45 protein-coding genes and 5 pseudogenes (2 of these 50 running past the window's edge) are annotated in these 57671 nt (G+C 67.3%); 21 read left to right on the top strand and 29 right to left on the bottom strand.

The features are described 5' to 3' along the window. On the top strand, positions 1–215 hold the end of the coding sequence (locus G6N20_RS00730; RefSeq protein ID WP_083050268.1) for an LppA family lipoprotein. 454 nt of this gene lie to the left of the window's left edge; only the last 215 of its 669 coding nucleotides appear in the window; the start codon falls outside the window, past its left edge; its stop codon occupies positions 213–215. 1 nt (position 216) lies between these two features. Here the strand turns inward: G6N20_RS00730 and G6N20_RS00725 are convergent, their stop codons facing one another. The 6 genes from G6N20_RS00725 to G6N20_RS00700 all read right to left on the bottom strand — a co-directional run bounded on the left by G6N20_RS00725 (position 217) and on the right by G6N20_RS00700 (position 8378). Continuing rightward, positions 217–2199, bottom strand: a complete 1983-nt coding sequence (locus tag G6N20_RS00725; RefSeq protein WP_083050271.1) for a VWA domain-containing protein — start codon at positions 2197–2199, stop codon at positions 217–219. Next, positions 2192–3577: a sigma 54-interacting transcriptional regulator gene (locus tag G6N20_RS00720; RefSeq protein WP_083050273.1), complete on the bottom strand. Its 1386-nt coding sequence runs from the start codon at positions 3575–3577 to the stop codon at positions 2192–2194. The genes G6N20_RS00725 and G6N20_RS00720 overlap by 8 nt, the downstream gene beginning before the upstream one ends. Before the next feature lie 113 nt (positions 3578–3690). Next, positions 3691–5262 (bottom strand): bifunctional phosphoribosylaminoimidazolecarboxamide formyltransferase/IMP cyclohydrolase, encoded by a 1572-nt coding sequence (gene purH, locus G6N20_RS00715; protein WP_083050276.1) that lies wholly within the window; start codon positions 5260–5262, stop codon positions 3691–3693. After that, positions 5259–5906 carry a phosphoribosylglycinamide formyltransferase gene (purN, locus tag G6N20_RS00710; protein WP_083050278.1) on the bottom strand — a complete coding sequence of 216 codons (648 nt, stop codon included), beginning with the start codon at positions 5904–5906 and terminating at the stop codon, positions 5259–5261. The genes purH and purN overlap by 4 nt, the downstream gene beginning before the upstream one ends. A gap of 192 nt (positions 5907–6098) precedes the next feature. Next, positions 6099–7436: a cell division protein PerM gene (locus G6N20_RS00705; protein ID WP_163662679.1), complete on the bottom strand. Its 1338-nt coding sequence runs from the start codon at positions 7434–7436 to the stop codon at positions 6099–6101. Between the two features lie 39 nt (positions 7437–7475). After that, complete coding sequence (locus G6N20_RS00700; protein ID WP_083050284.1) at positions 7476–8378, bottom strand: DUF5336 domain-containing protein; 903 nt, start codon at positions 8376–8378, stop codon at positions 7476–7478. A gap of 158 nt (positions 8379–8536) precedes the next feature. Here G6N20_RS00700 and G6N20_RS00695 point away from each other — a divergent pair, with 158 nt between their 5' ends. Further along, the gene (locus G6N20_RS00695) at positions 8537–9385 is read left to right on the top strand and encodes an LLM class F420-dependent oxidoreductase (RefSeq protein WP_083050286.1); all 849 of its coding nucleotides are present in this window, start codon (positions 8537–8539) and stop codon (positions 9383–9385) included. Positions 9386–9450: 65 nt separating this feature from the next. Here G6N20_RS00695 and sucD read toward each other — a convergent pair whose 3' ends face one another. Together sucD and sucC are read right to left on the bottom strand one after the other, a co-directional pair. Next, positions 9451–10353 (bottom strand): succinate--CoA ligase subunit alpha, encoded by a 903-nt coding sequence (sucD, locus tag G6N20_RS00690; protein ID WP_083050288.1) that lies wholly within the window; start codon positions 10351–10353, stop codon positions 9451–9453. A gap of 73 nt (positions 10354–10426) precedes the next feature. Beyond that, on the bottom strand, positions 10427–11590 hold the full coding sequence (gene sucC / locus G6N20_RS00685; protein WP_083050325.1) for an ADP-forming succinate--CoA ligase subunit beta: 1164 nt from the start codon (positions 11588–11590) through the stop codon (positions 10427–10429). A gap of 263 nt (positions 11591–11853) precedes the next feature. On the opposite strand from sucC, the gene G6N20_RS00680 reads away from it, so the two are divergent. Continuing rightward, positions 11854–12900, top strand: coding sequence for a M23 family metallopeptidase (locus G6N20_RS00680; RefSeq protein WP_232065400.1), 1047 nt, complete (start codon positions 11854–11856; stop codon positions 12898–12900). Positions 12901–12903: 3 nt separating this feature from the next. Further along, a complete protein-coding gene (locus tag G6N20_RS00675; protein ID WP_169715465.1) occupies positions 12904–13485 on the top strand; it encodes a hypothetical protein in 582 nt (193 codons plus the stop codon). A gap of 75 nt (positions 13486–13560) precedes the next feature. Here the strand turns inward: G6N20_RS00675 and pcrA are convergent, their stop codons facing one another. Beyond that, on the bottom strand, positions 13561–15870 hold the full coding sequence (pcrA, locus tag G6N20_RS00670; RefSeq protein ID WP_083050294.1) for a DNA helicase PcrA: 2310 nt from the start codon (positions 15868–15870) through the stop codon (positions 13561–13563). A gap of 114 nt (positions 15871–15984) precedes the next feature. On the opposite strand from pcrA, the gene G6N20_RS00665 reads away from it, so the two are divergent. The 4 genes from G6N20_RS00665 (at position 15985) to pgi (ending at position 20424) form a co-directional block, all read left to right on the top strand. Continuing rightward, positions 15985–16932 carry an esterase family protein gene (locus G6N20_RS00665; RefSeq protein ID WP_163662676.1) on the top strand — a complete coding sequence of 316 codons (948 nt, stop codon included), beginning with the start codon at positions 15985–15987 and terminating at the stop codon, positions 16930–16932. 339 nt (positions 16933–17271) lie between these two features. Further along, a complete protein-coding gene (locus tag G6N20_RS00660; RefSeq protein WP_083050297.1) occupies positions 17272–17589 on the top strand; it encodes a chorismate mutase in 318 nt (105 codons plus the stop codon). Between the two features lie 62 nt (positions 17590–17651). Next, entirely contained in the window at positions 17652–18623 is a 972-nt protein-coding gene (locus G6N20_RS00655; RefSeq protein WP_083050299.1) for an esterase family protein, read from the top strand. 139 nt (positions 18624–18762) lie between these two features. Further along, positions 18763–20424 carry a glucose-6-phosphate isomerase gene (gene pgi / locus G6N20_RS00650; protein WP_083050301.1) on the top strand — a complete coding sequence of 554 codons (1662 nt, stop codon included), beginning with the start codon at positions 18763–18765 and terminating at the stop codon, positions 20422–20424. Between the two features lie 67 nt (positions 20425–20491). Here the strand turns inward: pgi and G6N20_RS00645 are convergent, their stop codons facing one another. The 4 genes and pseudogenes from G6N20_RS00645 to G6N20_RS00635 form a co-directional block, all read right to left on the bottom strand. After that, positions 20492–21238, bottom strand: a complete 747-nt coding sequence (locus tag G6N20_RS00645; protein ID WP_083050304.1) for an SDR family oxidoreductase — start codon at positions 21236–21238, stop codon at positions 20492–20494. Between the two features lie 16 nt (positions 21239–21254). Next, positions 21255–21722 carry a zinc finger domain-containing protein gene (locus tag G6N20_RS20845; protein ID WP_232065558.1) on the bottom strand — a complete coding sequence of 156 codons (468 nt, stop codon included), beginning with the start codon at positions 21720–21722 and terminating at the stop codon, positions 21255–21257. Positions 21723–21920: 198 nt separating this feature from the next. Continuing rightward, positions 21921–22118 (bottom strand): annotated as a pseudogene (locus G6N20_RS20840) (DNA-formamidopyrimidine glycosylase family protein); the annotation flags it as partial. 63 nt (positions 22119–22181) lie between these two features. Further along, on the bottom strand, positions 22182–23858 hold the full coding sequence (locus G6N20_RS00635; protein WP_083050309.1) for a PE family protein: 1677 nt from the start codon (positions 23856–23858) through the stop codon (positions 22182–22184). Positions 23859–24289: 431 nt separating this feature from the next. Here G6N20_RS00635 and G6N20_RS00630 point away from each other — a divergent pair, with 431 nt between their 5' ends. The 3 genes from G6N20_RS00630 (at position 24290) to G6N20_RS00620 (ending at position 27785) form a co-directional block, all read left to right on the top strand. Then, positions 24290–25210, top strand: coding sequence for an AurF N-oxygenase family protein (locus G6N20_RS00630; protein ID WP_083050311.1), 921 nt, complete (start codon positions 24290–24292; stop codon positions 25208–25210). 260 nt (positions 25211–25470) lie between these two features. Next, complete coding sequence (locus tag G6N20_RS00625) at positions 25471–26442, top strand: DUF4873 domain-containing protein (protein ID WP_232065557.1); 972 nt, start codon at positions 25471–25473, stop codon at positions 26440–26442. A gap of 578 nt (positions 26443–27020) precedes the next feature. Further along, positions 27021–27785, top strand: a complete 765-nt coding sequence (locus tag G6N20_RS00620; RefSeq protein ID WP_083050317.1) for an STAS domain-containing protein — start codon at positions 27021–27023, stop codon at positions 27783–27785. 87 nt (positions 27786–27872) lie between these two features. Here the strand turns inward: G6N20_RS00620 and G6N20_RS00615 are convergent, their stop codons facing one another. From G6N20_RS00615 to G6N20_RS00605, 3 genes and pseudogenes are all read right to left on the bottom strand, one after another. Beyond that, a complete protein-coding gene (locus G6N20_RS00615) occupies positions 27873–29816 on the bottom strand; it encodes a fumarylacetoacetate hydrolase family protein (protein ID WP_083050320.1) in 1944 nt (647 codons plus the stop codon). Further along, entirely contained in the window at positions 29813–32089 is a 2277-nt protein-coding gene (locus tag G6N20_RS00610; RefSeq protein WP_083050335.1) for an ATP-dependent DNA ligase, read from the bottom strand. Before G6N20_RS00610 ends, G6N20_RS00615 begins: the two co-directional genes overlap by 4 nt. Before the next feature lie 149 nt (positions 32090–32238). Then, positions 32239–32541: pseudogene (locus G6N20_RS00605) on the bottom strand (HNH endonuclease signature motif containing protein); the annotation flags it as partial. A 70-nt stretch (positions 32542–32611) separates the two neighbouring features. On the opposite strand from G6N20_RS00605, the gene G6N20_RS00600 reads away from it, so the two are divergent. Genes G6N20_RS00600 through G6N20_RS00590 form a run of 3 tightly spaced genes read left to right on the top strand, consistent with a single transcriptional unit; the run spans position 32612 to position 33209 of the window. Beyond that, positions 32612–32791 (top strand): hypothetical protein, encoded by a 180-nt coding sequence (locus G6N20_RS00600; RefSeq protein ID WP_083052508.1) that lies wholly within the window; start codon positions 32612–32614, stop codon positions 32789–32791. Further along, a complete protein-coding gene (locus G6N20_RS00595; RefSeq protein WP_083052506.1) occupies positions 32788–32967 on the top strand; it encodes a hypothetical protein in 180 nt (59 codons plus the stop codon). Before G6N20_RS00600 ends, G6N20_RS00595 begins: the two co-directional genes overlap by 4 nt. After that, positions 32964–33209 (top strand): hypothetical protein, encoded by a 246-nt coding sequence (locus G6N20_RS00590; RefSeq protein WP_083052503.1) that lies wholly within the window; start codon positions 32964–32966, stop codon positions 33207–33209. Before G6N20_RS00595 ends, G6N20_RS00590 begins: the two co-directional genes overlap by 4 nt. A 125-nt stretch (positions 33210–33334) precedes the next feature. Here G6N20_RS00590 and G6N20_RS00585 read toward each other — a convergent pair whose 3' ends face one another. From G6N20_RS00585 to G6N20_RS00540, 10 genes and pseudogenes are all read right to left on the bottom strand, one after another. Next, the gene (locus G6N20_RS00585; RefSeq protein ID WP_083052501.1) at positions 33335–34768 is read right to left on the bottom strand and encodes a phage major capsid protein; all 1434 of its coding nucleotides are present in this window, start codon (positions 34766–34768) and stop codon (positions 33335–33337) included. A gap of 4 nt (positions 34769–34772) precedes the next feature. After that, a complete protein-coding gene (locus G6N20_RS00580; RefSeq protein ID WP_083052499.1) occupies positions 34773–35306 on the bottom strand; it encodes an HK97 family phage prohead protease in 534 nt (177 codons plus the stop codon). A gap of 48 nt (positions 35307–35354) precedes the next feature. Next, complete coding sequence (locus G6N20_RS00575; protein ID WP_232065556.1) at positions 35355–35777, bottom strand: P27 family phage terminase small subunit; 423 nt, start codon at positions 35775–35777, stop codon at positions 35355–35357. Between the two features lie 303 nt (positions 35778–36080). Further along, positions 36081–36413: a toxin gene (locus G6N20_RS00570; protein WP_083052492.1), complete on the bottom strand. Its 333-nt coding sequence runs from the start codon at positions 36411–36413 to the stop codon at positions 36081–36083. Beyond that, positions 36410–36814: a hypothetical protein gene (locus G6N20_RS00565; protein ID WP_163662673.1), complete on the bottom strand. Its 405-nt coding sequence runs from the start codon at positions 36812–36814 to the stop codon at positions 36410–36412. The genes G6N20_RS00570 and G6N20_RS00565 overlap by 4 nt, the downstream gene beginning before the upstream one ends. A 528-nt stretch (positions 36815–37342) precedes the next feature. Then, positions 37343–38605 (bottom strand): ATP-binding protein, encoded by a 1263-nt coding sequence (locus G6N20_RS00560; RefSeq protein ID WP_179961500.1) that lies wholly within the window; start codon positions 38603–38605, stop codon positions 37343–37345. Between the two features lies 1 nt (position 38606). After that, complete coding sequence (locus G6N20_RS00555) at positions 38607–38996, bottom strand: DUF2742 domain-containing protein (RefSeq protein ID WP_083052486.1); 390 nt, start codon at positions 38994–38996, stop codon at positions 38607–38609. Between the two features lie 309 nt (positions 38997–39305). Beyond that, positions 39306–39806, bottom strand: coding sequence for a hypothetical protein (locus G6N20_RS00550; protein ID WP_232065398.1), 501 nt, complete (start codon positions 39804–39806; stop codon positions 39306–39308). Further along, positions 39797–41251, bottom strand: coding sequence for a recombinase family protein (locus G6N20_RS00545; protein ID WP_232065397.1), 1455 nt, complete (start codon positions 41249–41251; stop codon positions 39797–39799). Before G6N20_RS00545 ends, G6N20_RS00550 begins: the two co-directional genes overlap by 10 nt. An 8-nt stretch (positions 41252–41259) precedes the next feature. Continuing rightward, positions 41260–42333 (bottom strand): annotated as a pseudogene (locus G6N20_RS00540) (13E12 repeat family protein); the annotation flags it as partial. A 277-nt stretch (positions 42334–42610) separates the two neighbouring features. Between G6N20_RS00540 and ku the strand changes: the two are divergent. From ku to G6N20_RS00525, 3 genes are all read left to right on the top strand, one after another. Beyond that, on the top strand, positions 42611–43468 hold the full coding sequence (gene ku / locus G6N20_RS00535; RefSeq protein ID WP_083052208.1) for a non-homologous end joining protein Ku: 858 nt from the start codon (positions 42611–42613) through the stop codon (positions 43466–43468). Positions 43469–43514: 46 nt separating this feature from the next. Continuing rightward, entirely contained in the window at positions 43515–44621 is a 1107-nt protein-coding gene (pstS, locus tag G6N20_RS00530; RefSeq protein WP_083052209.1) for a phosphate ABC transporter substrate-binding protein PstS, read from the top strand. A 365-nt stretch (positions 44622–44986) separates the two neighbouring features. Next, the gene (locus tag G6N20_RS00525; RefSeq protein ID WP_083052210.1) at positions 44987–47083 is read left to right on the top strand and encodes a serine/threonine-protein kinase PknD; all 2097 of its coding nucleotides are present in this window, start codon (positions 44987–44989) and stop codon (positions 47081–47083) included. A gap of 33 nt (positions 47084–47116) precedes the next feature. Here the strand turns inward: G6N20_RS00525 and pstA are convergent, their stop codons facing one another. From pstA to pstS (G6N20_RS00510), 3 genes are read right to left on the bottom strand one after another with little or no spacing between them, the layout of a single operon-like run. Further along, complete coding sequence (gene pstA, locus G6N20_RS00520) at positions 47117–48019, bottom strand: phosphate ABC transporter permease PstA (protein ID WP_083052222.1); 903 nt, start codon at positions 48017–48019, stop codon at positions 47117–47119. After that, positions 48016–48990 carry a phosphate ABC transporter permease subunit PstC gene (pstC, locus tag G6N20_RS00515; RefSeq protein WP_083052225.1) on the bottom strand — a complete coding sequence of 325 codons (975 nt, stop codon included), beginning with the start codon at positions 48988–48990 and terminating at the stop codon, positions 48016–48018. The genes pstA and pstC overlap by 4 nt, the downstream gene beginning before the upstream one ends. A gap of 21 nt (positions 48991–49011) precedes the next feature. Further along, entirely contained in the window at positions 49012–50118 is a 1107-nt protein-coding gene (gene pstS, locus G6N20_RS00510; protein WP_083052228.1) for a phosphate ABC transporter substrate-binding protein PstS, read from the bottom strand. A gap of 341 nt (positions 50119–50459) precedes the next feature. Here pstS (G6N20_RS00510) and G6N20_RS00505 point away from each other — a divergent pair, with 341 nt between their 5' ends. The 4 genes and pseudogenes from G6N20_RS00505 to G6N20_RS20835 all read left to right on the top strand — a co-directional run. Then, positions 50460–51251, top strand: coding sequence for an SDR family oxidoreductase (locus G6N20_RS00505; protein ID WP_083052231.1), 792 nt, complete (start codon positions 50460–50462; stop codon positions 51249–51251). A gap of 19 nt (positions 51252–51270) precedes the next feature. Next, on the top strand, positions 51271–52347 hold the full coding sequence (locus G6N20_RS00500; protein WP_083052233.1) for an NAD(P)H-dependent amine dehydrogenase family protein: 1077 nt from the start codon (positions 51271–51273) through the stop codon (positions 52345–52347). A 54-nt stretch (positions 52348–52401) separates the two neighbouring features. Next, positions 52402–54134: pseudogene (locus G6N20_RS00495) on the top strand (DUF4185 domain-containing protein). A gap of 192 nt (positions 54135–54326) precedes the next feature. After that, a pseudogene (locus G6N20_RS20835) lies at positions 54327–57671 on the top strand (PPE domain-containing protein); it runs 1413 nt beyond the window's last position.

Below are 57671 nucleotides of genomic sequence, written 5' to 3'. Positions count from 1 at the left end.
CCCCGAATGACTCTCAAATCCGCGACGACGGCACCTTGATCGATCTCGTCAACCACGGGCAGTTGCTGGCCTACTCCTACGACACCGGTTGCCACCTCCCGGCCGCCTGGCGCACCGCGCCGCCACCGCTGAACATGCGGCCGCCCAACGATCCCGACGTGCACTACCCATACCTATACGAATCCCCCGGCGGCCGAACCCGCGACGCCTACTGAGCTACCGCCGCCGTCGCGACCGAAGGTAGTCGCCCACCACGGCCGCTCCCAGCCCGTCGAGATCGGGCACCACCACGCGGCCCTGCACCCGTCGCGCGACCTGGTCGATGAACCGAGCCAGACCGGGGTCACTGCCCAATCGGAAGATTGTGACTTGGGCACCCAGGCGCGCCATGTCGTCGAACCCTCGCACGGTGTGGGCGATGGTCCTCGGATGCGGCGGGTAATCAAAAAAGACTGACGAACCTTCGCCGTCAACGTCTTCCAAGTGAGCGGTCGGCTCACCGTCGGTCACCACCAGCACGACGGGCTGCGCGCTGGGGTGCCGGCGCAGGTGTCGTCCGGCCAGCGCCAGCGCGTGATGCAGGTTGGTGCCCTGCTCGTAGACACCCTCCAAACCCGTCAGCTCGGCCGCCGTCACCGTCCGGGCGTAGCGGCCAAACGTGATGATCTGCAGGGCATCCGAGCGGAACCGCGTGCACACCAGGTGGTTGAGCGCGAGCGCCGTGCGCTTCATCGGCAGCCAACGATTCTCCATCACCATCGAAAACGAGGTGTCCACCAACAGCGCAACCGCGGCCTGGGTGCGCGTTTCGGTCTCGGAGACCTCGACGTCGTCGACGGTGATCCGGATGCGGTCGCGCACGGCCGCCGTTCCGGCCTGGCGCAGCACGGCATTGGTCAGCGTGCGGGCGACGTGCCACGGCTCGGTGTCGCCGAACTGCCAGGGCCGCGTCGCGCCGGTCAGCTCGCCGGCGGCGCCGGCACGACGGTGATCCCGCTCGCCGCGGCGACCGGACAGTTGTTGTGCCACATCGCGTAACGCCGTTTCGCCGAGGCGTCGCATGGCCTTTGGCGACAGTCGCCACTGGCCGTCGGAACCGCGATCCAGGAAGCCCTGATTGACTAGTGCGCGTTCCAATTCGGCCAGTGTCCGGGCGTCGATGGCGGCGTGGTCACCGAGCTGGCGGGCCAGCGCGTCCAGGTCGACATCGTCCATGCTGGCGCCCGGATAGCTTTGCGACAGCTGCTCGGCCAGCTGCTCCAGCTCGGCGATATCGGCCAGCGCCTGGGTGCCCTCGCCCATGCCGAACGGATTATCCCCGGAGAACTGCTCGGAGCCGGTCCAGTCTTCACCCGGGCGGGCGGCCTGCAGATGCGCGTCGAGCCGGTTCAGCGCCTGCATCAGCGCCGGAGAGCCAAATGCCTGCTGCGCCAGGGCATCCAGTTCGTCGCGCTGTTCCTGGGTGAGGCTGTTGCGGAACCGCTGCGCGGCGGCGGCCCGTTTGGCCAGTGAGTCCAGCAGTTCCTCGACATTGCGCGGGTTCTCCGGAAAGAACTCGCGGTGCTTGGCCATGAAGTCTGCAAAGTCTTGCTGGGTGTCCTGGCCGTGGGCGTGCTTGTCCAGCAGGTCGTTGAGGTCGTCCAGCATCTCGTTGACGCGCTGGCGATCCGCGTCGGTGGCGCGGGAAAGCGCCTGCTTCATGCCGGCAAAGCGCTGGTCCAGCAGCTCGCGGCCGAGCAGATCCTTGATCTGCTCGTAGGATTCGCGGGCCTGCGGGCTGCGCCAGTGGTAGCCTGCCAGCTCCTGGACGGCCTTGGCCGGCGACGACGGCAGCGCGTCGAGCTGCAGCTCGGAAAACCGGGCGTCGTCGTCTAGGGCGCGGGCCAGCTCCTTGCGTTCGGCCAGCACAGCCTCGTCGAGCAGCTTCTTGATCTGCTGCAAGGTGCCGTCTAAATTGTTGCGGCGCAACAACTCCCGTCGCCGTCTGTTGACCTCCGCCGCCAGCCGGTCAGCACCGGTCATGTTCCTGGTGCCCCGCCGTAACAGCTCGGACAGCGCCCGGCGCGCCGAGCTGCCCGCCATGACGTCTTGTCCGATCTGTTCGAGCGCCGCACGCAGATCCACCGGCGGAGCCAGCGGGTCGGGCCCGCCGGTGTACGCCGAGTAGCGTAGTGAGCGCCCCTTAACCGGTTCAGCCATAGACGGTTTGGCCCTCCCCGGAGACCTTGTCGATGCGCTTCGCGAGGTATAACGCCTCCAACGCCAGTTCCAACGCCGCGGCGCGCTCCCCCTCGGATTCGGCGCCCAGCTTGCTGGCGATCCTGTCCACGACCGGCAGCCCCGGCACCGCGGCCAGCACGTCCTTGGCCGACACCCGCTCGCCCGTCGTCACCGCGGAACCGCCCTCGACGGCGGCCACCAACGGGCCGACGTCGATGCCGCCCAGCACCCGTGACGCGGTATCGGCGGTGGCACGGCGCAGTAGATGCTCCAGCACCGCCTGTTCGCGGCCTTCCTCACCGGACTCGAATTCCAGCTTGCCGCGCAACACGTCGATCACCGTGCCCAAATCGACCACCCGGGCCACCGGATCGGTCTCCCCCAGCACAGCGCCGCGATGCCGGGCCGCCGCCGCAACCGTCTCCGCCGCCGCGATGGCAAACCGCGCGGACACACCCGAGCGCTGGTCGATCGAGCGGGATTCCCGCAGGTAGCGGGCGAACCGCGCGATCACCTGCATCAGGTAGTCGGGCACCTGCGCGCTCAGGTGCGCCTCCTGGGCGATGACACCCATCTCCGCCTCCAGCTCCAGCGGGTAGTGGGTGCGGATCTCGGCGCCGAAGCGGTCCTTGAGCGGGGTGATGATCCGGCCCCGGTTGGTGTAGTCCTCGGGGTTGGCGCTGGCGACCACCAACACGTCCAGCGGCAGCCGCAGTGTGTAGCCGCGGACCTGGATGTCGCGCTCCTCCATGACGTTGAGCATGGACACCTGAATGCGCTCGGCAAGATCGGGCAGCTCGTTGACCGCAACGATGCCGCGGTGCGCCCGTGGAATCAGCCCGTAGGCGATGGTCTCGGGATCCCCGAGGCTGCGCCCCTCGGCCACCTTGATCGGGTCGATGTCGCCGACCAGGTCGGCGACGCTGGTGTCGGGGGTGGCCAGCTTCTCGGTGTAACGCTCGCTGCGATGCTTCCAGGCGATCGGCAGGTCGTCGCCGAGCTGCGCGGCCCGCCGGATCGACTCCGGCGTGATCGGCCGATAGGGATGCTCGCCCAGTTCGGCTCCGCCGATTACCGGGGTCCACTCGTCCAGCAACCCCGCCAGCGCGCGCAGCAGCCGCGTCTTGCCCTGGCCGCGCTCGCCGAGCAACACGAAGTCGTGCCCCGCGATGAGCGCCCGCTCCACCTGTGGCAGTACGGTGTCGTCGAAGCCCAGAATGCCCGGCCAGACGTCGTCACCGTCGGCCAGTGCGGTCAGCAGGTTCTCCCGGATTTCCTGCTTGACCCCCCGTTCCCGGTGACCGGCGGCACGCAATTGCCCGACGGTTCGGGGCAGGTTATTCGGTAAAGTCACCACTCCACGCTACGACGCCGTCTTTCTTCTCGCGACGAGAGTGAATGTCACGACGCGTTTCCGGCGTGTCACGTCGTGGATTTCACTATCGCGGCCGGTGTACGGCCGGTGCACGGCTAGTGCGCGAAGTGGCGGGAGCCGGTGAGATACAGGGTGACGCCGGCGTTGGCCGCCGCCGCGGTCACCTCCTCGTCGCGCACCGAGCCGCCCGGATGCACGATCGCCTTGACCCCCGCTGCTGTCAGTGTCTCGAGTCCGTCGGGGAACGGGAAGAACGCGTCGGATGCCGCGACCGCGCCGCGGACTCGGTCCCCGCCGCGTTCGACCGCCAGCCGGGCGGCGTCCACCCGGTTGACCTGTCCCATGCCAACACCGACGGTGGCCCCGTCGGCGACGATCACGATCGCGTTCGACTTGACCGCGCGGCAGGCCCGCCACGCAAAGACCAGGTCAGTCAGCGTCGCCTGGTCCGCCGGTGATCCGCTCGCCAGCGTCCAGTTCAGCGGGTTGTCACCGGGCGCGTCGAGCTGGTCGCGTTGCTGGATCAGCAACCCCCCGCTGATCGGACGCAGCTCGGTGCCACCAGGCATCGGTTCGGAGGCCACCAGCACCCGGATGTTTTTCTTGCGGGTCAACAGGTCCAGGGCGCCCGAGGCGTAGCCGGGCGCGACGATGACTTCGGTGAAGATGGTGTTGACGTACTCCGCCATTTCGACGCTGACCTCGGTGTTGGCCGCGATGACACCGCCGTAGGCGCTCAGGGGATCGCATTGGTGGGCCTTGCGGTGGGCGTCGGCGACCGAGACCGACGAAATCGCGATGCCGCACGGGTTGGCGTGCTTGATGATCGCCACGCACGTTTGTTCGTGGTCGAAGGCGGCGCGCCAGGCCGCGTCCGCATCGGTGAAGTTGTTGTAGGACATGTCTTTTCCGTGCAGCTGTTCGGCCTGCGCCAGCCCGGGCCAGGCGGCGGGATCGGTGTACAGCGCCGCCCGCTGGTGTGGGTTCTCGCCGTAGCGCAGCGTCGACGAGCGGCGCCAGCATCCGCCGAACCAGTGCGGGAACGCCGCGTCGGGCGGCTCGGGCGCCAGCGTGGACTGCATCCAGTTGGCGACGGCGATGTCGTACTCGGCGGTGTGCTGAAACGCCAGTGCGGCCAGCCTTTTGCGCTCGGCGAGGGTAAATCCGCCGCTGCGCACCGCGGCCAGCACCCCGTCGTACCCGAGCGGGTCGGTGACCACCGCCACGCAGGGATGGTTCTTCGCAGCCGCCCGGACCATCGAAGGTCCACCGATGTCGATCTGCTCGACGCAGTCGTCCACGCCGGCACCGGATTCGACGGTCTGGCTGAACGGATACAGGTTGACCACGACCAGTTCGAACGCCGCGATCCCGAGCTTGTCCAGTGCCGCCACGTGCTCGGGTTTGCGCAGGTCGGCCAGCAGGCCGGCGTGCACTCGCGGGTGCAGCGTCTTGACCCGACCGTCGAGCACCTCGGGGAAACCGGTCAGCTCCTCCACGCGGGTCACCGGAATACCTTTGCCCGCAATGGTCTTCGCCGTTGACCCGGTCGAAACGATCTCGACGCCGGCCGCACTGAGACCGCGGGCCAGCTCAACGAGGCCGGTCTTGTCGTACACGCTGATCAACGCCCGGCGGATCGGCTTTCTTACGCCGTCGGTGCTCATCCCATGGTCGCCTTTCGTCCGATCGTCGCTATTCGTCCGGTCACCGTCACACCACGGGTTGCCACCGCGGCCACCACATCCACCAGCAGTTGCCGTTCGGTGACCTTGATGCGTTCATGCAAGGTCGCTTCGTCATCGCCGTCGAGCACCGGAATGGCCTGCTGCGCCAGTATCGGTCCGGTGTCCGTGCCGGCATCCACCAGGTGCACCGTGCAGCCGGTGACCTTCACGCCGTAGGCCAGCGCGTCGGCCACGCCGTGCGCGCCGGGGAAGGCGGGCAGCAGCGCCGGGTGCGTGTTCAGGATGCGTCCGCAGAATCGTGAAAGAAACCGCGGTCCAAGGATTCTCATGAAGCCGGCGGAGACGATCAGGTCGGGCGAGTGCGCCGCGGTGGCCTCGGTGATGGCGGCGTCCCACGCGTCGCGGCTGGGGTAGTCGCGCAGCCGCACGGTGAAGGCCGGCACCGATGCGTTCGCTGCGATTTCGGTGGCCCGGCAGTCGCGATCCGCGCCGACCGCGACGACCCGCGCCGGGTAGTCGCCGACGGCGGCGCCCAGCAGTGAGCTCAGCAGCGAACCGGTACCCGATGCCAGCACCACCAGCCGCGCCGGTGCACTCGGGGGTACACGAAGCGGTGCCAGCACACGCCGAGCCTAGTCGGGCGACGATGCCGGCCACGGAAGTGGCCGGAGATGGGGGTCCCCCCAGCCGCGCAGGCGGCGAGGGGGCGAGCCCGACCATCCAGACTCAGTCGGGCGACGATGCCGGCCACGGAAGTGGCCGGAGATGGGGGTCCCCCAGCCGCGCAGGCGGCGAGGGGGCCCGACCATCGGGGCTCAGTCGGGCTGGGGTGGGTCGGTCATGGGCGGGCCCGCGTCGTCCTCGTCGGCGGGGACGTCGACGATGGCGTCGGCATCGGGTGGCGACACGTCGCCCTCCGCGGCGTCGGCGGCCAGATCGCGCTCGGCGACCGGTTCGTCGTCGGGCGGCGATGGCGGGGCGGGGTGGGGTTTGGGACGTCTGGGTCGCCTCTTGACCCCGCCGGCCATCACCACGGTCACCCCACCAATCGTGGCGAACCAGAAGAACACGCCGACCGTCAGGGCGCCCTCGTCGACACCGACGTCGCCGAAGTTGCCCAGCTTGCCGCCGCCGCCGTAGCCGAGCAGCGCCATCACCACGGCACCCAGGGCCGCCGCGACCACCAGCTGGGCCGTCGCGGGGAGGATCGGCAGCGCCCGCCGCGCGCACTGCTGCCCCACCGCGACGCCGGACGACGCGCCGATGATCAGCAGCGCAACCCAGACCGGCCCGAGCGGTGGCGTGGGAGTGGCGGCCAGGATCGGCAACGCCGGCAGATCGCCGCCGAACACGGTGAACGAGCTGAACGTGGCGAAGCCGATATGGGCGCTGGACCCGACGGCGACCGCGGCGGCGCCGACGATGACGTTGGGCGTGTAGAGCACCGACAGCACCGTGAGGCTGAATTGGCCGAAGATCGAGTCGGTGATCCCGTAGAGCTCTTGCATCGTGCCCCAGTGCACAACCAGCGAACCCGCCGTCACCATCCCGGAGAGCCCGAGCAACGCCAACACCCCGGCGGCGGCGGCACGCACCGAATCACCCAGCCAGTCGGGCAGCGGGGAGCCGGCCAGCGCCCGTCGACCCACCCGCGACCACACCCCGATCCCGGCCCCGATGGCATGAACGACCAGCACACCGGTGAACGCTCGCAGGGCGTTGGGCGTCTGCAACTCGGTAATGACCGACGAGGCGTCATGGATCACCGCCAGGGCAACCGCGGCCATCAGCAAAGGCCCACCCAGCGCCGATGCCACCACCCACCGGATGACCAGCCACGACGAGTGCGGTGAGGTGGCCCGCGCCGTGGTCCGCGCGGTTGCCCACACCATCAATAGGACCGGCAACAGCGGCATGACCCCCAGTTCGCGGCCCCCGATGGAGATCGGGACTTGGTGCACGCCCAGCCACATGCTGGCGATGGCGCCCCACGCGCCGGTCATGTCGCTGTTGGCGATCAGCAACTGCAGCAGCGTGATCGCGGCGACGATGACCAGGGCCACCACGGCCGGAGCGAAGGCGACCCTGACGAGGTCTCGCGTCTGGCGGGCGCCCGCTGCCCTATTGTCCCCGCTCTTTGACACCCGTGTCACTCTTGGCGCACGTGCCTTTCCCGGCGCGAGGGCGCCCGGTTAGACCGGCGCCGCCCCGGGCGACGACGACTGCTGGCCCTGGGACTGTTGGCCGCCACCCTGGCTTGAGTAGTTGACCGGAGCCGAACCTGCCTGGGAACTCGTGCCCGCGCTGACCGGCGGTGGCGGGCCGAAGCTGGGAAAGCCGGTGGGCGGCGTCGATGGCCCCTGCTGCGCCGATTGCTGGGACTGCGCCGCAGGCGCAGCGCTGTACCCGCCGCCCTGGCTCGGACTGGGGGCCGGGTTGGACGTATAACCGCCGTACGGTGACCCGTATCCGGGCGCCTGCTGCGGGCTGGGCGTGGGCTGTTGTGCACCGGGCTGACCGTAATACCCGCCCGGCTGACCGCCGTACTGGCCGTACTGGCCGTACTGGCCGTATTGGCCGCCATACGGCTCGTACCTGGGCCGCGGTGCGGGCGCGGTGATCACGCCGGCCTCCAGCAGCAGCGCGGTGACCGCGGCGACCGCCTGCAGCACCACCAAAACCAGCACGATCCACAAGGCCCAACCGGCCGAATAGGCGTTCGGTTTGTTGAAAGTCGCCGAGATCAGTAGGAACACGCCTAGCAGGGCGAGCACACTGACCACCGCCACGTAGCTTTTGACTTTGGGCAGCAGACCCACCCCGGCCAGCAACCCGGCCAACAGAGCCACGTCGACGGCCAGCACGCTGTCACCGGACACCGCACCGCCGCCCCCGCCGAGTTCGGAACTGAGGGTGAACATCGGGCCGAAGCTCACCAGGTACGCGATCAGCCCGAGGGCGGCCGCCGCGATGTTCAGGTATATCGGAAGCTTGCTCTCACCGGTCTCGGCTTTGCCAAACGAGGGCGTAGAGCCTGCATAGGGGCCGGCGGGCTGCGCGGGCGGATATCCGGGGCTCCCGGGCGAGTAGGTCATGGCTCCTTGCCTCCTGTTGGTTTCGGTGCCGTCGCGGCCCCACGCCGCGGTGGCGGCGACGCGATCCGATCAACCACGCTAGCGCACGCTGCGGTGCCCGCGCCGAAGCGACCGCCGCGGCTTGCCGGTCACGGGTAGAACACGTTCTAATCCTGGGCATGGATTACGGGCTTGTGCTGTTCACCAGCGACCGTGGCATCTCCCCGACGGCAGCCGCCAAACTTGCTGACCGCCATGGATTTCGCACGTTTTACGTACCCGAACACACCCATATCCCGGTGCGGCGCGAGGCGGCCCACCCGGCGACCGGCGACGCATCGCTGCCCGACGACCGCTATGTGCGCACGCTCGACCCGTGGGTGAGCTTGGGCGCGGCGTCGGCGGTGACGTCTCGGGTCCGGCTCGCCACCGCGGTGGCGCTGCCGGTCGAGCATGATCCCATCACGCTGGCGAAAGGCATTGCCACACTGGACCATTTGTCTGGTGGTCGGGTCAGTGTCGGGGTGGGGTTCGGCTGGAACACCGACGAGCTCGCCGACCACGGGGTGCCACCCGGGCGCCGCCGCACGATGTTGCGTGAATACCTGGAAGCGATGCGCGCGCTGTGGACGCAGGAGGAGGCCGCCTACGACGGCGAGTTCGTCAAGTTCGGGCCCAGCTGGGCGTGGCCTAAGCCGATGCAAGCACACATACCGGTCCTGCTGGGCGCGGCGGGGACGGAGAAGAACTTCAGGTGGATCGCGCGCAGCGCCGACGGCTGGATCACCACGCCGCGCGACGTCGACATCGACGAGCCGGTGAGGTTGCTGCGGGACATCTGGGCGGCCGCCGGCCGCGACGGGGCCCCGCAGATCGTGGCGCTGGACGCCAAGCCGGTGCCCGAGAAACTGGCGCGCTGGGCCGAGCTTGGCGTGACGGAGGTGCTGTTCGGTCTGCCCGACCGCTCCGAAGACGAGATCGCCGGCTACGTGGAGCGCCTGGCCGCCAAGCTGGCCGGCGCGGGTTAGCGCGAGCAGACGTAACGGCCCCCGAAAACGCCGGTTTTCGGGGGCTTTTGCGTCTGCTCGGCGTGCTACAAGCCGCGCAGGATCTCCCGAGCCAGCGCCGCGGTCTCCGAGGGGGTCTTGCCGACCTTGACGCCGGCCGTCTCCAGCGCGTCCTTCTTGGCGGCCGCGGTGCCCGACGAGCCGGACACGATGGCGCCCGCGTGACCCATCGTCTTGCCTTCCGGGGCGGTGAATCCGGCGACATAGCCGACAACCGGCTTGGACACGTTGGCCTCGATGAACTCGGCCGCGCGCTCCTCGGCGTCACCACCGATCTCGCCGATCATGACGATGAGCTTGGTGTCGGGATCCTTCTCGAACGCCTCGATGGCGTCGATGTGGGTGGTGCCGATCACCGGGTCCCCGCCGATGCCGATCGAGCTGGTGAAACCGAAGTCGCGCAGTTCGAACATCATCTGGTAGGTCAGCGTGCCCGACTTGGAGACCAACCCGATCGGGCCCGGGCCGGTGATGTTGGCCGGGATTATGCCCACCAGCGACTGGCCGGGGCTGATGATGCCGGGACAGTTGGGCCCGATGATGCGGGTCTTGCCCCCCTTGTCGAGGTTGTAGGCCCAGGCGTAGGCGGTGTCTTGCACCGGGATCCCCTCGGTGATGACGACCAGCAGTGGCACCTCGGCGTCAATGGCCTCGAGGATGGCGTCCTTGGCGAACTTCGGCGGCACGAAGATGATCGACACGTCGGCACCGGTCTTCTCCATCGCCTCGGCCACGGTGGCGAACACCGGCAGCTTGATGATTCGGCCGCCCTTGTCCTCGTGCGTGACCGTGGTCCCGGCCTTACGGGCGTTGACGCCGCCGACGATCCGGGTGCCGGCCTTGAGCATCCGGGCGGTGTGCACGGTGGCCTCGCTGCCGGTGATGCCCTGGACGATGACCTTGTTGTCTTTGGTCAGGAAGATAGCCATGTGCTTTCGTGGTCCTCTCTCTAGTGGCGACCTCTAGTGGCGACCCGGCTTCGCCGCTCCTGCGATCGCCACGTCAGGCGCTCGCCAGCTCGGCCGCCTTGTCGGCGGCCGCGTCCATCGTGGGCACCAACGTCACCAGCGGGTGGTTGGCCTCGGCCAGGATGCGCCGGCCTTCTTCGACGTTGTTGCCGTCCAGCCGCACCACCAGCGGCTTGTTGGCTTCGTCGCCCAGGATCTCCAGCGCCTTGACGATCCCGGTGGCAACCGCGTCGCACGAGGTGATGCCGCCGAAGACGTTGACGAACACGCTTTTGACGTCCTCGTCGCTTAACACCACGTCCAGGCCGGCGGCCATCACCTCGGCGGACGCGCCGCCACCGATGTCCAGGAAGTTGGCCGGCTTCACGCCGCCGTGCTTCTCACCGGCATAGGCCACCACGTCCAGCGTCGACATCACCAGGCCCGCGCCGTTGCCGATGATCCCCACCTGACCGTCCAGCTTGACGTAGTTGAGGTCGTGCTCCTTGGCCTTCAGCTCCAGCGGGTCGGTGGCCGCGCGGTCCTCGAACGCGGCGTGGCCGGGGTGGCGGAAGTCGGCGTTGCCGTCGAGGGTGACCTTGCCGTCCAACGCCAGGATCCGGTCGTCGGGGGTGCGCACCAGCGGGTTGACCTCGACCAGGGTGGCGTCCTCGGCGACGAAGAGCTCCCACAGCTTGGCGATGGTGACCGCGGCGGCGTCGAGCACCTCGGCCGGCAGGTGGCCCCGCTCGGCGATGGAGCGCGCGAACGCCAGGTCGACACCCCTGACCGCGTTCACCGGCACCTTCGCAAGCCGCTCGGGTTTGGTGGCGGCCACCTCTTCGATGTCCATGCCGCCTTCCACCGAGCACATCGCCAGATAGCCGCGGTTGGCCCGGTCGAGCAGGAACGACAGGTAGTACTCCTCGGCGATGTCGCTGGCCTCGGCGACCAGCAACTTCTTGACGATGTGGCCTTTGATGTCCAGTCCGAGAATGTTCTTGGCGTGCTCGAAGGCCTCCTCGGGGGTGGCGGCGTATTTCACACCGCCCGCCTTGCCCCGCCCGCCGGTCTTGACCTGCGCCTTGACCATCACCGGGCGGCCCACCTCCGCCGCGATGGCCCGAGCGCCTTCGGCGGTGTCGGTCACCCGCCCCTGCGTGCCGGGCACGTCGTGCTGGAGGAACAATTCCTTGGCTTGATACTCGAAAAGGTCCATGGGCTCACTGTCTTCGCTCGGCTTACTGCTGGGCCTGTAGGTCGGCGGCACCGGATTCGGCAACACGCACGGTGGAACTGTATCGACACACCAAATGAACCCAGCGATCGCATGCCAACGAGCCGCGAATTGTACCGGTTAGCACCGTGATCCAGATCACATATTTGTCGGGTTTGGGCGCTGAGGTTGCCAGCCTCGGCGGTCAGCGGATACCGTCTCAGGGTCCAGATAACGGTATGGTCACGATACGAGGACATCTGAGGTTGCCCCAGCACCCGTTCGCCCGCTCTGCTGCCGCAGTAGCGGCGCACTCACCCCGGGACCGCTGGCTGCACCATCACCGCAACGAAGTCACCGAGATCATCGCGCTAGACGACTTTGGCGATCTCGACGACCTGGATTTCCTCGACGACCCCGACTTCGGCCCGGATTTCGGCGCGGACCGCATCTTCGACCACGAAGCCCGGCTGCTGAGTGCGCCCGAACTGGATGACCTGGATGACGCCGACGATCTGACCCCGCAACCGCTGGCCACCCCTGACAACGTGCAGGCCCGGGCGGTCGGCGAGCCCGACCCCGCGATCACCGCGGTGCTCCGGCGCGCCGGGCAGCACCGCAGGCAGCCAACCGGCGCCGCCAAGGGGCGACTGCTGATCTCGGCAATGGCGGCCGGCGCCGCGGCCGCGGCGGCACACACCGTGCTGCATGAGTCGGATGCCCCACCGGCCGAGACGGTGCTGACCGCCAACGCCTCGACGCTCACCGGAGGCTCGGGCGACAACGCACCGCGGGGTGTCCAGGTGGTCGCCGCCCAGCCGGCGGCCAATGTGGCGGTGCACAACGCGGAGTTCGCCCGAGCCGTGGCCTTCGCCGAGGAGCGCGCCCAGCGTGAGGCGCGGCTGCAACGGCCGCTGTACATGATGCCGACCAAAGGCATCTTCACCTCGAATTTCGGCTACCGCTGGGGTGTGTTGCATGCCGGCATCGACCTGGCCAACGCGATCGGGACCCCGATCTACGCGGTGGCCGACGGCATCGTCATCGACGCCGGCCCGACCGCCGGCTACGGCATGTGGGTCAAGCTGCTGCACGCCGACGGCACCGTCACGCTCTATGGCCACGTCAACACGACGTTGGTCAGCGTCGGCCAGCGGGTGATGGCGGGCGACCAGATAGCCACCATGGGCAACCGCGGATTCTCCACCGGCCCGCACCTGCACTTCGAGGTCCTCATGGGTGGCACCGAGCGGGTGGACCCGGTGCCGTGGCTGGCCAAGCGAGGAATCTACGTCGGCAATTACGCCGGCTGACCGGTGACCGCGCCCAACGATCCCCCCGCGCGCGAGATCCCGCCCGAGGCTGACGCCGCACCGGCGTCACCCGACGAACCACGCACCCGGATCATCCGGCGCGCGCCCACTGGACCGCTGCCCGCGATATCGACTGCGAAGACCACTCAGCCTTCCCGCCCCGAGCCCGCCACGAAGATCATCCGGCGCGCGCCTCTGGCCGGTGCGCCCACCGATCGGCCGAGCCCGGGTACGGCCGTCGCCGCCTGCGCGGTCAGCATTGTCAGCGGTTGGACCACATCGGTGGTGGCCACCGATCTGATCACCGGCTGGTGGCGCAGCGACCGGCTGTTCTGCCTCGCGGTCGGATTCCTCGCCGTCGTCTTTGGGATCGCCACCGTGTCCGGTGTGATCCTGCTGTTGCTGCATCGGCCCGTCGGGCGCTACCTCATCGCCATCGGGGCCGCGGTCGCGGTGCTGACCTACGGCGGCGTATTTATCGCGGGCGCTCGCGTGGCGTGGATCGTGCACACGCTTCCGGTGCTGCCGATAGCCAGCGTGCTGCTGGCGCTGCATCCGCACACCAAGCGCTGGCTGCACGAGTAGCTGGCCTCACCGAACGTGTTCTCACGGCGAGAAATTCGCCATATTTCCGCCGTGAGAACACGCTCGGCGAACCTGCTACAGCTTGGTGACCGGAGCGTGGTTGTGCATCAGCTTCACCCGCCCCGAGCTGCCGAAGTCGATCAGCGACATCGCCGATTCGCCGACCCCGGAAACTTCTTCGACGCGGCCCAGGCCGTACTTGTCGTGCGTGACCCGGTCGCCGGGCTGCAAGACCAGCAGCGGGCGCTTGCTCGGGCCCGACCGGGTCGGCGCTGAGCGCGAGGCACCAAAGCGTCCGGTTACCGGCGCGCTGAACGACGGCGTGGGCGCGGTGCGCCGCCAATCGATCAGCTGCTGCGGGATCTCGCGCAGGAACCGCGACTCCGGATTGAGCATCGGCTGCCCCCAAGACGAACGGACGATCGCCCGGCTCACATACAGCCGGTGCCGGGCCCGGGTGATGCCGACGTAGGCCAGCCGCCGTTCCTCGGACAGTTCCTTGGGATCGCCCAGCGCCCGCATGTGCGGGAACATCCCGTCCTCCCAGCCGGTCACGAAGACCACCGGGAACTCCAACCCCTTGGCGGTGTGCAAGGTCATCAACGTGACCACGCCGGCACCGTGCTCGGGGAGTTCGTCGGCGTCGGAGATCAGCGACACCCGCTCCAGAAACGCCGCCAGCACACCGGTGTCCGGCACATCTTCCTCATCCGGCGCGAGCGCGGCGGCTTCGCTGGCATGAAGGGCCTGGTCGATGCTGAATTCGTGTGCGACGCTGACGAGTTCGTTAAGGTTGTCCAGCCGGGCCAGCTCCTGCGGGTCGGTGGACGATTCCAGCTCCCGGCGATAGCCGCTGCGTTCCAGCACCGCCTCGACCAGCTCTCCGAGGTCGTCATCGAGGCGGCCGCGCAGCTCGTCGAGCAACTCAAGGAAGCCCGCGATGGCTTTCTCCGCGCGGGAATTGAGCATTGGCACCTTGCCATCGGCGGCGGCGCCGAGTGCGTCGACGAAGCTGGCGCCGGTGTTCTCGGCGTATACCGCCACACACGCCTCGGCTCGATCGCCGATGCCGCGGCGCGGCGTGTTGAGGATGCGCCGCAGGCTGACCGCGTCGCCCGGGTTGTCCAGCACACGCAGGTAGGCGATGATGTCGCGGATCTCCTTGCGCTCGTAAAAGCGCACTCCCCCAACGACTTTGTACGGAATCCCGGCCCGGACGAACACCTCTTCCAAAGACCGTGACGAGTTGTTGGTACGGTAGAAGACGGCCACGTCGTGGTAGGTGATCTCGCCGCGCGCGGCCAGCGCGTCGATCTCCTCGGCCACGAACCTGGCCTCGTCGTGCTCGTTGTCGGCGACATAGCCGACGATCAGCTCCCCGGCGCCGGCGTCGGTCCACAGCCGTTTTTCGCGGCGCCCGGAGTTACGGGCGATCACCGAGTTGGCCGCCGACAAGATGTTCTGTGTGGAGCGGTAATTCTGTTCCAGCAGAATCGTTGTGGCGTCGGGGTAGTCACGCTCGAAGTCTTCGATGTTGCGGATGGTGGCGCCCCGGAACGCATAGATCGCCTGGTCGGCATCGCCGACGACACACAACTCGGCGGGCGGGACGCCGTCGTCGCTGCCGCGTCCCACCAACTCGCGGACCAGCACGTATTGAGCGTGGTTGGTGTCCTGGTATTCGTCGACCAGCACATGCCGGAACCGCCGCCGGTAGTACTGGGCGATCTGCGGGAAGTTCTGCAGCACCGCCACCGTCTCCCCGATCAGGTCGTCGAAGTCCAGCGCGTTGGCCGCCCGTAGGCGCCGCTGGTATTCGCCATACACCGACGCCACGGTGCGCGCCAGGTCATCGGAGTCATCGGTGAGGTCGGCCGCCGCCTTGTGCGGGTCCTTCAACTCGTTCTTCAGGTTGGAGATGGCGTGGGCCAACAGCCGCGGCGAGTACCGCTTGACGTCCAGGCCCATATCCCGGCCGATCATCTGCAGCAGCCGCCGCGAATCGTCGGCGTCATAGATGGAAAAGTTGGAGTTGAGACCCTCAATCAACGACGCCTGATTGCGCAGGATGCGCACACAGCTGGAGTGAAACGTCGACACCCACATGTACCGGGCCCGGTCGCCGACCAGCCGCACCACCCGCTCGCGCATCTCCGCGGCGGCCTTGTTGGTGAAGGTGATGGCCAGAATCTGACCGACCCCCACACCGCGCGCCGCGATCAGGTACGCGATCCGCCGGGTCAACACCGCGGTCTTGCCCGAGCCGGCGCCCGCGACGATCAACAGCGGAGAACCCTCATGCACCACCGCCTGGCGCTGTTGCGGGTTAAGGCCGGCCAGCAGTCGATCCGCCTCGGGCGTTGCGTCGGTCGCGTGCACACACATGTCGGTCCAAACTTACCGCCGCCCGGCGACGACGCCTGAAACCACCGGTGTGCGCGGCCGCATTGCGGTAAGTTCCGCCGAGAACGGCTACGGCACGCACCGAGGCGGTGATGAGTGAAAACACACAGGATCTCGCACTGGCGCCGGCTGATAGTCATTGTGCTGGCGGTTGTTGGCGGGCTGGCGGGCAGCGCGGCAACCGCGTCGGCGTGGTCACGACCGGACTTGCCGATCGAGTACCCGATGGTGCCGTCGCCGTCGATGGGCCGTGACATCAAGATCGAGTTCCAAGGCGGCGGTCGGCACGCGGTGTATTTGCTCGACGGCCTGTTCGCCGGGGACGACTACAACGGCTGGGACATCTACACCCCGGCGTTCGAGTGGTTCGAGCGGTCGGGGCTGTCGGTCGTCATGCCCGTCGGTGGCAGGGCAAGCTTCTACACCGACTGGTACCAGCCCGCAGCCGGCAACGGCGGGGTGTGGACCTACAAGTGGGAAACCTTCCTGACCCAGGAGCTGCCCGCTTGGCTGTCGGCGAACAAGGACGTCAGCGCCAAAGGCAATGCCGCGGTGGGTCTGTCAATGGCGGGATCGTCGTCGCTGATCCTGGCGGCCGACCATCCGCAGAACTTCAGCTACGCCGGATCAATGTCGGGCTTCCTCAACCTGTCCGACGGCAAATGGCCCTCCCTGGTCGGTGTCGCGATGATGGGAGCCGGCGGCTTTCACTCCGACGCCATGTGGGGCCCGGCAACCGATCCGGCGTGGGCCCGCAACGATCCGACGGTCAACGTCGGCAAGCTGGTCGCCAACAACACCCGCGTCTGGGTGTATTGCGGCAACGGCGCGCCCTCGGAGCTGGGCGGCGACCGGCCGACCGCCAGGTTCCTGGAGAACTACACCCGGGAGAGCAACCTGGTGTTTCAGGACACCTACCTCGCCGCCGGTGGGCACAACGGCGTGTTCCATTTCCCGGATTACGGCACCCACAGTTGGGAATATTGGGGGGCGCAGTTGCAGGCCATGAAGCCCGACCTGCAGCAGGTGTTGGGCGCCGGCTAGCTCGGTCGCCGGCGACACCGGACGCCCACCGGTCTTCGGGTTGGCTTGCTGGACAACGCAACCGGCAGCACAGCGCGGACAACGGTGCAGCCTGGGCGGCGACCCGGACCGGTTGGGTGTCCACGGCCGACCGCACACCGCGCCCATTCCTGGGCACGTTTTGCGCGATATTTTTGCGCGGGCGCGGGCGTTGGTGGCACACTCGTCTCGTGCTCAACGCGCGGCTTCGATTTTTCTACGGGTACCCCCGAGCGGTGCCCGTGGTCTAGCTGCATTCGCCGAGCCCCGTGGTCCGCTTCCGGATTCGGGGCTCGTCTCTTGTGTGAGGCCTGATACCGGATGAGACCAGAACCCCCACATCACGAGAATGCGGAGTTAGCAGAGATGAACACCGAGACGATCGATATCCAACAGCTGCCCAGCATCGACGAGCTGCGCGAAGAGATCGACCGGTTGGACACCGAGATCCTGGCGGCGGTCAAACGTCGCGCCGAGGTGTCGCGAACGATCGGCAGGGTCCGGATGGCCACCGGCGGTACCCGGCTGGTACACAACCGCGAGATGAAGGTCATCGAACGCTACAGCGAGCTCGGGCCCGACGGTAAGGACCTGGCCATGCTGCTGTTGCGGTTGGGCAGGGGACGACTCGGCCACTAATCGGTTACTACCGTCGTTACCTTCCGCGGATCTCCTCGCTGCCGGGGTACATTGCGCGAGAAATGGGTACGGCAATGGCGGCTGGTGTTTCGCCGTGGCGCCGGCTGATGGTGCTGTCAGCCGCAGCGTTATTGGTCCTGGCGGCCGGGCTGTCCGCGGGCTCGGCAACCTCGTCCGCGTGGTCGCGGCGTGACCTGCCGATCGAATATCTGATGGTCCCGTCGCCGTCGATGCACCGCCAGATCAAGGTGGAGTTTCAAGGTGGCGGCCCGCACGCGGTGTATCTGCTCGACGGCATGCTCGCCCGAGACGATTACAACGGCTGGGACATCCACCTGCCGGTCTTCGAATGGTTCGACCAGTCCGGCCTGTCGCTGGTCCTGCCGACGGGGGGAACGGCCAGCTTCTACTGCGACTGGTACCGGCCGGCGGCCGGCAACGGCGGGGTGTGGACGTACAAGTGGGAAACCTTTTTGACCCAGGAGCTGCCGCAGTGGCTGGCGGCCAACAAGGGGATCAGCCCGACGGGCAACGCGGTGGTGGGCGCGTCGATGTCCGGATCGGCGGCCTTGATCCTGGCGGCCAATCATCCGCGGGACTTCGGTTACGCGGCCTCGATGTCGGGCTTCCTCAACCTGTCCGCCGGACAATGGCCGTCTTTGGTCAGCGCCGCGCAGCTGGGTGCCGGTGGCTTTCACTCCGACGCCATGTGGGGCTCGGCCACCGACCCGGCCTGGGCGGCGCATGATCCGACGGTCAATGCGGCCAAGCTCGTCGCCAACAACACCCGCATCTGGGTGTACACCGGCAACGGCGGGCAATCGGATCTAGCCGGTGGCAACAAGCTGGATGCCAGCCTGCTGGAAAGCGCGACACGGTTGAGCAACAAGGTGTTTCAAAGCAGGTACAAAGCCGCCGGCGGGCACAACGGGGTGTTCAACTTCCCCGATAACGGCACCCACACCTGGTCGTACTGGGGCGCGCAACTGCGGGCCATGCTGCCCGATCTGCGGCGTGTGGTCGGCGCCGGTTAGGGTGCCGTTAGCCATCCTTGCGCCGAGCCTGTGGTTACCGCGGGAAAGTTCGAGTGGCGAGCACGATAACTACAGGCTCGGCGCAGCCGGCCTGGCTCGCACTCCCGCAAGCCCGAAGCGACGGCACTAGGGTCGAGCCATGACCTCCGTTCGAATCCCAGACATCACCACCACCCCGGCCTGGGAGGCCTTGCGCAGGCATCATGAGCAGATCGCGGGAACCCACCTTCGTCAGTTCTTCGCCGACGATCCCGACCGCGGCCGCGAGCTCACGGTGACGGTCGGCGATCTGTATATCGACTACAGCAAGCACCGCATCACCCGCGAGACGATCACGCTGCTCACCGACCTGGCCCGGGCGGCCAACCTGGAGGAACGGCGTGACCAGATGTTCACCGGTGTGCACATCAACACCTCGGAGGATCGCGCGGTGCTGCACACCGCGCTGCGGCTGCCCCGAGACTCCGAGCTCGTCGTCGACGGCCAAGACGTCGTCAAGGATGTGCATGCCGTGCTCGACGCGATGGGCGACTTCACCGACCGGCTGCGCAGCGGCGAGTGGGCCGGCGCCACCGGGAAGCGGATCAGCACCGTCGTCAACATCGGCATCGGGGGATCGGACCTGGGCCCGGTGATGGTGTACCAGGCCTTGCGGCACTATGCCGACGCCGGAATTTCGGCCCGCTTCGTCTCCAACGTCGATCCCGCCGATCTCGTCGCGACCTTGGCCGACTTAGACCCTGCCACAACACTGTTCATCGTCGCTTCGAAAACCTTCTCCACGTTGGAGACGCTGACCAACGCGACCGCCGCGCGTCGTTGGCTGACCGACGCGCTCGGCGACGCCGCGGTGTCCAGGCATTTCGTCGCGGTCTCCACCAACAGGCGCCTGGTCGACGATTTCGGCATCAACACCGACAACATGTTTGGGTTCTGGGATTGGGTCGGCGGGCGATACTCGGTCGATTCGGCGATCGGGTTGTCGTTGATGGCGGTGATCGGCCGAGAAGCCTTCGCCGATTTCCTGTCCGGTTTCCACATCGTCGACGAGCACTTCAAGACCGCTCCGCTGGAATCCAACGCGCCTGTGCTGCTTGGCCTGATCGGTTTGTGGTACTCCAACTTCTTCGGAGCGCAATCACGCGCGGTGTTGCCGTATTCCAATGACTTGTCGCGTTTTCCGGCCTACCTGCAGCAGCTGACCATGGAATCCAACGGCAAGTCCACCCGGGCCGACGGCACCGCGGTGGCCACCGATACCGGTGAGATCTTTTGGGGTGAACCGGGAACCAACGGCCAACACGCCTTCTATCAGTTGCTGCACCAGGGCACCCGGCTGGTGCCGGCCGATTTCATCGGCTTCAGTCAGCCCGTCGACGACCTGCCCACCGCCGAGGGCACCGGCAGCATGCACGACCTGTTGATGAGCAACTTCTTCGCCCAGACCGAGGTGTTGGCGTTCGGCAAGACCGCCGACGAGATCGCCGCCGAGGGCACTCCTGCCGACGTGGTGCCGCACAAGGTGATGCCCGGCAACCGACCGTCGACCTCGATCCTGGCCAGCCGGCTCACGCCGTCGGTGCTCGGGCAGTTGATCGCGCTCTACGAGCACCAGGTGTTCACCGAGGGTGTGGTCTGGGGTATCGACTCGTTCGACCAATGGGGAGTGGAGCTGGGCAAGACGCAGGCCAAGGCGCTGCTTCCGGTGATCACCGGCCCCGGCTCGCCCCCGCCGCAGTCGGACAGCTCGACCGACGCGCTGGTCCGTCGCTACCGCACCGAACGTGGCCGCGCCGGCTAGGTTGGCCGAGCAGACGCAAAAGCCCCCATTTCGGGCCCGAAATGGGGGCTTTTGCGTCTGTTCGCGCCTAGAAAAACTTGGTCAGCGGCGGCGGCAGCACCCGCATCAGCTGCGCCAAGGGCGCCCACGGCCACCACGGCACCGCGGCCCGCCCGGGCTCGCGCTCGATGGCGGCGACCAGCGCCCTGACCCCGGTCGCGTTGTCCACCATCCACAGTGTGCTCGCCGACTTGGCCGTCATCTCCGATTCGATGTAGCCAGGCTCGATCACCGAGACCTTGATGGGACCCTTGGCGTACTCGGCGCGCAGCGATTCGCCCAATGAGCTCAATCCCGCCTTGCTGGCCGCGTAGGCGGCTTTGACGCCCGGCACCCCCTTGTTGCCAAGCACCGAGGAAATGAGCACCAGATGCCCCGAGCCGCTCTCGGTGAACATCTCCAGCGCGGTTTCGATCTGCACCAGCGCGGCCACCAGATTGGTCTCGATGGTCGCCTTGTTCGCCCACAACTTGCCCGAACCCAGCCGCGCCCCCTTGCCGATGCCGGCGTTGACGATGACGCGGTCGATGCCGCCGAGCTCGTCGCGCAGTGCGGCGAACACCTTCGGCACCTGCTCGTGGTCGTTGACGTCCAGCCCGGCCACCGCGATCTTGATAGCCGGATACTGTTGCGACAGTTCGGCTTTCAGCTCGGCCAGCCGGTCGGTGCGACGGGCGCACAGCGCCAGGTCGCGGCCCTTGGCGGCGAAGGCGCGCGCCATGCCGGCGCCCAGGCCGGAACTTGCGCCGGTGATGAGGATTTTCTGGCGAGTCACTTCGGCAGCATATCGACTACTTCAGCAACCGGGACATGCGCCGGTCGGCCAGCGCTTTGCCGCCGGTCTGGCATGTCGGGCAGTACTGAAAAGACTTGTCCGCGAACGACACTTCCCGCACGGTGTCGCCGCACACCGGGCAGGGCAGACCGGTGCGTGCGTGCACCCGCAGTCCGGAACGCTTCTCCCCCTTGAGCATGGCGGCCCCCTGGCCGACGGACCGGCTCACCGCGTCGGACAGCACCGCCACCATCGCGTGGTGCAGGCTGGTGCGTTGTGCGTCGGACAGGTGCTCGGCCGTCGCGAACGGCGAGATCTTGGCGGCGTGCAGAATCTCGTCGCTGTAGGCGTTACCGATACCGGCGATCACCTTCTGGTCGGTGATGACGGTTTTGATCCGGCCGGTGTTGCCGGCGAGCCGCCCGGCCAGGTCGTCGGCGCTGACGTCCAGCGCATCCGGCCCCAGGGCGGCGATGCCCGACACCCGCTGCGGGTCGTCGACCAGCCAGACGGCCAGCCGCTTCTGGGTGCCGGCCTCGGTGAGGTCAAACCCGGGCGCGTCGCCCGGGGTGCCCAGATGGACGCGCAGCGCGATCGGTCCCTTGCCGGGGCGCAGCGGCGCCGGGGCCAGCGTGTCAGACCATCGCAGCCAGCCCGCCCGCGACAGATGGGCGATCAACCACAGGTTGTCGGCGCGCAGGCCGAGGTATTTCCCCCACCGGCCGGCCGCCACCACTGTCCGGCCGTGCAGCGCGTTGACCGGCGGATCGAAGGTTTTCAGCACCGACAGGGCGGCGACATCGACGCGGCCGATCGTCCGGCCGACGGCGTGCCGGCGCAGATGGTCGACCAGCGCTTCGATCTCGGGGAGTTCGGGCACCCGTTCAGTCTGCCGATCTCGGCGCCGGGGTGTCCATCGACCCGCCCGCCGGCCCGACGGTGGCTACGCGGGCCCGGACACCCCAGGGGTGCCGAACAGCACCCCGCGCCTACCGCCGACGCCGCCGACGCCGCCGAAGGCCGCGCCGGCGCCGGCCCCGCCGTCGCCGCCGTTGCCGATCAGCTGCGCGTTGCCGCCGTTGCCACCGACCCCACCGGGAACGGTCGGCACCGCCGCGGCGGTGCCGGCGTTACCGCCTCTGCCGCCGTTGCCGTAGAACAGACCGCCGTCGCCACCGTTGCCACCGTCGATGATCTGGACCACTAAGCCGGTCCCGGTGTTACCGCCGTTGCCCCCGACGCCGCCGTGGCCCACCAGCACGGCGTCGGCGCCGAAGCCGCCGAAACCGCCCACGCCGCCCTGGCCGACGTTCGTCCCGGCGGCGCCGGCGTTTCCGCCGTGCCCGCCCGCCCCGCCGTTTCCGGCATTGCCAATCAGCCCGGGTTTACTACCACCACCACCAGGGCCACCGAAGCCCCCCGCACCGCCGGCACCGATAGTGGGCGCGGAGTCGCCACCTGCCCCGCCGTGCCCACCGGTCCCGCCGACGCCACCGTTGCCCCAAAACAGCCCCCCGTCGCCACCATTGCCGCCGACGCCGCCGAAGCCCCCGCTACCGCCACGCAAAGGGCCAAACTGGCCGGTCCCACCCAGGCCCCCGTGTCCGCCGGGCCCGCCGTTGCCGAACAGGCCGGCATCACCGCCATGACCGGCGAAGACATCGTAGCCGGGGATGCCGCCGCTCGCGCCGTTCACGACGCCCGCGTCGGCGACGAACGATCCGCCGTTGCCGGTGTTTCCGCCGGCCCCGCCGTCGCCGTACAACCACCCGCCGTGTCCGCCGTTGCCGCCGTTGCCGCCGGCGCCGCCGATGCCGCCGGGTTCACTACCGGTACTGCTGCCGGTGGCGGCGCCGCCGTTGCCGCCGGCGCCGCCGGGTCCACCCGGGCCGAAGAGCAGGCCGCCGGGGCCGCCGGCGCCGCCGTGGCCACCGGCGCCGCCGTTGAGGCCCGCGCCCGCGGGAGTGGCGCCGGCCGCGTTGCCACCGCTGCCACCGGGGCCGCCGGCGCCGCCCAGGCCGTAGAGCCAGCCGCCAGCGCCGCCGTTGCCGCCATTACCGCCGGCCAAACCGGCTTGGCCGGCGGCGCCGTTCGCGCCGGGCCCACCGGCGCCGCCCATGCCGCCGTTGCCCCACAGCCCCGCCGACCCGCCGTTGCCGCCGTTTTGGCCGAGCGCGCCGGAGCCGCCGTTGCCGCCGTTTCCGTACAGCCATCCGCCGGGCCCGCCGTTTTGCCCGGTCCCCGGGGCGCCGTCGGCGCCGTTACCGATCAGCGGGCGGCCGGTGAGCGCCAGCACCGGGTCGGTGACCAGGGCCTGGGCTTGCTGCATCGGCAACGCGTTGAGCGCCTCGGCGGCCGCGTACTGCCCCGCCCCGGCCTCCATGAGCTGGACAAACTGCTGGTGGAAGCGGGCCGCCTGCGCGCTGAGAGCCTGATACGCCTGGCCATGGGCTCCGAAGAGTGCCGCGAGAGCCACCGACACCTCGTCGGCTCCGGCGGCCAATACCCCGGTGGTCGGAAACGCCGCCGCGGCGCTGGCCGCGTTGATCGTGGCGCCGATGCCGGCCAGGTCGCTGGCCGCCGCCGCCACGTATTCGGGCGTTGCGATCACCCACGACATCAACGTCCTCCCGACCATTGCGATAGTCCGGCAATCGCCATGTCACCATTCGTCACAAGTTGAGGTGGAGCCGATGTTAGCGCGTTCGTTGGGCGAGTCCGGCTCTTCCGCCAAAACCCTTAGCCCGTCATTAGACTCGTACGCTCGCCGGCACGCTGAGCCCTCAGCAAGCCCGGAGCAAGGAGGATGCGCGGCGTGCTATCACACCGCAACGGGGTCATCCCAGGCCTGGGCGGTCGCTGCGGTCGGAAAGCTCGATCAGCGTCCGGCTGGCCGATGAATCCGTGCGCAGATCTCTCACCGCCGGGCGACGGTCACCGATTGAGACCCCGAAACACTACCCGAGACCGCAGGTACCGGATACCATGGGTATGGATTTGTCGGTTGTGATCTCCCTAACGTCTGAAGCACCGATGAAGGGACACCCAACGATGACCACCGCGGTGAAACCCAGCGGGCCCAAGCCAGGTGGACCCGGTCGCGAAGAGTTCTCCGAGCGCCTGCTCAAGGGCTCGGTCAATAAGTCCTACGAGCCCGTCGTCGACATCGACTGGGATGCCCCGCTCGACCCGGACAAGTTCTATCTACCCCCCAGGCTGGTGTCGCTCTACGGCACCCCGATGTGGGATGGGATGACTCGCGAGCAGCGCATCGAGCTGTCCCGCCAGGAGTTGGTCAACACGCTATCGGCGGGCATCTGGTTTGAGAACCTGCTGAACCAGTCGCTGTTGCGCAGGCTGATGCACGAGGACCCGACCACTCGCGCCACGCATTACGCGCTGACCGAGATGGGCGACGAAACCCGGCACATGGTCATGTTCGGCACGGCGATCGAGCGCATGGGGGCCAAGCCGGTACGCCCGCGGCTGCTGCACCGGATGATCATCAACATGTTGCCCTTCGCTTTTCAGCGTGGTTCGATGCTGTGGGTGGCCGCGTTGATCGGGGAAGAAATCTTCGACTCGCTGCAGCGGCAGATGATGGATGACCCGGAATTGCAGCCAATGGTCCAGCGACTCATGCGCATTCACGTCACCGAAGAAGCGCGCCACATTCAGTTCGCGCGTGACGGCTTGCGTCGGCGGGTGCAGGCCATGCCGCGGATCAACAGATGGTTCATGGCCAACATCAACGGCCTGGGCGGGTACTTCTTCCGCTACCTGTTCAGCAACCCGATCCCCTATGCGCGGGCCGGCCTGGACCCTCGGCAGGCACGCATGACCGCGCGCACCAGCCCGCACCGTCGTGAAATGCAGGTGGCCGGATTCGCCCCACTGGCAGCGTTTTTGACCGAGGTGGGCCTGATGGGTCCGATCGCGCGCCGCGGCTGGCGACGGTGCGGGTTTCTGTGACCGACACACCCGCTGCCGCCGACATCGTCATCATCGGCGCGGGTGCCCGCGGGCGCACGGTCGCTGCGGCGTTGGCGGCGGCGGGTTTCACCGACGTCGAGATCCTCGACCAAACACCCGGGACCGCGCGTCACGTGGTCGGTGCGCTGTTCGACGACGGCACCGACAGCTGGCTGCTGAGCACCACCGACGGCGAGACGTTGCGGGCCTCTGTCGTCATCGCGGCTCATCGACCGGTGTACCTCCCGTGGACACCGGAGTTGGTCGGGCGCAGCGCTTTTCGAGGCGAGATGTTTCACGCGGTGGCGTGGGACCCTGCCTTCGATCCGGCCGGTAAACGTATCGCCGTGGTCGGGGGCGACGCCGCCGCCGGTCACCACATCGGCTCGCTGATCGGGCCGGCGGCCTCGGTCACCGTGTTCGCCTACCCACCGCGCCGGGTTGTCAGCGAAATCCCGCCGTTGACAACCCGGGCCAAACGCTGGCTGGCGCGCCACACCCGGATGCAGCGGCCGCGGCCGACGCCCCGGCTGGTAGGGGCACCGATCGAGTCGTTGACTTCGTCGGGCATCCGCACCAGCGATGGTGTCGAGCACGGCGTGGACGCCATCATCTTTGGCACCGGGTTCGCGATCCCCGACCAGATCTGCGATCACACGCTGGTCGGCGCCCGCGGCGTGACCATCCGGCAGGCCTGGCCCGACGGCATGGAGCCCTTTCTCGGGGTCGCGGTGCACGGCTTTCCCAACTACTTTTTCCTCACCGGGCCCGATATCCGCCACCAGGCCCGCTACCTCGTCGAGTGCCTCGCGCTGCTGAAACGCACCGCCAGCACCCGCATCGAGGTGCGCCGCAGCAGCCAGCAGGTCTTCAACGAGCGCGCCCAACTTGGACCTGCCCGGCCGTATCCGGTGACCCGGGCGTTCGACCTGTCATCCAGCGCATCGGCGGACCACGACGCCTACGACGGCGCGGCGACGCTGCAGATCGCCGGCAGCTGCCACCCGGTGCATGTTCGGCTGACCGGTCATCTCGACCCGATCGACGGCCATTACCACTGGCAGGGGACCGTTCGTGGGCCACTGCCGCGGGAGTCGCTGCTGCGGTCGCGGTCGGCCACGCTGTCGGTGGGGCGGCGCAGCGTGCCGGCACGCCTCACCGAAGAAACACCCTGGGGCACGCACTCGGTCGCCGGGGTGGGCGCGCCTCCGTACCCCATGAGCGGCCGCTGACCGCAACGGTCCTCGACGCGCACGGCGGCGCCGGGCGGCAGCCGTTGCGCCGTTGTGGTCGGATTCGCCGGATTCGCCCGCTGAAATCCGGATACGCTGGGTGCATCCCAGACCGGAGGTTGGCTGCGCCAGTCAAGTGGGTAACCCCCGTGGGTGAACGTCTGCTGTGACAGACGGCGAGACGGACGAGAACGGCATGTTCGGCGTGGTAGTAGGCGGCGCTTCGGACGGGCCGGGTCGAGGCGGCTGCCCGACCCGCGTCCAGCCTGCGGCGCGGCCATGGCCTCACAGGTTGGGCGGCTACCCTGCGACGTCGGGGTGCGTGGATGCCGCCCGGGATGCGCGAGATGGGGCGACCATCCGAAGATGGGCCTGTGTGCCGCCAACGGGGGCGGCATCCTCAGGCAATCGGCGGGGCAGCAGTTCGAGGAGCAGGCAATGGACGACCGGACGGAACCGGCATTCCGGTTGCTGACCTGCCGCCGTGGTGCAACCACGTCCGAGGTGATGACCCAGCCACCGCCGGTGGGACGCGCGGTCGGCACCGGTGAGGCTCCAAGCGCGCGGGGGTGGTGCCCATGGGCGCGGTAGCTGAATCACCGAGCTCGCTGGCCATTGCTTCGCGGACGGAGCAGTCGATGGTCGTCCTGGCGGCCGACGGTGTGCTGGACGCCAACACCTCTGCCGAGCTCCGTGACAACATCATCAATGCGACGCTTGACGAGCCCTCCGCGGTCATCGTCGACGTCTCCGGACTTCACGTGCCCGACGAAGCGGCATGGTCGGTCTTCATCAGCGCGCGCTGGCAGCTGGACGCTCGGCCCGATGTTCCGATCATGCTCGTCTGTTCTCATCGCGCGGGCCGCGAGGCGATCACCCGCACCGGGGTCGCCCGTTTCATGCCGGTGTTCCCCAGCGAGAAGGGGGCGATCAAGGCCATTGGTCGGCTCGCGCGTCGCCAAGTCCAGAGCGCCCAGGCACAACTGCCCGCCAACGTGACCAGCCTTCGTGAGTCACGCCGGCTGGTCCGCGAATGGCTCACCGGCTGGTCCCAACCCGCGCTGATCCCGGTCGCCTTGGTGGTTGTCAACGTGTTCATGGAAAACGTGTTGGAGCACACCGACAGTGACCCGGTGATGAGGATCGAATGCGACGGCCCGACAGCGACGATCGCGGTCGCCGACGCCAGCAGCGCGCCCGCATTGCGGTTGCCGGCGCCCCCAAAGGGAATCGACGTGTCCGGGCTGGCCATCGTGGAGGCGCTGACGCGCGCCTGGGGCAGCACCCCCACCTCGTCCGGCAAAACGGTGTGGGCGGTCATCGGCCCCGAAAACCAGCTCTAGCCGGGCGTGCCGCCACCTGGAGCGGGACGCCGCGAAAGTTGAGGAGTCACAGCGGGATCTGACTTCTGGGTAGCCGTCCGGCCATCGTCAGGCGGAGCGGCGCGCCAGCCACTGGGCCTGCAGCACGATCAGGGCCAGCAACTCCAGCCGGGGGGTGTCGGGATCGAGTTCGCGATAGCGCTGATAGACGTTGACGACGACGCGCTCGGCGTCCAGCCAGGTCGCGTACTCGCCGAGGTCGATGGTCTCGGCGGCCTCCTCGAACGACAGGCCCTTGCGATGGGCGGCCTCGGCCTGCTCGGAGACGTGCACGAGATAACCACGCACGGCACGAATTCCATCCGGGTCGGTGACCGGACCGTGCCCGGGCACCACCGTGGGCGCGTCCAGCGCGATCATCGCGTCGCAGGCCGCGACCCAGTTCGCGATCGGGCCGGCCCAGACGACCGGCGTGCAGCCGATAAACAGCAGATCACCGGCGAAGAGCACCCCGGCGTCGGGTACGTGCACCACCGAGTCGGCGGCGGTGTGCGCCGGACCGAGGTTGTGCAGATCTATCCGCCTGCCGCCGACGTCGAGGGTGAGCTCGCGATCGAATGTTTGGTCGGCGTTGCGTACCTTGATGCCGCTGAAGTCGAAGTGCCCGAAGCGGTCTCGTGAATAGCGTGTCGCGACCGGTCCGAGGTCGGCGATTTGCAGCATGGCCAGCATCTCCGGGGGCCAACCGTGCGCGATCTCCTCGGCGGTGCCCTCGGCGGCGATGATCCGGACGTCCGGGCCCAGCAGTTGATTGCCGTGGGTATGGTCGCCGTTGGCATGGGTGATCAGGGCATCGGTGATGGGCGCCTGATCGGTGATGGGCTTCATGGCGGCCAGCATCTCGCGGGTCAGCGCCATGTCGAACAGGGTGTCCACCAGTAGCGATGCGCCATCACCGGCGACCAGTCCGGCGTTGCTCCAGCCGTATCCGCCGTCCGGCAGCGTCCAGGCCCACACTCGGTCGGCCACGTGGTGCAGTCCGCGCGTGTAGGGCACCCGCGCCGGCGCCGCGTTGACCCGGGTCCGCGCGGGCTCGGCGTCCGGATTCGGGCGGGGGGCCAACGGAATTGGCGGCCGGCTGGCGCGGACGGTCTGTCGGGTCTCGCCCAGCCCTTCGACCCGGAGGATGACCACGTCGCCGTCGCGCAACCAGCCGGGGAACGACTCGGGGTTTCGCAGATGCTCGACCAGCGTGCAGGTGGGCACGGTGCCGGAGCCGAACACGTCACCCGGGTGCAGCATCACCCCCCGCGAGGCGTAGGAGATGACTTCGCCGAAGCTCCAGTCCATGGCCGCGGTCGATCCCGAGCCGATGACGGTGTCGTTGACCAACGCGGTCACCTGCAGGTTCAGCTTGCCGTCGCGACGGTAGGGCGCCAGCTCGTCGGCGGTGACCAGATACGGACCCAGGGTGACTCCGCTGTCTTTGCCCTTGGCCTGCCCGATGCGCAGCTGACCCTCCAGCTGTTGCAGGTCGCGCGCGGACCAGTCGTTGAAGATGGTGTAGCCGATGATCGCCTGCTCCGCCTGCTCGACGGACAGATCCCTCAGGTCCCAGTCCGCCGCGCCGATGACCGCCGCGATCTCCAATTCGAAGTCCTGCCAGACACTTCCGGGCGCCATCGGCGCGTCCTCGTAGGGGCCGAGAACGGTTGCCGGACACGCGAAGTAAAACGCCGGGATCCGATACCAGGTGTCCATGAGCACCCGGCCGCCGCCGATGGCCTGCTGACAGTTGCGCATGTGATCCAGAAAGCACAGCGAGTCGCGGATCGACGGGGGCCGCGGGATCGGCGCCGCCAGCGACGCCTCGGCCAGCCCGACCACCGCGGCCGGCGATCGCAGCGCGTCCTCGCCGGCTGTGCGCAGCCCATCCGCGCCGCGCCCGATCAGGTCCAGCAGGGCCACACCTGGCGCCGCCGCGTAGATTTGGTCCCCGGCGAGCACCCCAGTGCGGTCGCCGTGGTCGCTTCGATACGTGACCCATTTCATTCGCGCACCACCTCACTCGGGTTCTTGTCCGGCCGCAGCCCGCGCCAGCTTGATTGCCGCAGCCGGTTGTCCGGGGTCCACTCGCTGTAGCGCACCTCCCCGACCAGCGTCGGCTTGACGAACGTGACGCCCTTGGCGTCACGCGTGGGCAGCGCAGCGTCGAACGGAGACTCATCGGTGTGCAGCGGTGCCAGCGTCTTCTGGAGATCGGCCAGCTCCCGTTCGGTGAATCCGGTGCCGACTCGCCCGACGAATCGCAGCCCACCCGGGCCGGGAATGCCCATCAGCAGCGCGCCAATGCCGCCGCCGCGTCCGCCTTCCCCGGCCCGCCAACCGCCGATGACGACTTCCTGGGTGTTCCAGTGCTTGTCCTTGATCCACGCAGACGAGCGCCGGCCCGGCTGATAGCTGGAGTCGCGCCGCTTGGCGACCACGCCCTCCCAGCGGTGCTCGCGCGAGTACTCCAACGCCTGTGCGCCGTCACCGGGCAGCAGCTCGGGAACGATGAGAGCGCTTGCGCTGGCCAGGGTTTCCAGCAACTTGCGGCGGTCCCGATACTTGGCCCGGAGCAGCGACCGGCCGTCCAGGTAGAGCAGGTCGAACGCCCAGAACTCGACCGGGGTAGCGCGACCGCGGTTCTGCATCTCGTTGAAGCTGGGCACCCCGGACTTGTCGAGCACGACGGCCTCTCCGTCGAGCACCGCGTGGTGGTCGACGAGATCGGCTGCCACCGACCGCAATTGGGGGTACTCCGCGGTGACGTCGCGGCCGCTGCGAGAGCGCAGTCGCAGGCTGCCGTGATCGGCATCGATCAACAGCCGGTAGCCGTCCCACTTGCCCTCGAACGCCCACTGGCTCGCCCGCAGACCGGCCACCGAACCGTGTGTGGCGAGCATGGGCGCCAGCGAATCGAACTCGAAGACCTGCTGGTCCTTCATCCGGTGCGCCAGCCACCGGTCGCCGTCGGTCCGAATCAGCGCATACCGACCGGAGATCCGGCTGCCGTGCAGGTTGACGATGACCTCCCCCTTTTCAGCATCGTCGCGGAACTTTTCGGTGTCGTAGGTGCCGGAGTCCCAGATGAGCACCTTGCCGGCGCCGTATTCCCCGTTGGGGATCACGCCCTCGAACGTGGCATATTCCAGCGGATGATCCTCGGTGTGCACAGCCAGGTGGTTGACCGATGCCGTGTCGGGAAGATTCTTCGGTACGGCCCACGAGACCAGCACGCCGTCTCGTTCCAGCCGGAAGTCGTAGTGCAGGCGGCGGGCGTGGTGTTCCTGGATGACGAACGTATTATTCTGGCCGACTGTTGGTTTCGCGCGCGGTACCGGCTCGGGTGTCTTCGACGGATCGCGCATGCTGCGATATTTGGTCAGCCGGTCCCGGCTGGGCAGGTCGGCATCCAGCGGCTCCAGTGGGTCACTGTCGCGGGCGACTCGGGCCAGTACCTCGTGGTAGCTCAGTTGACGCAGCCCGGGGTCGTCGAGTTCGGACCAGCTGCGGGGCGCCGCGACCGTCGGATGCTCCCGCCCGCGTAGCGAGTAGGGCGCAATGGTGGTCTTCGACCCGTTGTTCTGGCTCCAGTCCACCAACACCTTGCCGGCCCGCCGGCTCTTGATCATGGTCGAGGTGACCAGCGACGGCATCGCCTTTTCCAGTTGCTGCGCGACGCGTTTGGCCAACACCGTGGCACCCGCGCTGCTCACCGGGTGATCCAGCGGCGAGTACAGGTGCAGCCCCTTGCTGCCGCTGGTGAGCGGGAAGGTGGTCAACCCGATGTCGGCGATCAGATCCCGGATGGCACGTGCCACCTCGGTCAGCTGCGCCATCGTTACACCGTCACCCGGGTCCAGGTCGAACACCAATCGTGTTGCCGGGCCGGGCTTCAGCCGTTCGCCGCTACGCGTCCACTCGGCGACGAACCGCCACTGCGGCACGTGCACCTCCAGCGCCGCTTGCTGTGCGATCCACGCCAGCGCGATCGGGCTGTCGATGATCGGATAGGTCGTGGTGCTTGACCGGTGGGTGATGCTGGCGCGCGGCAGCCAGGCGGGCGCCGACGGCGCCAGCTGCTTTTCGAAGAACGAGGGTTGGTCGACCCCGTTGGGCCAGCGCTTGCGGGTGGCTGGGCGGCCGGCGATGTGCGGCACCATCACCTCGGCGATGCGGGTGTAGTAGTCGTAGACGTCCTGCTTGGTGGTTCCGGTCGCGGGGTAGAGCACCTTGTCGGCGTTGGTGAGCGTCACCTTCGGCTGCGCCGTCGAACCCATGGTGTCAACGTACGCGGCCCGCGACACCGGCGGCAGCGACCCCTGAGGCGCTGTCACATGCGCCCTCGCGTCCAGGTTCACCGTGGTCCGGGTCCGCGAGACCGTTGCCGGCCGTTCGCGCAGTAGCGCCGGCCGGCTGGCGTCGGTGGTCACGGGTCGTCCTCGTCGTCGTGGTCGTGGTCGTGGTCGTGGAGGAGTTTTTCGGGGTGGAAGTAGCTGTTGGTGCGGGGTTGTCCATGGTCAAGATGGGCCGGCGGAATCCACTCGGTGGTGCCGTCTTTGCGTTTGCGGGTTCTCCAGCCCCCGCTGGTGGCCAGTTGGTGATGCGGGCCGCAGGCCTGGGTGAGGTTGTTGATGTCGGTCTTCCGGCACTGGGCGAAATCGGTCACATGGTGCACCTCGGTGAGATAGCCCGGCACATCACAATTCGGAAACGAGCAGCCGCGGTCCTTGCGGCGGATGTTCAGGTGGTGCGCTTCATTTGGTCACGGCATTTACGGAGGGAAGAGGGCGACTCACCCCATGATTACCGACAACATCCCAACACAGTCCGCCGCCACCACCGGCGGCGACCCGCAGCACATCATCGAGATCACCTTCGACCGCGGCACCATGACCTTGGCCGACGCCGTCCGCGAGCTGGCCGCCGAGCTGCTCGGCGCCGCCGACGGCCTCGACGACGAAAGCGGTGAACCGCGATGACCGCCCCCAGGGTTCGCGCCGTCACCATCGGCAACGGGTTCGCCGTGCGCGGTGTGCTGTTGGCCGGCCGCGAGGAGCTGTGGGTCGGCCCGCTGCGGCCCGCTGACCAGCATGAGCGGGCCCTATACGACGCCCACCAGGAGGCCGGCCGCCGCGGCTGGGAGGTGGCGCGATGAGCCCCCGCCTGGTGAAAGTCACCGGCCTGGCGCCCGTCGAGCGCGCCGTCTGTTACCGCAGCCGGGTGGCCGCAACAATCCGGCCATGGTTCCCGGACGCGCCGACAGAAGTCCGCGAGGCCATCGTGAAGCTGCAAACCGCATTAGATCGCGACGAATACTCCGGCGACATCGAAGCGTTCTTGCGGGTGGCGGTCGAACCGCTCGAACCCGCCGACGAGCCCGGCGAGCTCGACGAATAGCAGCCAAGCGCCGCAACCGGAAAAAGGAAGCGCCGCCCCCCAGCCTTGAGGGCTGGGGGGCGGCGCCTTTTCTGCGGCGCAGGCGACCCGGCACCCCTAAGCAGAGGCCGCCCACGCCTGGCCTCCTATGCGGTGGTTTGCGCCCGCAAAATCCGGAACGCGTTGGGCACCAGCACGTCCGACCCGGTTCGGAACCAGGCGAAAAATCCGCGCTGCCCGGTCGGCCGGCGGTTCGGTCCGAACAAGTGCGGCACCAGCTCCACCATGGCGCCAACCCGATCGACGATGAGGAATTGCTTCCAGTCGCCAAGCACCAGTGGATGATTCGTCGCTGTCACCGCCGGATCGACGGTGTCCATGTGGGAAACCTCCAGGATGTTTTTCCCGGCCAGCATCGGCGGACTGTCGTGCAACCCCGGGAATTTCAGCGCACCGTTCGCGGTTTCCGCCTGCCTCAACGTGTTGATGGTGGACAAGTTCGCCGCGAACGCGCCGTTGGCTTGGAACCTTGGCGGCAGCGCCGACTGCAGCGCGTAAACATCGGCTGCCACAACAGCTTCCGTTCCGGCGCCGGCGACCACGTAATCGTTGGTGCCGGTCAACGCGCTGACAAACCCGGTGGGCTCGCCAACGCCGGTGCCGTTGACGAACGCCGCGGCCTGCAACTGTTCAATCGAATCCGCCAGGATGCGGCCGACCTCTGCGACGAACCCGGCGGCGTCTCCCTCGATTTCGACCGAGAACGGGACCCAGGCGCTGCCGCGGTAGGCCGGCACCGCGGGCTGGGCCAGCGTTGGCGAATCGTCGGAAACCTCCTCGGCTTCGTGATACCAGTTCGCTTGGGCGCCTTCAGAGGTCACGCCCCGCCAGATTTCGGCTGTGGTTTGCACAACCCGCGCCACCTGCCGGATCGGATTCGTCGAACCGCCGCTCGACAACAAAATCGCCGGGTCCAGCGCCGCCGGGACCAGGAAACCGCCGGCGGTGTCCACCAAGCCCATCGCTCGCTGCTCGGCGGCCACCGCGGCCGCCTCCCTCCACGCCGCAGCCTCCGCGGTGGTCCAAACCGTATGCCCCGCAACAGGATTCGAAACCCGCTTGACGAACGCGTTCAAGTAGTCGCGGCTGCCGGTGGCCGCCAACCAGCGCTGCGCCCACGACGCCGACTGCGGCGGCCCGCTGCGGCAAAGGGTTTCCGCGGTTTCTGCGGCCCCTGCCGTCATCAGCCCGTCCCGCACGCAGCCGTCCAGTGTGCGAAGCGCGGTGTCCCGCATCGTGTTTCGCGGTGGCGCGTCGTCAACGTCGTCGCCGGTGGGAGCGCCGGGCACCACCCGCAGCTCACCGGCCTGGACGCGGCGCAGCGCCTCCGCGGCTTGCAGGCCGCGGCGGCGCTGCTCGGAGCGCAGCTCCTCGGCGTGACGGCACAGCGCTTGAAAACGCTGCGCGGCTTCACCAGTCAAATCACCCTCAACAGTGTCGAGCAGTTGCTGCGCGGCCGCGCGGGTTTCATCGAGGCTGAGGTTTTTGATGTCGTCAAATTCGTGTTGTTCATCGGTCATGGGATCACCAATCAAGCAGGGCCAACCGAGCTTCGGCCAGCGAACGAGAAATAACTGCAAGCGATTCCGCGCGCACCCCGGCGATCTGCGCACCCGGATAAGCCGGAATGCCGGTTAGGGAAACCTCTAGCAGCGCCGCTTCGACGCGCACCACCACGCCATTCTCTCGACGATCCCGGATCGGCCGGAAACCAACCGAAAACGCGTCCACCACACCAGCTTCCACATTCCTCAGAGCCTCGTCGCCGTCCGGGGTGTTCGCGATCTCGAACGCCCCGAACAGGCCATGGGGTTCTTCGCGCAACTCGGCAACCTTGCCGACTGGGTAGTGGGCCCGGGTGTCGTGGGCGACCAGCAGCTTTATTTTGTGGCCGCGCTCCGCGATACTGCGCCGAAAAGCGCCAGGAGCGAACCGCTCCCGATATTCGCCGTCGAAGTCGCGGACAACGGTTTCCTGGTCGTACGGCACCACGATGCCGTACACGGTGCGGCCCTCGCCGGATCGCAGCTCAGCCGTGCGGAAAAGGACGCCACTCAAAATCGGTCACCAGCCTTAGCGGCAGACGCGGAATGCGTGCGGAATCGCTTATGGCGCATGGCGACCGCTATCCGGGTTCCAGCCGCCCCGCGGCGACTGCCCGGCGTCAGCGGATACCGAGCTGACCAGGTCAATTGTAGCACGACCCGTTTCATTTTCACCGGTCATTCTGCGGGGCAAACGGGTTGACCGAGTCGTCGTCGTCGGCCGGCAGCGCAGCCAGCCGCTGCTCGCTTGCCGGGGTGAGACCGAATTCCCGGGCAAATTGAAGGATTTGGGCCCGCGAAGCTGGGCGTCAGCCACCGCAGGGTGTGGATGCTGATGCCCGGTCGTCGGGTTGGCGACCACGCGGCCCTCGGCCGCGAGGGTCGCCACCGCGGCCGCGTGATCCGCGACCACCTGACAGTAACACGCCAGGACCTGCGAGTCCGCCGACTTCAGTAAGTCCAGCGGCGACAGTTCCGCGATCACGCGGTGCCATTCGTCGAGCGCTGGCCCGGTCAGCCACGCCGGAGCTTGCGGCACGCAGCGCTCGAACGGCGGCGGCGGCGCAACCGCCCGGCCGCCGGAATCGTGGCCCGGCGAGCGGCCTTCGATCAGTTTCAGCTTGGCCGGGCGTGAAATCCGGCCGCTGCCTTTGCCTCCCACTGCACACACCTCCAAAATTTTTGATTCCGTTTTCTGAGCACGCGCACGCGCCGCCCGCCGAGCGGTGTCCGGCCGGGCGGTTGCTGGCGATGGCAACCCACCCCCCTACCTGCGGGTTTGGGATTGTCACTGTTTGCTGCCGCGCTCGTCGGGGAGCGTGCCGAAGGCGAACCAGCCCAGCGGGTCCTCGTCGATCAACTCCTCAAGCCGCCGCTGCTCGGCGTCTAAACGCAACGACAACAGCACCAATTCGCTTGCGTCGTCAGGAATTTCGGGCGCCAGCACCACCTCGGCGTGCGCCGCGCGGATGGCCTCCAAATCGCGCTGCCGCTGCCTCCGACGCTGCTCGGCGGACGGGACGTTGGCCGGCCAATCATGTTGGCGTCCAACGCGATTCCGTCGCGGGGCGTGGAACCCTGCGGCGACGGCTGCCTGCTGTTTCAAGCGCTTGTTAGTCAACGATGAACCTCCAATTCGTCTCGGGCACAATTCAATTCGCGTTGCAGGACCGGGCATCCGGTCGCGGTATTGTCGGGGTGCAGCACGCGTGAGCGCACGATGCACGACGGCCACCCGTGAGGTCCGACCGCCCGAAGCAGGTGGCGCGCCCAGTCGCCGCTGCTGCACTGCCGCGGCGGGTCAGACGCCGGCGCGGCGACCACCTGGTGGCCGGCCGCGACCAGCGCGGCGGCGAGCAGGGCGGCCCAATCCGGGGCAACGGTCCAGCGGCGTCGAGGGGCATCCCAACTTCTGGCGAAAGGCGGCACCACGGCCTTGATTGTCGCGATCACGGTCGGGTCGTAGGCGCTGCGGACCGCGTGCCGGCCGCCAGGCAGCGGGGCGATGTGGATGACGGTCATCGACGACCTCCGGGTTCGGCGTTTGCTGCGCCGGCGAGATGGCAGCGCTCGCAGTGCCCGCGTGCCAGCGATGCCGGGGCGAGCATGGGCTGGCCGCAAAACGCGCACGGCTGGGCGGCCAGAGAAGGCCTGAAATCTTGACCCGCGTAACCCGCTGACCCGTTTTCGCTGGTCAGAGCACCATTTTTTGGCGGGTCAGGGAAAGACTCGTAACCCGTGCCTGGCCCGCCTGGCCCGCGTCTGACCCGCTGACCCGCGTCTGACCCGCCTGTTTTTTCGCCGCTGACCTGCGAAGACGGGTTAGGCGGGTTAGGCGGGTCACATTTCCCGGCCTCCTCTGGTGGTGTGATGTCCCACCGGGTGACCCCGTCCCTGTTGCGGCCCGCGTCGTGCTCCACCAACCACCCCTGCAGCCGCAGCGCCGGAGCGTTCCGCGTTAGCTGGGCAGTGACGACTCTGGCGCTTGACGGCCAATCGCGCGGCCGCCGCCAGGCTTTGTCGTGATCCGGGGTCAGCGCCTGGAGAATTTCACGCGAGTTCAGCCCGTCGGCCCGGAACTTGGTCGCCACAATCTCGGAGATGAACGGGTCGGCCGCGAGGCCGTCGGCGGCCAACCGGACCGCCCGACCCTGATAATGGGCCAATCCATCGGTGCCCACGATCTCGTCGACGACGGCCAACGCCCGCCCGAAATCGGCCATCCGCGGCACCGCCGGGCACCGTGACGGTGCCGCCCAGTCGTTGGTGCACTTTGGCGGCCAGGTCGAGCAGCCCGCCGAAAATCGCGCGGTGGTCGCGTTCCCACGCGGGGTCGAGATCGGCTTCGCTGCGGCGGGTGCCGGCGGTGATGCGGTTCAACTCGACGAGCGCGAGCCGATCCGACAGGTCCCCTGCCAAGCCGCCCAAGTCAATGCCGTTGAGCAACACGACGCGCCGGAATCGCAGCACCGCAAGATCGCTGTCGGTGTACAGCCTTCGCTTGGCCAGCGCGTCACCAGTTGCCGCGCGGCACAACGCATCCGACCACCATGGCGACACCGAGGACGCATTGTCGATCGCAATCACCCAAGACCCGTTCGCAGCGGCCACCCACTGTTCGACGTCGCGGGGCGGCATCCGCAGCGGCGCAACCGAAGGATCTATCAGCGCCACAACACGTTTGACGGTGGTGCTTTTAGCTGAGCCGTGCTCGGCCAAAAACGTCAAGATGACATGCGGTGCGTCGGGCTGGACCAGCGCGGCCACCATCGCGGCCAACAGCACCGGCCGGTCTTCTGGGGCCACGTTGACGTGCTTCCACAACAAATCAACGTCGCCAGTCCCGGCAGGCACCGGGTCGGGCATGGCCGCGGTCAGCTCGGTGCGCCGAAACATCGGGATCGGCGCGGTACGCGCCATCCGCGCCAGCTCCTCGGAGCATACGAGACGCCATGTGCCGCCGCCGATCTCGATCGCCCGGTCACGCTGGTCGGCCATGTCGATAAACACCTTGTCGCCGTGTCCGGCAACTCGCAGATGCAGTGTGCGCGGCGGCTTTTCGGCCGCGAAGCCCTCTATCGTGGCGCACGCGTCGGATAGCGCTTGCGCCGACGGAGCCGCGTCGAACCGGCGAAAATATGTGCGCGCCAATGTGTTTCGGAGGCCAAGCTTGCCGCCTCGCAGGGGCAGCGCGACATGTGGGGCATCTGGAAATGCGCCGTAAGCTTGGCCGTCGTCGCTGACGCCGAGTTGGAAATCCATCAACGCCATATCGACGAGCTGTGAAGCTTGGGAGCGCTTTTCGGCGGCCATCTCACACCCCCGCCCGTGAAATGTAGGCGCCGCGGCGCTGCTGAATCTCCCGAGCGACCTCCGGCCAGTCGGCGGCGGCGGCGATGTCGCGTGATGCGTCGGCCAGTGCTTGCTGGCTGGTTTCAGTGCGCAGGGCCCAGTGCCTGGCGGCGTCGTAGATGGCGGCCAGCTTGGCCGGGTCGTCGGCGCCGAGCTGGCGCCACGCCGCGGTGCCGACCATCGGCCAGGAGCCGACCTCCGCCAGGAACGGCGCGACAAATTCATGCACCGACCACCAGCTAACCTGGCGCGATGATACGATGGCGGTAGATGTTGTGGTGTCTGCGGGTGCCCGGTCCGGCGTGGCCGGGCATCGCCGCGTCGGCGGCGCTCCGCCGGCGGTGGCGGTCATCGCTCACCGCCGGCGATGAGCAGAGCCGCGACGCGCGCCAACTGTTCGTTGGTGGGCCTGGGTGCGGCGGCTAGTGCCTCAAGGGCCGCTCTTTCGAGTCGAAGTCCGTGAAGCCTCTGATATTTTGCCGCGAGGTCAGGGTGGCTGTTGGGGCGGCCGCGGGACCGGTCCGCACCAATTCCGCCGCGGACACGGCGGATTTCGGCTGTGATTGTTTCGAGTGTCGTCGACATGCGTGCAACTCCGGGTGAGAGAAACCCCCCCCGGAGTCGACACCGGCTACCTGCGAGAGAGTAGCTGGTATCCGACCTACCCGCCACGTTGTTCAGCGGCGTGTCGCGAGATTGCCGCCAGCGCGCCCAACGTCACAACGACCGCGCCGGTTTGCACCGCGACGCCATACGGAATCGCCTGCGCCGCAGCAGCGACGAACGCCGGGTCGCCGGCCAGCCCGTCGCAAAGCCGCTGCAGCCGCTCGTTGCGGATGCGCCACGGCGGCTGGGTGCAGTCCCGTTTCGGCCCGGTGCTGTATTTCGGGCAGCGAAATTCCCAGTGCGACCGCGTCCATCCGTCGCGGCGCGCGCCGGGCCGTAAACGAGTGTTGTTGGGTTCCAAGCCGACAACGGCTCGCGGCCGGTTGTCGGGGTCGAGGAATGTCGCTACCGCCGGAGCTTGTGGTAGCCAGCCCTGATCCTCGTCGGCCCAAATGATCGGCGCGACAAGGTCGCAGCGTTCGTGTTCGATGCGGCCATCACCTTTGCGGCCGTGGTCGCAGACAATAACGATGTCGGGGTGGCCGGTCATAGCCATTCGACGCGAACCCGGCCGGGGTCGAAGCCGCGACCTTTCCGCGTCGCCTTGTCGACGACGATCGTGCAAATCTCTGACACGACTTTTCCTTTCAAATCCGGCGCGAGCCGGCCCCAGTGTTCGCGAATCCGGTCGCCGGCGGCGGCCAGGTCGGCGGCGGGGTTTTTGCGGACCAGGTCGGCTAAAACCTTGTCCACACCAGCTAGCTGTGCCCGCAGATCGGTTGTGCCGCGTCGCAACTGGCTGCCGTCGATGTCCCCAGCGGCGAACAGGGCGGCCAGCTCGTCTAGGCGAGCCTGCAGGGCGGCGCGGCGGGCGTGCAGGCTGTCTATGTCCGCGGGCCGGCCGTCCAGCATGGCGGTGAGCCGCTGCCGGGTCTCCGGCCGGCTGAGCCAGCCCAAAACAATGGTTTCCACGTAGGCGTCCAGCGGCGGGCCGCTGACCACAACATGCGAATTCGACTGGCGGCACTCGTATTTACGCTGGCCGGTGTTGCGCCCGCCGGACACCGCGTGCCGCAGCGCCGACCCGCACACCCCACACTGATACACCCCGGAGCCCATGTGCTTTTTCTCAAACGAGGTTGTGATGATCCGGGACGGGTCGGTCAGGAACGCGACCAGGCCGCGGTGGGTGTCGACATCGATCAGTGGTTCCCAGTCGCCGGGACCGATCACCTTGCCGCGATAGGTTTTCAGCCCGGCGTAGCGCGGGTTGACCAGCAGCCGGCGCACCCGCGGCGCCGCCCACCTGCCGGTGACGGTGAACCGGCTGCCGTTGTATGTTTGCTTTCGGCCCGCCAGCGTGGTTTTCAACCCGGCCGTATTCCACTCTCGGGCAACCTGTTTGATGGATTTGCCGGCGAGCACGTCGGTGACGGCCTGCCGGTAGGCGGACGCTTCCGGCTCGAAAGGCTTCCCGTCCATGGTGTAGCCGAAGGGCCTGTTGGCGGTCTGCCAGCGGCCCTGTTCGGCTTTCTGGCGGTTCGCGCGGACGCGGCGCTCGGACGTGTGCTCGGATTCCTGGCGGGCCACCGAGCCGAGGATGCGGGCTACCATCCGCCCGGCCGATGTGGCCAGGTCCAGGTCGCCGCCTTGGACGGTGTGGATGGCGACCTTGCCCGCGTCGGCTGTTTCGATGAGTCGTTCCAGGTCGCGCATGGATCGGCAGAGCCGGTCGGGGTGCCAGGCCAGCAGGACGTCGAACTCCCGGGCGGCCATCGCTTTCAGCAGAGCTTCGAAGCCGGGCCGGGTTTTGCCGCTGAACGCCGAGATGTCGTTGTCGTCGAAGCGAGCCACCACGGTGTATCCGCGCTGGTCGGCCAGGGTGAGCAGGTCTTCGAGCTGGCGCTCGACGCCGAGTCCCTGCAACCTCGGATCGTTGGAGATTCGGGTATAGACCGCAGCTCTCACACAGCGTAGTCTAGCAGTGTATTGCCGAAACATCCGCCGCCGTACAACACGATTCGCTGGGCCGGGGAGGCCAGCCGCTTGGTGTGATACAGCGCCAGCTCGCGGCCGTGGTCAAAGATGCGCAGGTAGTGGTGGGCGTGGGCGGCCAGCCGGATCACATCACTCATCGGCAGCAGACTGCCCCCGCCGGTGAGCGCGTGCCCGGCAGCCGATTGCAACTCGGCCAGGCTGGTGGACACGATGATCGCCGCGGGCAGCCCGTTGTGTTGGCCCAGCTCCCCCGAGCACAGCAGCGCCCGCAGCCCGGCCTGCAGGCCGTCGTGGTTGCGCTGGGCGGCGCTGCGGGTGTCGGCGTCGATGGCGGCCTGTGACGGGGTGCCACTCACGCAGGGGGTGGGGTCGGCGGGGTTGGCCATGCCGGGGGCGGCCAGCTTGGCCAGCACGGCATCGAGGGTGGCGCGGGCTTCGGGGGTCAGGTAGCCGGTGATCGCCGACATGCCGTCGGCGCCCTGCTTGCCGAGGATGATGCCGCGGCGGCGGGCCCGGTCGGTGTCGCTGAAATTGCCGTCGGGGTTGAGGCAGTCGGCGAGTTTGGCGGCCAGCTTGTGCAGCTGGTCGGGCCGAAACCGGCCACCCAACTGAGCCAGTTCGGCTTCGGCTTTCTCCCGGGTGGGCAGGTCCACCCCGCTGGGCAGCTGGTGCAGGAAGGAGCGGATGATCCGCACATGGTCGGGTCCGAGACGCCCGGCGCGTTGGGCTTCGGCGGTGGCCGTCAGCAGCGGCGGCAACACCTCTCCGGTCAGCGCCCGCCGCGGCCCCAGCTCGGCGGCCTCGCCGATGCGCCGGGCTGCCTCGCCGCGGGTGATGCGCAACCGCTCGGCCAGCGCAAAGGGGAGTTTGCCGCCCAGTTCGCTCGGGTCGGCCTGGTCGGCGAGCTTGTTGATGAACGGGTGCTCGACGGCGGGCAGGCGGCGGCGCAGGGTTTCGCAGCGTTCCAGCATGGCCAGGCACTCGGGGGTGGTCAACACCTCGATCGACAACTCCAGCGCCCGACCCAGGGCGGCGTCGAGGGCGTCGAACACCGCGACAACCTCCTCCCGGCTACTCGAATGCATGTTCGAATACTATCACGGTTGGCCGGCGCGTGCCACAACGCGCACAGGGTAAATCCGATGTTGTGCAGGTGAATTCAGTGGCCATTGGTGTTAGAAGGGCCGGCTTCAGCGGCCGGGAGCCGGAGCGGCGCCAGGACGCCCAGCAACATGAGACGGGTCGGCAAAAGACGCCGGTTTTCGTCAGCGGGTCGCCGATGCCCGCGAGCCGTTGCGGCGACCGAGGTTGCTTCCGGCGGGCATCGGCGACCAACGCCGATGTTATGGGCATACTGGCTGCATGCGCTCCATCTGGAAAGGCTCGATCGCCTTTGGGCTGGTGAACGTGCCGGTCAAGGTGTACAGCGCCACCGAGGACCACGACATCAGGTTCCATCAGGTGCACGCCAAGGACAATGGGCGCATCCGCTACAAGCGCGTCTGCGAGGTGTGTGGTGAGGTCGTGGAATACGGTGACCTCGCCCGCGCCTACCAATCCGACGACGGCCGAATGGTGGTGATCACCGACGATGACATCGCCACCCTGCCCGAAGAGCGCAGCCGCGAAATCGAAGTGCTGGAGTTCGTCCCGGCCAGCGATGTCGACCCGATGATGTTCGATCGCAGCTATTTCTTGGAGCCTGACTCGAAATCGTCCAAATCGTATGTGCTGCTGGCCAAGACACTCGCCGAAACCGACCGGATGGCGATCGTGCATTTCACGCTGCGCAACAAGACCCGGCTGGCGGCATTGCGGGTCAAGGATTTCGGCAAGCGTGCCGTAATGGTGGTGCACACCCTGTTGTGGCCCGACGAGATCCGCGACCCCGACTTCCCAGTGCTGGACAAGAAAGTGGAGATCAAACCGGCGGAGCTCAAAATGGCCGGCCAGGTGGTGGAGTCGATGGCCGATGACTTCAACCCGGACCGCTACCACGACAACTACCAGCAACAGCTGCAAGAGCTGATCGACGCCAAGCTCGAAGGTGGGCAAGCGTTTACCGTCGAAGAGCAGCCGACGGAGCTGGATGAAAGCGAGGACGTCGCCGACCTGCTGGCCAAGCTGGAGGCCAGCCTGCGAGCACGCTCCGGCGATGGCGCAGAGTCGGCGAAAAAGACGACCGCCAACAAGACGCCGGCCAAAAAAGGCGGGGCCTAGGCAGCGCCGAAATCCCAACGCCACAGGTCTTCATAGGAGGAGTTCGATGAGGTTCACTCGATCTGGCGCCGCGCTGCTCGCGGCCAGCGCGCTGGTGTTATCGGCCTGCGGCGGCCAGTCAAGCAACACCGCATCGTCGCCTGGATCCAGCGCCCCCACGGTGAATTGCGGCGGCAAGAAGAAGCTCTTGGCCGCCGGCTCGACCGCACAAAAGCACGCGATTGAACAGTTCGTCTACGCCTACATCCATGCCTGCCCTGGCTACACACTGGACTACAACGCGAACGGCTCGGGCGCGGGAATGAAGGCGTTCCTCAACAATCAGACCGATCTAGCGGGCTCCGACACGCCGATGGATCCGACCAAGGGTGAGCCCGACCGGGCTGCGGAGCGCTGCGGGTCGCCGGCGTGGGACCTTCCGGTGGTGTTCGGCCCCATCGCGATCACCTACAACATCAACGGCGTGAGTTCACTCGTGCTGGATGGGCCCACGGCGGCAAGAATTTTCAACGGCGCCATCACCGCGTGGGACGACCCCGCGATCAAGGCGCTCAACCCGAACAGCGACCTGCCGCCGACCCCGATCCACGTCGTCTTCCGCGGCGACCAATCCGGTACCACAGACAACTTCCAGAAATATCTTGACGCCGCATCCAACGGAGCCTGGGGTAAAGGCGCCGGCCAGACGTTCAACGGAGGTGTCGGCGAAGCGGCCATCGGAAATGACGGCACCTCGCAGGCCATGAAGCGCACCAACGGCTCGATCACCTACAACGAATGGTCGTTTGCCGTGGGCCACCAGCTGAGCATGGCCCAGATCGTGACATCGGCGGGCCCCACCCCGGTGTCGATCACCGCCGAAACCGTCGGTAGGACGATCGCCGGGGCCACGTTCAAGGGCGAGGGCAACGACATGGTGGTGGACACGTCGTCGTTCTATCGGCCGACGCAGGCCGGTGCCTATCCGATCGTCTTGGTGACCTACGAGATCGTCTGCTCGAAATATCCGGACGCCCCCACCGGCACAGCGGTAAAAGCGTTCATGCAGGCCACAATTGGTGACGGCCAGATTGGCCTGGACGAGTACGGCTACATTCCGCTGCCCGCTGCGTTCCAAGCGAAATTGATCCCGGTGGTGAATGCCATTCAGTGAGTGAGCGCCACCATAGCCGCGGCCATCAAGTGGGCCTCGGACCCAGAGGTGCGGACGGAACTCGTTGCGGGGCTAGCGGTTCCGTAACGTCGCCGAATGCCGGAGGGCCCAAGCGACTTTGGCTTGTACAAGATGCCGCCGAGGCGGCCCGCGGGAAACCGGCGCAAAGGCCTGCCCCGGCGGCGCGGGCGTTTTAATTCAGAATTTGCTGTGAGTGACGCGATGTTGTTGTATGTCGGCTCTTTGAGGATTTACCGTTACTTAACGATCCGTTCAGACGGCGGCGCTGCTGGCTCCCGGGCGAAGGCGGCCGGGGCCGGTTCCGGCCGGCGGCATCGGGTGGCCGGGCGAAGGGAGCGTCGGTGGTGAGCGACATCGGGCCCGGTTCGCGGGTGGGTTCCCGCTTTGGGCCCTACCACCTGGTGCGCCTGATTGGCCGCGGCGGGATGGGCGAGGTTTATGAGGCCGAGGACACCCGCAAGCACCGGGTGGTGGCGCTGAAACTGATCTCGACGCAATACTCCGACAACCCGACGTTTCGGGAGCGAATGCGCCGCGAGGCCGACATCGCCGGACGGCTGACCGAGCCGCACGTCGTGCCGATCCACGACTACGGCGACATCGACGGGCAGTTCTACGTGGAGATGCGCCTCATCGACGGCATCTCGTTGCGCTCGATGCTGACGCAGTACGGTCCGCTGTCCCCGGCGCGCACGGTCGCCATCGTGCGCCAGGTCGCCGCGGCACTCGACGCCGCGCACGCGAACGGCATTACCCACCGCGACGTCAAGCCGGAAAACATCCTCGTCGCCAACAACGACTTTGCCTACCTGATGGACTTCGGCATCGCCCGTGGCGCCGCCGACCCGGGGCTGACCCAAAGGGGGATGGCCGTGGGCACCTACAACTACATGGCTCCGGAACGGTTCACCGACGACGAGGTCACCTACCGCGCCGATATCTATGCGCTGGCCTGCGTCCTGGGCGAGTGTCTGACCGGGACACCGCCGTATCGCGCCGACAGCGTCGAACGGTTGATCGCCGCGCACCTGACGGAACCCGCCCCGCGACCCAGCGTGCTTCGGCCCGGTCGGGTTCCGACGGCGTTGGATCAGGTCATCGCCAAAGGCATGGCCAAGAACCCGTCCGACCGCTATATCAGCGCCGGCGACCTGGCCCTGGCCGCCCACGATGCGCTCAGCATGCCCGAGCAGCGCCAAGAAGCCACCATCTTGCGGCAGGGCGACAATGCCACCCTGATGGCCCCGGCCGTCGGTTCGGGTCTTGCTGGCGGGTGGACCAACTACACCGGCTCGGGTCCCCAACCGCTGACCCAGCAGACTCCGCCGGCCGCCATGCCGTCACGGCACTATCGCACCGACGACGACACCATGGCTCGGCCCGTGCCGGCCAGCAACGGCGGATGGCGGTCCACCCCGGGCACATCCGACCAGTGGACACAGGCCGCCCCCGTCGCCGTCCCCGGCGGCTGGCCCAGCCAGCCTGGGATCCCGACCTCGGTCGGCTCACCGGGCCCGCCGAGTTTCGGTCAACCGTCCCAGCCCCATCCGATTGGCCCGCCCCGCAACAGGCGGACGTTATGGATCGTCGGCGCCGTCGCCGCGGTCGTCCTTCTCACCGTCGCCGGAATCACCGCCTTCGTGATGACCCGGCCCAAGGGCTCCGACACGCAGGCATCGGGACAAATCGTGCTGCCATTCAACGGCCTCAACTTCCGCCTGTCACCCGGCGCGGTGGCCGTGAACGATGCCGGCACGGTCTACATCACCAATCAAACGATGTACGGCCGAGTGGTGGCGTTGGCCCCGGGATCCAGCACACCGACCGTGAAGCCGTTCACCGGGCTCTACGAGCCACAGGGGGTGGCGGTCGACAGCTCCGGCAAGATCTACGTCACCGACTTCAACAACCGGGTGGTGGCGCTGGCCGCCGGTTCGAACAATCAAGTGGAGCTGCCGTTTCAGGGCCTCAACTACCCCGAGGGCATAGCGGTGGACACCCAGGGCAACGTGTATGTCGCCGACCGGGGCAACAACCGGGTGGTGAAGGTGGAGGCCGGCGCGAGCACCCAAACCGTGCTGCCGTTCAACGGCCTGAAGAATCCCGACGGGGTGGCCGTCGACGCCGACGGCAACGTCTATGTCACCGACACCGACAACAACAGGGTGCTCAGGCTGGACGCGGGAACCAACAACCAAACGGTGCTGCCGTTCGCCGGCCTCGCCGCCCCGTGGGGGATCGCGGTGGACGGCGCCGGCAACATCTACGTCACCGAACACGACGACAACAAGGTGGTGAAGTTGGCGCCCGGGGCGTCCGCCCCGATCGAGCTGCCGTTCACCGGGCTCAACACGCCGCTGTCGGTGGCCGTCGACACGAAGGGGAACGTCTACGTCGCCGACCGCGGCAATGGCCGGGTGCTCAAGCTCGCGCAACGCTGACCGGCCGAGCCGCCCGGCCGGGTCGCCGACGGCTCAGCGCCACCGGGCGGCCGCAAAGCGAACCGCCGCGGCGAGCAGATTGATCACGGCCACGATGATGATCAGGGTCAGCGCCGCACCCCAGATGCGCAGGAAGCCGGCGTGTTCGGGGTTGGTGAGTTCGGTGTAGATCAGCAGCGGCAGCGACGCCATGTTGCCGTTGAAGATGTCGAGGTTAATCGAGCGGCTGTACCCGACCAACACCAACACCGGCGCGGTTTCGCCGATGACCCGCGCGATCGACAACAACACGCCGGACACGATGCCCGGCATCGCTATGGGGACAACGATCCGCACCACCGTCTTCCATTTCGGAACGCCCAACGCGTAGCTGGCTTCTCGGAGTTCGTCGGGCACCAGCCGAAGCATTTCCTCGGCGGACCGCACCACCACCGGCAACATCAGCAGCACCAACGCCAGCGACACGGCAAAGGCGCTCTGCTGAAACCCCAGGGTGGCGATCCACAGGCTGAAGACGAACAGCGCCGCCACGATCGACGGCACCCCGGCGAGCACATCGACCATAAACGTGGTCACCCGGGCCATTGGGCCGGTGCCGTATTCCACCAGATACACCGCGGTCATCAAGCCCAGCGGCACGGCCAGCAGGGCCGCCACCCCGGCTTGCACCACCGTCCCGTACAGGGCGTGGTAGACGCCGCCGGCGAACTCCTCGGGCAGCACGCCGCGCAGCGAAAGGGTCCACCATTGCGACCGGGTGACGGCATACCAGCCTCGCGCGATCACCACCCACAGCAGCCACACCAGCGGTACCAACGCAATGGCGAACGAGGTGAAGAACAGCGTCGTCGCGACGTCGTTTTTGATTCGGCGCCAAAGGCTTAACGGGCGGAACACCTCCGCTTTGACCGGCATGTCAAGCGCGTCGGCGGTCATCCGTTGACCTTCCCGCCAGCGATCGAGCGGGCGATCGCGTTGACCACGAACGTCAGGATGAACAGGGCAAATCCCGCTGAGATGTAGGCGCCGGTCGGCAACGGCTCGCTGAACTCGGAAGCCGCCGAAGCGATCTTGGAGGCAAACGTGTAACCGCCGTCGAACAGCGACCAGTTTCCCGGGCGGGCGGCCGACCGCAGGATGATCAGCACCGCCACCGTTTCACCCAGTGCGCGGCCCAGGCCCAGCATCGACGCCGCGATGACACCACTACGACCGAACGGCAGCACGGTCATCCGCACCACCTCCCATTTTGTCGCGCCCAGCGCCTGCGCGGCCTCGATCTGGATCAGCGGCGTCTGTCGGAACACTTCTCGGGATACCGACGTCACGATCGGCAGGATCATCACCGCGAGCACGATCCCGGCGGTGAAGATCGTTCCCCCGCCTTCCAGTGACACGTTGCCCTGCTTGAACAGGAACAACCAATTCAGGTTGCGGTTGAGAAACCGCGCGAGCGGCTCAATCTTCGGCGCCAGCACGAAGATTCCCCACAGCCCGAAGATGATCGACGGCACCGCGGCCAGCAGATCGACCATCGCACCGAACGGCCGGGACAGTCTTCTTGGCGCATACTGGGTGAGAAACACCGCGATCCCGACGGCAACCGGCACGGCCAACACCAAGGCGGTGATCGAACTCAGCGCCGTGACCATGAACAGGTCGCGGATACCAAACGCCAGCTTCTCGTCGTCGGCGGTGTTGAATTCGGCGCTGGTGAAGAAATTCGCATGGTTGGCGCGCAGTGACGGGATGGCGCGGATCAACAGGAATATCGCGATCAGCACGATCGCGATCACGATCGTCGAGCCGGCGGCGGACGCGGCCCACTTGAACAGCCGGTCCGCCCGCCGCGACGCGCGCGCGTCGACCGCCACTAGCGCAGATTTTGCCAGCGGTTCGGTGACCACGTCGACCTCGGAGACCCCGGATCAGGAGATGGCGTTGACCGCGGTCGACAATCTCGACTTGAACGAGTCCGGGATGGGGATATAGCCGTTCTCCGCCAAGCCATTCTGACCGGCGCCGATAGTGCTTTGCAGGAAGGCCTTCACGGCGGTGCCGACCTGGGCGTCTGGATACTTCGAGCAGACGACCTCATAGGTGGGCAACACGATCGGGTAGGAGCCGGGCTGCGTCGGCCGATAGAACGAGTCCGTGTCGATCACCAGGTCATTACCCTGTCCGGTGATCGTGGCCCCGGCAATGGTTTTTCCCACCGACTCGGTGCCGATCGCCACCGCCTCCGGGCCGGCCGACGTGACGATGTTGGCCATGTTCAGCCGCTGCGCCTGGGCGAACGACCACTCGTTGTAGGTGATCGACCCTTCGGTGTTCTTGATGGCCGCCGACGTGCCGTCGTTGCCCTTGGCCCCTTCGCCGACACCGCCTTTGAACGCCTTGCCGGTGCCCTTGTCCCATGCGCCGTTGGAGGCGGCCTGAAGGTATCGCTGGAAGTTGTCGGTGGTGCCGGACTCGTCGCTGCGGAACACCACGTGAATCGGTCCCGCGGGCAGCTTGCCGCCGGCGTTCAGGGCCTGGATCGACGGATCATCCCAGTTGGTGACGACGCCGCTGAAGATCTTCGCCAGCGTGGGGCCATCCAGGTTCAGCGAACTGACGCCGCCGATGTTGTAGGTGACCGCGATGGGGCCGAACACCACCGGCAGGTTCCAGGCCGGCGAACCGCCGCAGCGCTGCTGCGCCGCCGCGGCCTCGTCCTTGCTCAGGGGTACATCCGTGCCGCCGAAATCGGTTTGGTTGCCGTTGAATTCGCTAATCCCGGCGCCGGAGCCGTTACCCGTGTAGTTCAGCGTCTGCCCCGGGCAGGCCTCCTCGAAGGCCTTGACGAACCGGGTCATCGCGTTGGCCTGGGCGGTGGACCCGCTGGCCTTGAGGACCTTCTTGCCGCCGCAACTTACGTCGCTGTGGCCCGATCTGCTTCCCCCACTTGCGGTGTTGTCGCTGCCACACGCCGATAAGACCAGTGCACCAGCAGCCAGGGCGCCCAGTGCGGCCCCAAATCGGTTGAGTTTCAATTCAGTTCCTAACGGTAGAGGTGAGACAACTTCGCCGCCATCCGTACGGCCGCGGCCCGCCAACCAGCAGGTTCCCTCGCAGCCGTGAAGCTACATTGAACAACAAGTAACCTCCGATAGAACGGTTGATGCCGCCATTGCCGGCCGACATCGTGTGGTCGAGTTCCCGGCCCCTGAATTGAAACAGATATCCGGCTGGGGCACACGGTGCGCCTCGGTGCAACGTCGCCAGGCGTTACATTCCCCGGCCCGTGTGACAAACTAGAACCTGTTACAGAAATCTCTCAGCCGGGACGACGAGGACCGCCGCCGTCTCGGCCGGCAACTGAAACGAGGTCGCGGTGATCCTCGACAGGTTCCGTCTCGACGACCACGTCGCCGTCATCACCGGCGCCGGCCGCGGCCTCGGTGCGGCCATCGCGGTGGCTTTTGCCGAGGCGGGCGCCGACGTCGTCATCGCCTCCCGCACCCGATCGCAGCTCGAGGCCGTCGCCGAACGGGTCCGCGCCGCCGGCCGTCGCGCCCACGTGGTGGCCGCCGATCTGGCCCATCCCGCGGTGACCGCGCAGCTGGCCGGTCAGGCCGTCGAGGCGTTCGGGAAACTAGACGTCGTCGTCAACAATGTCGGCGGAACCATGCCCAACACGCTGCTGACCACCTCGACCAAAGATCTCGAGGAAGCCTTCACGTTCAACGTCGGCACCGCGCACGCGTTGACCGTCGCGGCGGTGCCGCTGATGCTCGAACACTCCGGCGGCGGCGGCATCATCAACATCACGTCGACCATGGGGCGGCTAGCCGGACGCGGATTTGCCGCCTATGGCACCGCCAAAGCAGCACTGGCCCACTACACCCGGCTGGCCGCGCTGGATCTGTGCCCCCGCATCCGGGTCAACGCCATCGCGCCGGGCTCAATCCTCACCTCCGCATTGGACGTGGTCGCCGCCAACGACGAGCTGCGCACGCCGATGGAGCGCGCGACACCCCTGCGCCGGCTTGGCGATCCCATCGACATCGCCGCCGCTGCAGTGTATTTGGCGTCCCCGGCGGGCAGCTTTTTGACCGGCAAGACGTTGGAGGTCGACGGCGGCCTCACCTTCCCCAACCTCGCCCTCCCCATTCCGGACCTGTGAGAGCGCCAAGGAGCTTGTCATGGCAATACCCGTCGTCCAGCTCGGCACCGGCAACGTCGGCGTCCACGCCCTGCGGGCACTGATCACCAACCCACAGTTCGAGCTCACCGGCGTCTGGGTGTCATCGGACGCCAAGGCCGGCAAGGACGCCGCAGAGCTTGCCGGGCTTGCGGATTCGACCGGCGTGCAGGCCAGCACCGATCTGGACGCGGTGCTGGCCACCGGGCCGCGGTGCGCGGTCTACACCGCGATGGCCGACAATCGCCTGCCGGAGGCACTGGACGACTACCGTCGTATCCTGGCGGCCGGGATCAATGTCGTTGGCAGCGGCCCGGTGTTCTTGCAGTACCCATGGCAGGTCATCCCCGAGGAGCTCATCCAACCTTTGGAAGAGGCTGCACGCGAGGGTAATTCAAGTCTTTACGTCAACGGTATCGATCCGGGTTTCGCCAACGACTTGCTGCCGTTAGCGCTGGCCGGCACCTGCCAGCACATCCAGCAGGTGCGCTGCATGGAGATCGTGGACTATGCCACCTACGACAGCGCGGTCGTGATGTTCGACGTGATGGGTTTTGGCAAGCCGATGGACGAGATCCCGATGCTGCTGCAAACCGGTGTGCTGAGCCTGGCGTGGGGATCGGTGGTGCGTCAACTGGCCGCGGGCCTGGGCATTTCGCTCGACGAGGTCGCCGAGGTGTATGTGCGGGAGCCGGCGCCCGAAGACTTCGACATCGCGTCCGGGCACATTCCCAAGGGCAGCGCGGCCGCGCTGCGGTTCGAGGTGTTCGGGCTGGTCAATGGCGACCCCGTGGTCGTGCTGGAACACGTCACCCGGTTACGCGCGGACCTGTGCCCCGACTGGCCGCAGCCCGCCCAGCCCGGCGGCTCGTATCGCATCGAAATCACCGGCGAACCCTGCTACGCCGTGGACATCTGCCTGAGCAGCCGCCGCGGCGACCACAACCACGCCGGGCTGGTCGCCACCGCGATGCGGATCGTCAACGCCATCCCGGCGGTAGTGGCCGCGGAGCCGGGCATCCGGACCACCCTCGACTTGCCGCTGATCACCGGTCGGGGGTTGTACACGCCCGGCTGAGGGTCGCCCGCCCGTCCCCGGAACACCCCGGGGTATGGGCGCCGCCCGTTTGATCTGAGCGCTGGATCAGGTGGGACGTGGAACGGATGGGTTGCGACACGGTCACGGACGCATACCTATCCGCGGACCACTAATCACAAAAGTCCCATCGATCACTATCGTCACATCAGCCAACTGCGGACATCAACGCGACGTTCGCCCGGGGAGGGTGTGATATGTCGGCGATTCCTCGAATCGTCTCGGTATCGCTGGCGTGGACAGCCGCTATCGGATTTGTCAGTGCGATTGGGCTGGCGCCACCGGCGGGCGCCGTGCCGTGCAGCGGGGACGCTGCGAACGCTCCGCCACCACCGAACGCGATTGTGACCAACCCCGGCGGCACAACGCTCGGCCCGGTAGGACCGGGGCGGGTCCCGCTACCGACCACGCGCCGGCCGCGCGGCGCCAATGAGCGCGCACCGCTGCCGAAGCTGGGTTCGGTGATATCCGGCCTGCTTAACCCCGGTTCGCGTTATTCCGCGCCGCTGCAACAGCAATCGGCGGTGCCCCCGCGGCAGGCGACCGTGCCCCCGCGCCAGGCGACCGCGCCCCCGCGCCAGGCGACCGTGCCCCCAAATCAGGAAGGTGTGCTCCCGCCCAGCCCGCCGGGTGCGGGCAACCAACCGTCCCCGAATGCCACCGAGTTGGTTCCCAACGCCGCCCCGCCGCCGGCGCCGACGGCGGCCGCACCGGACCCCGGCGCCGCGCTCGGGGGGGCCACCACCTCGCTGGCCGAGTGGGTGACCGGACCCGACAGCCCCAACAAAACCCTCGAACGTTTCGGCATCTCCGGCACCGACCTCGGGATCCTTTGGGACAATGGAGATCCCGCCAACCATCAGGTGCTCATGGCCTTCGGAGACACCTTTGGCTATTGCGCCGTCAACGAACACCAATGGCGTTACAACACGCTGTTTCGCAGCCAAGACCGCGATCTGGCCGACGGAATCCACGTGACGCCGGGTGACGCCGCCAACAGGTACTCCGGCTCACCGGTGCGCCAACCGGGCTTCTCCAAACAGATCATCAACAGCATCAAGTGGGCGCCAAACGAAACGGGAATCATTCCGACCTCCGGCATCTCCGTCGGCAGAACCCAGTACGTCAACTTCATGTCCATCAGGGATTGGGGCCGAGATGGCGAATGGACGACCAACTATTCGGGCATCGCGGTGTCCAACGACAACGGCCAGAACTGGGGAGTCTACCCCGGCACCATCCGCGCGTCCGGCCCCGACAGCACCGGCAGGGCCAGATTCGTTCCGGGAAACGAGAATTTCCAGATGGGGGCGTTCGTCAAAGCGACCGACGGCTACCTCTACTCGTTCGGGACGCCGTCCGGACGCGGTGGCTCGGCGCATCTGACCCGAGTCCCCCAGCGCTTTGTGCCCGACCTCACCAAATACGAATACTGGAACGGCGACTCGAATTCCTGGGTTCCGAACAAGCCGGACGCGGCCACGCCGGTCATCCCGGGACCGGTGGCCGAGATGTCGGTCCAGTACAACACCTATCTGAAGCAGTATCTGGCGATGTACACCAACGGCGCGAACGACGTCGTGGCCAGGACCGCGCCCGCTCCGCAGGGGCCGTGGAGCCCAGAGACCCTGCTCGTGTCGTCCTGGCAGATGCCCGGCGGCATCTACGCGCCGATGATGCATCCCTGGTCGACCGGCAAAGATGTGTACTTCAACCTGTCGCTGTGGTCGGCCTACAACGTGATGTTGATGCACACCGTGCTGGGCTAGCGCACCGCTGCTGTCGGTAGCAAACAACGCAGAGTCCGGCTGGGTCAAGCCGGGTTGACGTAGCTCTTGGCGTCCGCCAGATTTACAGACCCTATGAAATCCGGCGATGTGTGGCAATTCCGGCCACGGCCGCCAGGATCGCCGCCTATCCTTTCCGCCACGAGTCTGTCGTGAACAGAAAGTGTTGGTGCGATGAACTTTTCAGTGTTGCCGCCGGAGATCAACTCGGCGCTGATATTCGCTGGGGCGGGGCCGGAACCGATGCTGAGGGCTGCGGCGGCCTGGGACGGGTTGGCCACGGAACTGGCCTCGGCAGCGGCCTCGTTTGGCTCGCTGACGGCGGGATTGGCGGGCCAATGGTGGCGGGGGCCATCATCGGTGGCAATGGCGGCAGCGGCGGCCCCCTACACGGATTGGCTGGTCACGGCCGCGGCCCTGGCCGAGCGGGCAGCCACCCAGGCCGGCGCCCTGGTGGCCGAATTCGAGGCGGTACAGGCGGCAATGGTGCGACCGGCGCTGGTCGCGGCCAACCGCGCCGACCTGGTGTCGCTGGTGATGTCAAACCTGTTTGGGCAAAACGCTCCGGCGATCGCGGCGATCGAGGCCGCCTACGAGGAGATGTGGGCCCTGGACGTCTCGGCCATGGCCGCCTACCACGCCGGGGCCTCCGCGGTGGCGTCGGCTCTGGCGCCGTTCGTCAGTCCCCTGCAGAACCTCAGCGGCCTGCCGGCTGGGGTGCTCGGTGCGCTCGGGAGCGGGGTGCGCACGGAGGCGGCCGCGGCCATCGCCGCGGCCCAGGCCACCACCCTCAATCTTGGGCTGGCCAATGTGGGCGGCGGCAATGTTGGCAACGCCAATAACGGCCTCGGAAACATTGGCAGCGGGAACCTCGGCAACTACAACTTCGGCTCCGGAAACCTCGGCAGCGCCAACGTCGGCTCAGCGAACCTTGGCAGCAACAACATCGGTATCGGGAATGCCGGCGGCAATAACCTGGGCTGGGCAAACGTGGGCAGCTTCAATACCGGGTTAGCCAATGCCGGCTTTGGCAATTTCGGCTTTGCAAATATTGGCAATAACAACATCGGGATCGGTCTTAGCGGCGACAATCAAATCGGCATCGGCGGACTGAACGCCGGCGTCGGTAATTTCGGCTTGTTCAACTCGGGCACCGGGAACGTCGGTTTCTTCAACACCGGCACCGGAAATTTTGGCATTGGAAATTCGGGTAATTTCAATACCGGCCTTTTTAACTCGGGGCAAGCCAACACCGGCTTCCTTTCCGCCGGCTCGTTCAACACCGGCATGCTGAACGTCGGAAACGCCAACACCGGCAGCTTTAATGTCGGCAGCTACAACATGGGCGATTTCAATCCGGGGTCATCTAATACCGGCGCCCTAAACATAGGCAGTGTTAACACGGGCTTCCTCAATACCGGTAATATCAACACCGGGGCTTTCAACATCGGCCACATGAATAATGGCCTATTCAACACGGGCGATATGAATAATGGCGTCTTCTACCGGGGCGTCGGACAGGGCAACCTGAGTTTCGCCATCACCACGCCCGATTTAACGCTACCGCCCCTGCAAATACCGGGGATATCTGTTCCCGCATTCAGTCTGCCCGCGATAACTTTGCCCCCGTTGTCGCTGCCGGCCGCCTCGACACCCGACAACGTCACGGTGGGCGCGTTCAGCCTGCCCGGGTTGACGCTGCCGCCGCTGAACATCCCCGCGGCCACCACGCCGGCCAACATCACCGTCGGCGCCTTCAACCTGCCCGGCATCACCCTGCCCGCACTCAACATCCCCGCGGCCACCACGCCGGCCAACATCACCGTCGGCGCCTTCAACCTGCCCGGCATCACCCTGCCCGCACTCAACATCCCCGCCGCCACCACACCGGCCAACATCACCGTCGGCGCCTTCAACCTGCCCGGCATCACCCTGCCCGCACTCAACATCCCCGCCGCCACCACACCGGCCAACATCACCGTCGGCGCCTTCAACCTGCCCGGCATCACCCTGCCCCACTGAACATCCCGCGGCCACCACACCGGCCCATCACCGTCGGCGCCTTCAACCTGCCCGGCATCACCCTGCCCCACTGAACATCCCCGCCGCCACCACCGGCCAACATCACCGTCGGCGCCTTCAACCTGCCCGGCATCACCCTGCCCGCACTCAACATCCCCGCCGCCACCACACCGGCCAACATCACCGTCGGCGCCTTCAACCTGCCCGGCATCACCCTGCCCCACTGAACATCCCCGCCGCCACCACACCGGCCAACATCACCGTCGCGCCTTCAACCTGCCCGGCATCACCCTGCCCCCACTGAACATCCCCGCCGCCACCACACCGGCCAACATCACCGTCGGCGCCTTCAACCTGCCCGGCATCACCCTGCCCCCACTGAACATCCCCGCCGCCACCCACCGGCCAACATCACCGTCGGCGCCTTCAACCTGCCCGGCATCACCCTGCCCCCACTGAACATCCCCGCCGCCACCACACCGGCCAACATCACCGTCGGCGCCTTCAACCTGCCCGGCATCACCCTGCCCGCACTCAACATCCCCGCCGCCACCACACCGGCCAACATCACCGTGAGCGGCTTCGCGCTGCCGCCGCTAACGATTCCTTCGGTGACTATTCCCGCCATGACGATACCCGCGGGTATCACGGTGGGCGCGTTTAGCTTGCCGCCGCTAGCCATCCCTTCGGTGACTATTCCGTCTATCGAAATCCCGCCTATTACGGTGGGTGCGTTTGATTTGCCTACATTGCAAATTCCTGCCGAGACTATTCCGTCACTGACGATACCCGCGGGCACTACCATCGGCGGATTTAGTCTGCCGCGATTGCATATTCCCTCGGTGGTCATTCCGCAGGCGTCAATACCCGCGGGTATCACTTTCGATGGCTTTAGCCTGCCCGCGATACATACTCAACCGATAGGTGTTCCGCAAATAAGCGTGGGCGGGTTCCAGTTACCCGCTATTGGCTGGAGTGACTTTATCAACACACCCCAGATAACGATCAATAATCTGTCAATACCTTTTTCTCTAAGCTTCACCACCAACATACCAGCGCTGCAGCCGATACCTAACGGAACGAGCACGATCAACGGTAGCCTCAACATCGGCGACCAGTTCGGCGAACTCCACCTGCCAGCACTGGCGATCCACCCATGGCAATTGACCGTCCCCATCGTCGTCAACCCATTCACTCTTCCCGCCTTCACCATTCCCGGGATCGACGTCCCGGCCATCCACGTCGACGGCTTCAGCCTTCCGCAGATCACGACCCCGACGATCACCACGCCGGCGTTCGACATCGACCCGATCGCGACCGAGGGGTTCGCCCTTCCCGAGATCACCATCCCGGCGATCACCACGCCGGCGTTCACCATCGATCCGATCGGCGTCGGCGGCTTCACCCTGCCGCAGATCACCACGCCCGAAATCGTCACCCCGCCGCTGACCATCGGTTCGATCGGTACCGGGGGGTTCACCCTGCCCCAAATCACCA

This window comes from Mycobacterium shinjukuense (assembly GCF_010730055.1).
Lineage (GTDB): Bacteria > Actinomycetota > Actinomycetes > Mycobacteriales > Mycobacteriaceae > Mycobacterium > Mycobacterium shinjukuense.
Note: the sequence above shows the minus strand (reverse complement) of the source record. Positions and strands in the feature narration are given on the sequence as shown.

Coding starts and splice junctions, on each gene's coding strand:
- G6N20_RS00585 (WP_083052501.1), bottom strand. CDS start 34,768: ATGACCGATGAACAACACGAATTTGACGACATCAAAAACCTCAGCCTC.
- G6N20_RS00660 (WP_083050297.1), top strand. CDS start 17,272: ATGAGACCAGAACCCCCACATCACGAGAATGCGGAGTTAGCAGAGATG.
- G6N20_RS00700 (WP_083050284.1), bottom strand. CDS start 8,378: ATGACCTACTCGCCCGGGAGCCCCGGATATCCGCCCGCGCAGCCCGCC.
- G6N20_RS00560 (WP_179961500.1), bottom strand. CDS start 38,605: ATGGCCGCCGAAAAGCGCTCCCAAGCTTCACAGCTCGTCGATATGGCG.
- G6N20_RS00620 (WP_083050317.1), top strand. CDS start 27,021: ATGGGCGCGGTAGCTGAATCACCGAGCTCGCTGGCCATTGCTTCGCGG.
- G6N20_RS00595 (WP_083052506.1), top strand. CDS start 32,788: ATGACCGCCCCCAGGGTTCGCGCCGTCACCATCGGCAACGGGTTCGCC.
- G6N20_RS00635 (WP_083050309.1), bottom strand. CDS start 23,858: ATGTCGTGGGTGATCGCAACGCCCGAATACGTGGCGGCGGCGGCCAGC.
- sucD (WP_083050288.1), bottom strand. CDS start 10,353: ATGGCTATCTTCCTGACCAAAGACAACAAGGTCATCGTCCAGGGCATC.
- G6N20_RS00600 (WP_083052508.1), top strand. CDS start 32,612: ATGATTACCGACAACATCCCAACACAGTCCGCCGCCACCACCGGCGGC.
- G6N20_RS00555 (WP_083052486.1), bottom strand. CDS start 38,996: ATGACCGCCACCGCCGGCGGAGCGCCGCCGACGCGGCGATGCCCGGCC.
- pstA (WP_083052222.1), bottom strand. CDS start 48,019: ATGACCGCCGACGCGCTTGACATGCCGGTCAAAGCGGAGGTGTTCCGC.
- pcrA (WP_083050294.1), bottom strand. CDS start 15,870: ATGTGTGTGCACGCGACCGACGCAACGCCCGAGGCGGATCGACTGCTG.
- G6N20_RS00590 (WP_083052503.1), top strand. CDS start 32,964: ATGAGCCCCCGCCTGGTGAAAGTCACCGGCCTGGCGCCCGTCGAGCGC.
- G6N20_RS00610 (WP_083050335.1), bottom strand. CDS start 32,089: ATGGGTTCGACGGCGCAGCCGAAGGTGACGCTCACCAACGCCGACAAG.
- G6N20_RS00630 (WP_083050311.1), top strand. CDS start 24,290: ATGACCACCGCGGTGAAACCCAGCGGGCCCAAGCCAGGTGGACCCGGT.
- G6N20_RS00565 (WP_163662673.1), bottom strand. CDS start 36,814: ATGACCGTCATCCACATCGCCCCGCTGCCTGGCGGCCGGCACGCGGTC.
- ku (WP_083052208.1), top strand. CDS start 42,611: ATGCGCTCCATCTGGAAAGGCTCGATCGCCTTTGGGCTGGTGAACGTG.
- G6N20_RS00725 (WP_083050271.1), bottom strand. CDS start 2,199: ATGGCTGAACCGGTTAAGGGGCGCTCACTACGCTACTCGGCGTACACC.
- pstS (WP_083052209.1), top strand. CDS start 43,515: ATGAGGTTCACTCGATCTGGCGCCGCGCTGCTCGCGGCCAGCGCGCTG.
- G6N20_RS00615 (WP_083050320.1), bottom strand. CDS start 29,816: ATGAAATGGGTCACGTATCGAAGCGACCACGGCGACCGCACTGGGGTG.
- sucC (WP_083050325.1), bottom strand. CDS start 11,590: ATGGACCTTTTCGAGTATCAAGCCAAGGAATTGTTCCTCCAGCACGAC.
- G6N20_RS00695 (WP_083050286.1), top strand. CDS start 8,537: ATGGATTACGGGCTTGTGCTGTTCACCAGCGACCGTGGCATCTCCCCG.
- G6N20_RS00545 (WP_232065397.1), bottom strand. CDS start 41,251: ATGTTTCGGCAATACACTGCTAGACTACGCTGTGTGAGAGCTGCGGTC.
- G6N20_RS00550 (WP_232065398.1), bottom strand. CDS start 39,806: ATGGCTATGACCGGCCACCCCGACATCGTTATTGTCTGCGACCACGGC.
- pgi (WP_083050301.1), top strand. CDS start 18,763: ATGACCTCCGTTCGAATCCCAGACATCACCACCACCCCGGCCTGGGAG.
- G6N20_RS00500 (WP_083052233.1), top strand. CDS start 51,271: ATGGCAATACCCGTCGTCCAGCTCGGCACCGGCAACGTCGGCGTCCAC.
- purH (WP_083050276.1), bottom strand. CDS start 5,262: ATGAGCACCGACGGCGTAAGAAAGCCGATCCGCCGGGCGTTGATCAGC.
- G6N20_RS00655 (WP_083050299.1), top strand. CDS start 17,652: ATGGGTACGGCAATGGCGGCTGGTGTTTCGCCGTGGCGCCGGCTGATG.